The sequence below is a fragment of the Staphylococcus cohnii subsp. cohnii genome (assembly GCF_002902365.1).
Taxonomy (GTDB): Bacteria; Bacillota; Bacilli; order Staphylococcales; family Staphylococcaceae; genus Staphylococcus; species Staphylococcus cohnii.
In genome coordinates this window covers 115,344-173,014 of record NZ_PPQC01000014.1, presented here as the reverse complement: position 1 = coordinate 173,014, position 57,671 = coordinate 115,344, and the positions used below count along the sequence as shown (strand labels likewise).

At 33.7% G+C, this 57,671-nt stretch carries 51 protein-coding genes, 1 tRNA gene, 1 pseudogene and 1 other annotated feature (2 of these 54 cut by a window edge); of the genes and pseudogenes, 36 read left to right on the top strand and 17 right to left on the bottom strand.

What is annotated here, in order from left to right; genetic code table 11:
* The 6 genes from CD032_RS03015 to CD032_RS02990 all read right to left on the bottom strand — a co-directional run.
* On the bottom strand, window positions 1-1,874 hold the 5' portion of the coding sequence (locus CD032_RS03015) for a diflavin oxidoreductase (protein WP_071562338.1). The gene continues 28 nt to the left of window position 1, outside the view; 1,874 of the gene's 1,902 nt are visible here — the first part of the coding sequence; the start codon lies at window positions 1,872-1,874; its stop codon lies off the left edge, out of view.
* Between the two features lie 455 nt (window positions 1,875-2,329).
* A complete protein-coding gene (locus tag CD032_RS03010; protein WP_019469797.1) occupies window positions 2,330-3,070 on the bottom strand; it encodes a cyclase family protein in 741 nt (246 codons plus the stop codon).
* 23 nt (window positions 3,071-3,093) lie between these two features.
* A complete protein-coding gene (gene metE, locus CD032_RS03005; RefSeq protein ID WP_103211160.1) occupies window positions 3,094-5,340 on the bottom strand; it encodes a 5-methyltetrahydropteroyltriglutamate--homocysteine S-methyltransferase in 2,247 nt (748 codons plus the stop codon).
* Window positions 5,334-7,175: a bifunctional homocysteine S-methyltransferase/methylenetetrahydrofolate reductase gene (locus CD032_RS03000; protein WP_019469799.1), complete on the bottom strand. Its 1,842-nt coding sequence runs from the start codon at window positions 7,173-7,175 to the stop codon at window positions 5,334-5,336. Before CD032_RS03000 ends, metE begins: the two co-directional genes overlap by 7 nt.
* A complete protein-coding gene (gene metC, locus CD032_RS02995) occupies window positions 7,129-8,304 on the bottom strand; it encodes a cystathionine beta-lyase MetC (RefSeq protein ID WP_040030374.1) in 1,176 nt (391 codons plus the stop codon). Before metC ends, CD032_RS03000 begins: the two co-directional genes overlap by 47 nt.
* Window positions 8,301-9,404 (bottom strand): PLP-dependent transferase, encoded by a 1,104-nt coding sequence (locus CD032_RS02990; RefSeq protein ID WP_019469801.1) that lies wholly within the window; start codon window positions 9,402-9,404, stop codon window positions 8,301-8,303. Before CD032_RS02990 ends, metC begins: the two co-directional genes overlap by 4 nt.
* A gap of 65 nt (window positions 9,405-9,469) precedes the next feature.
* Window positions 9,470-9,843: a binding site (T-box leader), on the bottom strand.
* A gap of 171 nt (window positions 9,844-10,014) precedes the next feature.
* On the opposite strand from CD032_RS02990, the gene CD032_RS02980 reads away from it, so the two are divergent.
* The 15 genes from CD032_RS02980 (at window position 10,015) to add (ending at window position 25,695) form a co-directional block, all read left to right on the top strand.
* The gene (locus tag CD032_RS02980; protein WP_019469802.1) at window positions 10,015-10,848 is read left to right on the top strand and encodes a ParB/RepB/Spo0J family partition protein; all 834 of its coding nucleotides are present in this window, start codon (window positions 10,015-10,017) and stop codon (window positions 10,846-10,848) included.
* A gap of 350 nt (window positions 10,849-11,198) precedes the next feature.
* Window positions 11,199-12,344 (top strand): globin domain-containing protein, encoded by a 1,146-nt coding sequence (locus tag CD032_RS02975; RefSeq protein WP_019469803.1) that lies wholly within the window; start codon window positions 11,199-11,201, stop codon window positions 12,342-12,344.
* A 307-nt stretch (window positions 12,345-12,651) separates the two neighbouring features.
* Window positions 12,652-12,743 (top strand) — tRNA-OTHER (locus CD032_RS13050).
* 95 nt (window positions 12,744-12,838) lie between these two features.
* Complete coding sequence (locus CD032_RS02970) at window positions 12,839-14,077, top strand: aminoacyltransferase (protein WP_019469804.1); 1,239 nt, start codon at window positions 12,839-12,841, stop codon at window positions 14,075-14,077.
* A 714-nt stretch (window positions 14,078-14,791) separates the two neighbouring features.
* Window positions 14,792-15,526 carry a phosphoadenylyl-sulfate reductase gene (locus CD032_RS02965; protein ID WP_019469805.1) on the top strand — a complete coding sequence of 245 codons (735 nt, stop codon included), beginning with the start codon at window positions 14,792-14,794 and terminating at the stop codon, window positions 15,524-15,526.
* Window positions 15,527-15,708: 182 nt separating this feature from the next.
* Window positions 15,709-17,538 carry an assimilatory sulfite reductase (NADPH) flavoprotein subunit gene (locus tag CD032_RS02960; RefSeq protein ID WP_162496146.1) on the top strand — a complete coding sequence of 610 codons (1,830 nt, stop codon included), beginning with the start codon at window positions 15,709-15,711 and terminating at the stop codon, window positions 17,536-17,538.
* A 16-nt stretch (window positions 17,539-17,554) separates the two neighbouring features.
* The gene (locus CD032_RS02955; RefSeq protein ID WP_019469807.1) at window positions 17,555-19,264 is read left to right on the top strand and encodes an NADPH-dependent assimilatory sulfite reductase hemoprotein subunit; all 1,710 of its coding nucleotides are present in this window, start codon (window positions 17,555-17,557) and stop codon (window positions 19,262-19,264) included.
* A gap of 23 nt (window positions 19,265-19,287) precedes the next feature.
* Window positions 19,288-20,055: a uroporphyrinogen-III C-methyltransferase gene (gene cobA, locus CD032_RS02950; RefSeq protein WP_040030371.1), complete on the top strand. Its 768-nt coding sequence runs from the start codon at window positions 19,288-19,290 to the stop codon at window positions 20,053-20,055.
* 22 nt (window positions 20,056-20,077) lie between these two features.
* Window positions 20,078-20,812 (top strand): sirohydrochlorin chelatase, encoded by a 735-nt coding sequence (locus tag CD032_RS02945; RefSeq protein WP_019469809.1) that lies wholly within the window; start codon window positions 20,078-20,080, stop codon window positions 20,810-20,812.
* Between the two features lie 44 nt (window positions 20,813-20,856).
* Window positions 20,857-21,468, top strand: coding sequence for an NAD(P)-binding protein (locus CD032_RS02940; RefSeq protein WP_019469810.1), 612 nt, complete (start codon window positions 20,857-20,859; stop codon window positions 21,466-21,468).
* A 23-nt stretch (window positions 21,469-21,491) separates the two neighbouring features.
* Window positions 21,492-22,397, top strand: coding sequence for a sulfite exporter TauE/SafE family protein (locus CD032_RS02935; RefSeq protein WP_019469811.1), 906 nt, complete (start codon window positions 21,492-21,494; stop codon window positions 22,395-22,397).
* Between the two features lie 21 nt (window positions 22,398-22,418).
* Window positions 22,419-23,600, top strand: coding sequence for a sulfate adenylyltransferase (gene sat / locus CD032_RS02930; RefSeq protein ID WP_019469812.1), 1,182 nt, complete (start codon window positions 22,419-22,421; stop codon window positions 23,598-23,600).
* Between the two features lie 18 nt (window positions 23,601-23,618).
* Complete coding sequence (gene cysC, locus CD032_RS02925) at window positions 23,619-24,227, top strand: adenylyl-sulfate kinase (protein WP_019469813.1); 609 nt, start codon at window positions 23,619-23,621, stop codon at window positions 24,225-24,227.
* Between the two features lie 32 nt (window positions 24,228-24,259).
* Complete coding sequence (locus tag CD032_RS02920) at window positions 24,260-24,460, top strand: hypothetical protein (protein ID WP_019469814.1); 201 nt, start codon at window positions 24,260-24,262, stop codon at window positions 24,458-24,460.
* Window positions 24,461-24,717: 257 nt separating this feature from the next.
* Window positions 24,718-25,695, top strand: a complete 978-nt coding sequence (gene add, locus CD032_RS02915) for an adenosine deaminase (RefSeq protein WP_019469815.1) — start codon at window positions 24,718-24,720, stop codon at window positions 25,693-25,695.
* A gap of 85 nt (window positions 25,696-25,780) precedes the next feature.
* Here the strand turns inward: add and CD032_RS02910 are convergent, their stop codons facing one another.
* From CD032_RS02910 to solA, 3 genes are all read right to left on the bottom strand, one after another.
* Window positions 25,781-26,641 carry a LysR family transcriptional regulator gene (locus CD032_RS02910; protein ID WP_019469816.1) on the bottom strand — a complete coding sequence of 287 codons (861 nt, stop codon included), beginning with the start codon at window positions 26,639-26,641 and terminating at the stop codon, window positions 25,781-25,783.
* 94 nt (window positions 26,642-26,735) lie between these two features.
* Complete coding sequence (locus CD032_RS02905) at window positions 26,736-27,869, bottom strand: M20 family metallopeptidase (protein WP_040030368.1); 1,134 nt, start codon at window positions 27,867-27,869, stop codon at window positions 26,736-26,738.
* 2 nt (window positions 27,870-27,871) lie between these two features.
* Complete coding sequence (gene solA / locus CD032_RS02900) at window positions 27,872-29,056, bottom strand: N-methyl-L-tryptophan oxidase (protein ID WP_040030367.1); 1,185 nt, start codon at window positions 29,054-29,056, stop codon at window positions 27,872-27,874.
* A gap of 385 nt (window positions 29,057-29,441) precedes the next feature.
* On the opposite strand from solA, the gene CD032_RS02895 reads away from it, so the two are divergent.
* Entirely contained in the window at window positions 29,442-29,573 is a 132-nt protein-coding gene (locus CD032_RS02895) for a beta-class phenol-soluble modulin (protein WP_019469819.1), read from the top strand.
* Between the two features lie 173 nt (window positions 29,574-29,746).
* On the opposite strand, the gene CD032_RS02890 is transcribed toward CD032_RS02895, so the two are convergent.
* Window positions 29,747-30,355: a class I SAM-dependent methyltransferase gene (locus CD032_RS02890; protein ID WP_040030366.1), complete on the bottom strand. Its 609-nt coding sequence runs from the start codon at window positions 30,353-30,355 to the stop codon at window positions 29,747-29,749.
* A 323-nt stretch (window positions 30,356-30,678) separates the two neighbouring features.
* Here CD032_RS02890 and CD032_RS02885 point away from each other — a divergent pair, with 323 nt between their 5' ends.
* From CD032_RS02885 to CD032_RS02865, 5 genes are all read left to right on the top strand, one after another.
* Window positions 30,679-31,866, top strand: coding sequence for an FtsW/RodA/SpoVE family cell cycle protein (locus CD032_RS02885; protein ID WP_103211158.1), 1,188 nt, complete (start codon window positions 30,679-30,681; stop codon window positions 31,864-31,866).
* Window positions 31,863-32,447, top strand: a complete 585-nt coding sequence (locus CD032_RS02880) for a phosphatase PAP2 family protein (protein WP_019469823.1) — start codon at window positions 31,863-31,865, stop codon at window positions 32,445-32,447. The genes CD032_RS02885 and CD032_RS02880 overlap by 4 nt, the downstream gene beginning before the upstream one ends.
* Before the next feature lie 72 nt (window positions 32,448-32,519).
* Window positions 32,520-32,987, top strand: coding sequence for a nucleoside deaminase (locus tag CD032_RS02875; RefSeq protein ID WP_019469824.1), 468 nt, complete (start codon window positions 32,520-32,522; stop codon window positions 32,985-32,987).
* A 207-nt stretch (window positions 32,988-33,194) separates the two neighbouring features.
* Window positions 33,195-33,593 (top strand): hypothetical protein, encoded by a 399-nt coding sequence (locus CD032_RS02870; RefSeq protein ID WP_019469825.1) that lies wholly within the window; start codon window positions 33,195-33,197, stop codon window positions 33,591-33,593.
* Window positions 33,594-33,653: 60 nt separating this feature from the next.
* Window positions 33,654-33,971, top strand: a complete 318-nt coding sequence (locus CD032_RS02865) for a general stress protein (RefSeq protein ID WP_019469826.1) — start codon at window positions 33,654-33,656, stop codon at window positions 33,969-33,971.
* A gap of 573 nt (window positions 33,972-34,544) precedes the next feature.
* On the opposite strand, the gene CD032_RS02860 is transcribed toward CD032_RS02865, so the two are convergent.
* Entirely contained in the window at window positions 34,545-35,948 is a 1,404-nt protein-coding gene (locus CD032_RS02860; RefSeq protein ID WP_071562331.1) for an MDR family MFS transporter, read from the bottom strand.
* A 266-nt stretch (window positions 35,949-36,214) separates the two neighbouring features.
* Complete coding sequence (locus tag CD032_RS02855) at window positions 36,215-37,114, bottom strand: DUF5996 family protein (RefSeq protein ID WP_019469828.1); 900 nt, start codon at window positions 37,112-37,114, stop codon at window positions 36,215-36,217.
* Window positions 37,115-37,391: 277 nt separating this feature from the next.
* On the opposite strand from CD032_RS02855, the gene mbcS reads away from it, so the two are divergent.
* The gene (mbcS, locus tag CD032_RS02850) at window positions 37,392-38,969 is read left to right on the top strand and encodes an acyl-CoA synthetase MbcS (protein ID WP_103211157.1); all 1,578 of its coding nucleotides are present in this window, start codon (window positions 37,392-37,394) and stop codon (window positions 38,967-38,969) included.
* Between the two features lie 141 nt (window positions 38,970-39,110).
* Here mbcS and CD032_RS02845 read toward each other — a convergent pair whose 3' ends face one another.
* The gene (locus CD032_RS02845; protein ID WP_103211156.1) at window positions 39,111-39,722 is read right to left on the bottom strand and encodes a YIP1 family protein; all 612 of its coding nucleotides are present in this window, start codon (window positions 39,720-39,722) and stop codon (window positions 39,111-39,113) included.
* 256 nt (window positions 39,723-39,978) lie between these two features.
* Here CD032_RS02845 and CD032_RS02840 point away from each other — a divergent pair, with 256 nt between their 5' ends.
* The 11 genes from CD032_RS02840 (at window position 39,979) to ychF (ending at window position 52,438) form a co-directional block, all read left to right on the top strand.
* A complete protein-coding gene (locus tag CD032_RS02840; RefSeq protein ID WP_040030362.1) occupies window positions 39,979-41,007 on the top strand; it encodes an efflux RND transporter periplasmic adaptor subunit in 1,029 nt (342 codons plus the stop codon).
* Window positions 41,004-41,684: an ABC transporter ATP-binding protein gene (locus CD032_RS02835; protein ID WP_040030361.1), complete on the top strand. Its 681-nt coding sequence runs from the start codon at window positions 41,004-41,006 to the stop codon at window positions 41,682-41,684. Before CD032_RS02840 ends, CD032_RS02835 begins: the two co-directional genes overlap by 4 nt.
* Entirely contained in the window at window positions 41,681-42,856 is a 1,176-nt protein-coding gene (locus CD032_RS02830) for an ABC transporter permease (RefSeq protein ID WP_103211155.1), read from the top strand. Before CD032_RS02835 ends, CD032_RS02830 begins: the two co-directional genes overlap by 4 nt.
* Window positions 42,857-43,237: 381 nt before the next feature.
* The gene (locus CD032_RS02825) at window positions 43,238-44,083 is read left to right on the top strand and encodes an ABC transporter ATP-binding protein (RefSeq protein ID WP_019469834.1); all 846 of its coding nucleotides are present in this window, start codon (window positions 43,238-43,240) and stop codon (window positions 44,081-44,083) included.
* Window positions 44,080-44,706, top strand: coding sequence for an ABC-2 transporter permease (locus CD032_RS02820; RefSeq protein WP_040030360.1), 627 nt, complete (start codon window positions 44,080-44,082; stop codon window positions 44,704-44,706). The genes CD032_RS02825 and CD032_RS02820 overlap by 4 nt, the downstream gene beginning before the upstream one ends.
* Window positions 44,707-45,122: 416 nt before the next feature.
* A complete protein-coding gene (locus CD032_RS02815) occupies window positions 45,123-46,652 on the top strand; it encodes an NADH dehydrogenase subunit 5 (protein WP_040030359.1) in 1,530 nt (509 codons plus the stop codon).
* Window positions 46,653-49,259: a DUF2309 domain-containing protein gene (locus tag CD032_RS02810; protein WP_019469837.1), complete on the top strand. Its 2,607-nt coding sequence runs from the start codon at window positions 46,653-46,655 to the stop codon at window positions 49,257-49,259. It abuts the gene before it with no gap.
* 181 nt (window positions 49,260-49,440) lie between these two features.
* A complete protein-coding gene (locus tag CD032_RS02805) occupies window positions 49,441-49,809 on the top strand; it encodes a Na-translocating system protein MpsC family protein (RefSeq protein WP_026034821.1) in 369 nt (122 codons plus the stop codon).
* 409 nt (window positions 49,810-50,218) lie between these two features.
* Window positions 50,219-51,103, top strand: a complete 885-nt coding sequence (locus CD032_RS02800; protein ID WP_019469839.1) for a mechanosensitive ion channel family protein — start codon at window positions 50,219-50,221, stop codon at window positions 51,101-51,103.
* Between the two features lie 20 nt (window positions 51,104-51,123).
* Window positions 51,124-51,327, top strand: coding sequence for a DUF951 domain-containing protein (locus CD032_RS02795; protein ID WP_019469840.1), 204 nt, complete (start codon window positions 51,124-51,126; stop codon window positions 51,325-51,327).
* A gap of 13 nt (window positions 51,328-51,340) precedes the next feature.
* Complete coding sequence (gene ychF, locus CD032_RS02790) at window positions 51,341-52,438, top strand: redox-regulated ATPase YchF (protein WP_019469841.1); 1,098 nt, start codon at window positions 51,341-51,343, stop codon at window positions 52,436-52,438.
* Between the two features lie 285 nt (window positions 52,439-52,723).
* Here the strand turns inward: ychF and CD032_RS02785 are convergent, their stop codons facing one another.
* Complete coding sequence (locus tag CD032_RS02785) at window positions 52,724-53,521, bottom strand: GH25 family lysozyme (RefSeq protein WP_019469842.1); 798 nt, start codon at window positions 53,519-53,521, stop codon at window positions 52,724-52,726.
* 389 nt (window positions 53,522-53,910) lie between these two features.
* Here CD032_RS02785 and rpsF point away from each other — a divergent pair, with 389 nt between their 5' ends.
* Genes rpsF through rpsR form a run of 3 tightly spaced genes read left to right on the top strand, consistent with a single transcriptional unit; the run spans window position 53,911 to window position 55,039 of the window.
* Window positions 53,911-54,216, top strand: a complete 306-nt coding sequence (gene rpsF / locus CD032_RS02780) for a 30S ribosomal protein S6 (protein WP_019469843.1) — start codon at window positions 53,911-53,913, stop codon at window positions 54,214-54,216.
* Window positions 54,217-54,234: 18 nt separating this feature from the next.
* Window positions 54,235-54,747, top strand: coding sequence for a single-stranded DNA-binding protein (ssb, locus tag CD032_RS02775; protein ID WP_019469844.1), 513 nt, complete (start codon window positions 54,235-54,237; stop codon window positions 54,745-54,747).
* 49 nt (window positions 54,748-54,796) lie between these two features.
* Window positions 54,797-55,039, top strand: a complete 243-nt coding sequence (gene rpsR / locus CD032_RS02770) for a 30S ribosomal protein S18 (RefSeq protein ID WP_002484306.1) — start codon at window positions 54,797-54,799, stop codon at window positions 55,037-55,039.
* Between the two features lie 232 nt (window positions 55,040-55,271).
* On the opposite strand, the gene CD032_RS02765 is transcribed toward rpsR, so the two are convergent.
* The 3 genes and pseudogenes from CD032_RS02765 to CD032_RS02755 form a co-directional block, all read right to left on the bottom strand.
* Window positions 55,272-56,198, bottom strand: a complete 927-nt coding sequence (locus CD032_RS02765; RefSeq protein WP_019469845.1) for an Abi family protein — start codon at window positions 56,196-56,198, stop codon at window positions 55,272-55,274.
* Window positions 56,199-57,414 (bottom strand): annotated as a pseudogene (locus CD032_RS02760) (tyrosine-type recombinase/integrase).
* 143 nt (window positions 57,415-57,557) lie between these two features.
* Window positions 57,558-57,671, bottom strand: the end of a protein-coding gene (locus CD032_RS02755) for a hypothetical protein (protein ID WP_019469849.1). The gene runs 654 nt beyond the window's last position; the window shows 114 of its 768 coding nt (coding positions 655-768); its start codon lies beyond the right edge, outside the window; the stop codon is at window positions 57,558-57,560.

The following is a 57,671-nucleotide window of genomic DNA, read 5'->3' as shown; positions in this document are numbered from 1 at the left end:
TTTTTAATTAGTTCTGTTAAATAATCTTCTGCTTGTGCCTGATTAAAGTTACCGTGCTGAATGAGTACATTGACAAAGGATTGGTGTACACCTTTTGCCATCTCTTCTTTGTCACCACAAAGATAAATGGTTGCACCGTTTGTTAGCCATTGATAAAAATCTGCCCCATTTTCTTCAATTCGGTGTTGAACATAGATTTTATTTTCTGTATCTCTTGAAAATGCTAAATCTAGTTTGCTCAGCACGCCTTGATCAAGCCATGACTCTAAATCTTTACGATATAGGAAATCTGCATCAACATTTTGATTGCCAAATATGAGCCATTGGTTACCTTTCAGACCTAAATGCTCTCTTTGTTGGAGGTATGCTCTGTAAGGTGCAATGCCAGTACCTGCGCCAATCATAATGACTGGTGTTTGCTCATCATAAGGGAATTTAAAATTTGGATTCTTTTTAAGATAAACAGGTAATTTATCACCTAATTGTGTACGATCTGCAAGTTGTACAGAGCATACGCCATGGCGTTCACGATGATGTGCTTCATATTTAACAACGCGTACAGTGATATGGACGGTATGTGGGTTTACTTGATTGCTACTGGCAATGGAGTATTCTCTAGGTGGCAGTTTTCTTAATAAGTCTTTTAGCATATCAGGTGACAGCGCGACAGGTGTAAAATCTTTAATTAAATCGATGAAATCTCTGCCATAAATATAATCTTGTACCCATTCCTTGTTTTGTACATTTGCATTTAGCATAGGATTTCCAAATAATGTAGCTGCATTATTTAATATAGATGGTGTTAATTTAGCAATTTCAAACTCATTTGTAAGTGCATCCTGTATAGTAGCTCTATTGCCGCTATTGTCTATATCTATTGTTGTTGTGCTATCCCAACCCAATGTATTGATCACTTCTGCTACAAGTTCTGGATTGTTTTTAGGGATAATTACTAAACTGTCTCCAGGTTCATAGGCTTCGCCATATCCCTCTAAAGATAATTCAAGATGTCTGACTTCACGGGTAGCAGTTGGTTCAGTTAACGCACTATTTTTGATGATTTCAGCATAAAATGGATGTGTTTTTGAATAAGCTGCTTGTGGTTCTTCGACAACAACATCTTCATCTTTGGGTTCATTGTTTTGACTACCGGGAGACATTTGAGACAAAAGTTCAAGCATGTCAATAATCCATTGCTCAGATACTTCTTCAAAATCAAAGTCACATTCAACACGATCAGCTAAACGATGACCGCCTAAATCACCTAAGATTTTGTCGAAATCTTTACCTGCTTGGCAGAAATCAGGGTAATCTTGATCACCTAACGCGAGTACTGAGAAGTTTAAATGACTTAAATCTGGTGCCTCATCACTATGCAGGTAGTCATAAAAATCTAACGCATTAATCGGAGGTTCACCTACGCCATGCGTTGATGTAATGATAAACACATGGTTAACTTTCGATAAGTCCTCTTGAGGAAAGTCATCCATTTCCCACGTGTGAACTGTAAAATCATGTTCTTTTAATTTCGTTTCAAATTCATCAGCAATTTCTTCAGCGTTGCCTGTTTCTGTACCAAATAAAATGTTTACTTCTATGGGTTCATCTGTAGATATTGTCGAATGTGTCGTATCTTCTGTTGTTGCTTCAGTAGTAGTTGTGTGAATGGATGATGTTGATTCAGCTGCTGTGTTTGAGTGCTCAGATGGTTCAGGATGATCAGTATATTGTATTGGGTCACCTTCATCTGTAGAAGCATTAAGCAAATAGCCGCTTAACCAAGACTGTTGATTTGATGACAGTGTTGGCATAAGTTGTTGTATAAGTTCCAATTGATTTTCATCAAAAGGGGAATTTGTTCTATTTAATTCCAAAAAGGTCACCTCGTATTGTATTAAAAATTTATAGTAAAGCATGAACAATAACACGCTATTTATATAATAGAATTTAATTGAAGTATAACATTGATTTTATTTTTTTAAATGATAGAGATTATCATCTGTCAAAAATCCAACTTATGACCTATGTATTTATTCCATAAAAGTGGGACGGGATAGAAATCAAATATGGTATTTGATATCAAATTCCCGCCCCCAGTTAAGTTGGTAATATGATTTAATATGTTGGCTTCTATAAACAGCAAATGATAATGATCTGTGTAGTATCATTTTAAATCGTTACGCATCAACATAATCATACTTTAGAATTTATTTATGATTTATAAAAGAGAAATATCAATATAAGAAGTGCTCAATTTCTTATATATTATAATGGCTAGGTTTTATAAGTTTCACATTATAGAGGCGAAATGGACGGTCTCGCATCATGTTTATGGTTTGATAGCAAAGGCACGTACTGGAAAACCAGGTGCTTTGTTTGGTTTTGGACTAATAGCATAAATAATGGCGCCTCGTGTAGGCAGTTGATTCAAATTGGTTAGTAACTCAAGTTGGAAAGTATCTTGACCTAATACGTAACGCTCTCCGACAATATCACCGTTTTTGGCAACATCTACGGAAGCATCTGTATCGAATGTTTCATGGCCGATTGATTTGACTTGTCTATCTTCTAGTAAATATTGTAAGGCATCCAAGCCCCAACCAGGTAAATGTAGTTGTCCTTCTGCATCTTTATTTTCAAAGCGTTCAATATCTGGCCACCGTTTGGACCAATCGCTACGAAAGGCAACAAAAGTGCCTGGTTCGATTGAACCATGTTCAGCTTCCCATTGTTTAATATGCTCACGCGTTAAAATAAAGTCAGCATCAGCTGCTACTTCTTGTGAAAAATCTAAAACAACGAGTGGTAATACGAGTTCTTTTAAATCAATTTCATGAAGATAGCGTGTTTTTTCGACAAAATGTATCGGCGCATCTATGTGTGTCCCATACTGAGTCACAATATTCCAATTTTGGACATAGAAGCCATCGTCAGCAACATTAAATAGTGTAGAGACTTTGGCGCGTTCAAATTCACTAAAACATGGAATGGTTTCATCAAATGTATGGGTTAAATCTACCCATGTTGAAGTTTTTAATTGTTCTAACTGTTCCCATAGTGGATAATTCATTGATATCACCTTCGTCATAATGATTAAACTGTTGCTGGGTTTGTTGATTTACGTAATTTGTCTACTGAATTCACAAGCACAGTCAATGCTTCTCTTACTTCGTCCTCTTTACGTGTTTTCAAACCACAATCTGGATTAACCCAGAATAAAGAACGGTCAATTTCTTGTAAAGCGCGGTTAATCGCTTCAGTGATTTCAGATTCAGTAGGGATACGTGGACTATGGATATCATATACCCCTAATCCGATACCTAAGTCATAAGTAATATCTTCAAAATCTTTAATTAAGTCACCATGGCTACGAGATGTCTCTATTGAAATAACATCTGCATCTAAATCATAGATAGCATGAATGATTTGTCCAAATTGAGAATAGCACATATGTGTATGAATTTGCGTTTCATCGGCAACAGATGATGTAGCTAATTTAAATGAACGGACAGCTTTATTAAGATAATCTTCATGATATTCTGAACGTAATGGCAAACCTTCTCTCAATGCTGGTTCATCAACTTGAATAATTTGGATGCCAGCTTTTTCTAAAGCTAAAACTTCTTCATTAATCGCTAATGCAATTTGGTCCTGTACAGTTTCACGTGGTAAGTCTACACGTTCAAATGACCAATTTAAGATCGTCACAGGTCCTGTAAGCATACCTTTTACTGGTCTATCCGTTAAACTTTGTGCATAAAGTGTCTCTTTGACTGTTAAAGGCTCTGTCCATTTTACATCACCATAAATGATTGGTGGTTTTACCGCACGTGAACCGTATGATTGCACCCATCCATACTTCGTCACTAAGAAGCCTTGTAATTTTTCGCCGAAGAATTCTACCATGTCATTTCGCTCAAATTCACCATGTACTAAGACATCTAAGCCGATATCTTCTTGGATTTTAATCCAGCGCGCAATTTCATTTTTTAAAAATGTTTTATAATCTTCATCTGTAATTCGATTATTTTTCCAATCTGCACGGAATTTTCTTACTTCTTGTGATTGCGGGAATGATCCAATCGTTGTTGTTGGTAAATCAGGTAAGTTAAGACGTGCATCTTGTGCTTTTTTACGTACTTTAAATGGTGACTGACGTGTAGTACGTACACTGTCGAAATCATACTCTAGGTTTTTGAATGATTGATTTTGGAAGCGATCATAACGTGCTTTCAATTCATCAAATTTTTGGCTGTCATCGTCATTAAATAATCGTCTTAAAGCATCTAATTCATCTAATTTTTCAGTGGCAAAACTCAAGCCCTCTGCGATAGATTCATCTAATGTTTCATCGTCTAATGATACTGGCACATGTAATAGAGAAGAAGATGGTTGAATGACAAGGTTATTTGTAGCATTTTGTAATGTGTCGATTAATGATTTTTTAGCTTCAATATCTGCTGCCCACACATTACGACCATCTATAATACCTGCGTAAAGTGATTTGTTTTTGTCTAAGTCTCCATCTTTAATTTGTTTTAAGTTATAGCCATTATCGTGTACAAAATCTAAACCTAATCCTTTTACAGGTAAGCTGTTTAGGAATTTTAAATTTACACGTTCAAAATAAGTTTGAATCACAAGATGATTACTTAAGCCTGCTTCGTCAAAATAGTTATAAGCAGTACGTGTAATATCTTCAAATGATGCACTATCATCTTCCACAAGTACAGGTTCATCGATTTGAATGTATTCCGCGCCTGCATCTACTAAAGACTGTAAAACTTCTTTATATAAAGGCAATAATGTATTTACTTTTTCTTCAAATGATTGTGAACCTCCTTTAGAAAGTTTGACGAATGTTATTGGACCCACAATCACTGGGTGTGCATTCACATTAATAGATTGTGCATATTTGAAACGCTCTAATAATACGTTGTCATTCAATTTTGGCTCTACGTTGTCCCATTCAGGAACAATATAATGATAATTTGTGTTGAACCATTTGATTAATGCACTTGCAACATGTTCCTTGTTACCTCTAGCAATGTCGAATAATAAATCATTGTCTAATGCTCTGCCTTGGAAACGTTCTGGAATAATGTTGAATAATAATGATGTATCAAGTATATGATCATAAAGAGAGAAATCTCCGACAGGGACACTTGTTAAATTATAGTTCTTTTGTAGCAATAAATTCTCTTTATGCAAGTCTGTTAATTGTTGATTTAATGTAGGGGCATCTATTTTATTAGCCCAGTAACTTTCTATTGCTTTTTTCCACTCTCTTTTTCTACCTAATCTTGGGAAACCTAAATTTGATGTTTGAATTGTCATAATATTGCCTCCTGTTTACTTGAAGTAATTGATTGTGAATATGATGCAAGTGCTAAAGTGTAATCTACTTTCTGGAACGGTGTAATTAAATATAAACCGTTAAAATATTTATGAACGGTATCTATAAGTTCTTTAGAAAGTTTAAGGCTTAATGCTTTCGTTTTTTCTTTATCATCTTTAACAGCTTCAAATTGTTCTAAAATGTCTTCGGACAGTTTAATACCAGGCACTTCGTTGTGTAAAAATAGTGCATTATTATAACTAGTGACTGGCATAATGCCAATAAAGAATGGTACGTCCAAATGTTTGGTTGCTTCATATATTTCTTCGATTTTTTCAGTGCTATAAACTGGCTGTGTTATAAAGTAGTGTGTGCCACTTTCTATTTTTTTCTCAGCACGTTTGACTGAACCTTCGAGTTTACGAACATTCGGATCAAAAGCACCTGCGATGTTGAAATTTGTTTTCGTCTTCAGCGCATCACCATCAGTGTTAATACCTTCGTTAAAGCGTAATGCAATTTCTGTTAAACCTTTGGAATTCACATCATAAACATTCGTTGCTCCTGGCAAGTGACCAATTTTTGATGGATCTCCTGTAATGGTTAAAATTTCATTCACATTTAGTAAGGATAACCCTAATAAATGTGATTGCAGTCCAATGAGATTACGGTCGCGGCAAGTAATGTGAACGAGCGGTTCAATATCATATTGTTGTTTGATAATACTCGCTGCTGCAACATTACTGATACGCACAGTAGCTAAGGAGTTATCTGCTAAGGTCACTGCATCAATTTGAGCATCGTCGAGTTTTTTGATATTTCTGAAAAATGTTTCTGTATCTAAGTGCTTTGGCGTGTCTAATTCTACTATAATCGTAGGTCGTGCTTTAACTTTAGTTGTTAAATTTTGTTGCTGTGTATTGACATGCGAAGGACTATTATATTTTTTTATAGGGATTACATTTTTAGTGGATACCGGTTTGAGATTGGCTACTGAGGACTTAATGTATTGAATATGTTCTGGTGTAGTCCCACAACATCCCCCGATAATCCTAACGCCTTCTTGAATCAATTGTTCCGCCACTTTACCAAAGTATTCGGCATTGTCACTATATTTAAATCGACTGTTTTCAATATCTAATAAACTTGCATTGGGATAGCAAGATAGATACGCATTGTCAGGTAATTCAATATGTGAAAAAGATTGCTGCATGTGATGAGGACCATGGTGACAATTGAGTCCAACGATATCAGCACCACTGTCAACAACGCGTTGTAAAGCTGTATTAATTTCCGTACCATCTCTTAAATAATTTGTGTTTAAAGCAGTTAATTGAGCAATGATAGGAATACGATGTTTCCGTTTTGTAGCTTGAATAATATTAGTAAGTTCTTCTAAATCATAATAGGTTTCGAAAAGTAAACCATCGACACCTTCTTCAATCAAAGTATCCACTTGGATTTCTGTATGATATTGAATGGCTTCTAAACCTAAATCTTCCTGTTTCACACCTCTAAATCCACCAACAGTACCTAATATAAATGTTTCATCATTAGCTGCTTTTTTGGCAATTTGTACTGCAGCTTTGTGTATTTCTTTAACTTTGTGTTCTAAACCAAATACCTTTAACTTTTCAAAGTTGGCACCATAAGTATTGGTCTGAATAATATCAGCACCAGATTCAATGTAGGAGCGGTGTATCCGTTCTATTTTGTCAGGATGGGTTAAATTATATGCTTCTGGACAAGTATCTAGACCATCAGAATATAGAATGGTTCCCATTGCACCATCAGCGACTAAAATGTTCTGTTTCAGTTTGTTGATGAGTTGACTCATTGAAAGCCTCCTTCAGTGCGTAGTTTAAATCAGCAATTAATTCGTCAGCATTTTCTAAGCCTACACTTAATCTGAATAATCCAAACGTTATATTGCGTGCTTCACGAACTTTTTTTGGTACAGCAGCATGAGACATAGTAGCAGGGTGAGATAAAATAGTCTCGACACCACCCAAACTTACAGAAACAAGTGGCAGTGTGAGCGCATCTACAAAAGCTTGTGCTTTCGATTCATCTTTAAGTCTTAAACCTAAAACAGCACCCCCATGTTTTGCTTGAGATAAGTGTAACTTGTCATTTCCCGGGTAATAAACTTCTGCAATTTCTTCGCGCTGCGCTAAGAAATCATAAACTTGCTGTGCATTTGCCACAGATTGATTGAAACGTACAGACAATGTTTTTAAGTGTTGTGCTAATGTCCAGCAATCATGTGCAGATAGTGCAGTTCCAGTACCGTTTTGTAATAGATAAAGTGCGTCTGCTACTGCTTTATTGTTTGTGATAGCAGCGCCAGCAATAATATCACTATGGCCGCCCAAGAATTTTGTAGCGCTATGTACGACGATATCTGCACCTAAAGCTAAAGGTGACTGACCAAGTGGCGTCATAAATGTATTATCAACAGCGAGTAATAGTTCGTGTTGCTGTGTGATACGAGAGACGCCTTTAATATCAGTGATTTTAAATAATGGATTAGATGGTGTTTCAATATAAATCAGTTTTGTATTTGATTGAATCGCTTCCTCGATATCTTGTAATCGTGTTGTGTCTACCGTCGTAAATTGAATATTAAAACGTGTTAAGATTTGTTCTGTTAATCTGAAAGTACCACCATAGACATCATCGGGTAGAATGACATGATCACCTGCATTTAATGTAAGTAGTACAGCTGAAATAGCTGCAATACCTGATGCGTAAGCAAATGCGTAATCGCCGCCTTCAAGTGCTGCTAATTTTTCTTCTAACAAAGCACGATTGGGGTTGCCACTTCGCGCATAATCATATTTAGCGTCGCCACCTAAAACTTTTTGATGAAATGTTGAAGAAGCATATAATGGTGGGTTAGCTGAATCGTAATCAACACCTCTTTGTGCGTCAAATATCACTTCTGTTTCTTTTGATAAACTCATATAATCACGCTTTCTTTAGATTTTTCTAATGCTTGTATAATGTCTTGTTCAATATCTTCGTAATCTTCCACACCGATGGATAATCTTAGTAAATGTTCATCAATGCCGCGTTTTTCTTTTTCTTCATCTGGCATATCAACGTGTGTTTGTGTATATGGAAATGTTATAAATGTTTCTGTTCCGCCCAAACTTTCTGCAAAAATACATACTTTTAAGTTTTCTAAAAATTTATCGGCTTTATAATTTTTATTTAAACGTAGACTCATCATTCCTGTTCGACCACAATATAAGACTTGGTCAATGCCTTTTAAGTTGTAACATCGTTTGGCTAATAATTGAGCATTATATTCTGAACGATCCATTCTTAAATGCAATGTCTTTAAACCACGTTGCAGTAAGTAGCTGTCAAAAGGTGATAAAGTTGCACCAATCATGTTATGGAATTCACCTAATTTTTCAGCCAAATTTGCATCTTTAACTGTTACTACACCAGCAAGTACATCATTATGACCACCTATGTATTTTGTAGCAGAATGTAGTACAATATCTGCACCATCTTCAAGTGGTGTTGAGAGATAAGGGGTTAAAAAAGTGTTGTCTATAATCGTTAATAAGTGATGTTTTTTACTTAAAATATAATATGGATCAACATCTACTTCTTGCATTTGTGGGTTTGAAATCGTTTCTATAAATAGTGCTTTAGTATTTTCTGTAATGCTTTCTTTGACTGTTTCATAGTTTAAGAAATCTACATATTTGAAATGTACACCGTATTGTTGCTCATAAAAATCAAATAGTCTAAATGTGCCACCATAAAGGTCGAATGAAACGAGTATTTCATCGCCAGCTTTAAATAAATTACATATTAATTGTATGGCTGCCATGCCACTTGCAGTTGCAAATGAAGCAGTACCACGTTCCAACTTGGCAAATGATTCTTCAAAAGCTGAACGGGTAGGATTTTTAGTTCTTGTATAATCAAAACCAGTTGATGTTCCTAAATGAGGATGCTGATATGCTGTTGATAAATAGATTGGATTTGCAATCGCTCCGGTTGCATCTTGTGTTAGTGCAATTTGTGATAACTCAGTATTTTTCATAATACAGATAACCTCCTTTAAAAAATAAAAAAAGCTTCCGTCCTTTAAACCCGATTCAATCGGATGTAAAGGACGAAAGCTTAGCTCGCGGTACCACCTTTGTTCATTACTTTATCACTAAAGTAACCTTGTCCAGTACGCCAAATTGCATTAATTACTTGTACTGAACTTGCGCTACCGTAATATGTTCAAATAAAAAACTCACTGTCACTGAAAGTGAAATGAGTATTAACGACATATGCAACGCTTGGAATAATCCAGTACGCCATTAAACAAAATGTTAATACTGTATCGCTATAACGGGCGATCCCGTTGACACCTCATATTGGCATCAACACTCAAAGGTCATTTTCAAACTTTCTTTCTGTGTCTTCTTTCAGCAAGTGAAGACTCTCTGTGTCAGCAGTGTAAGTTCTACTTTCCTTATTACTGTGTGTTGCTATTTCGAATTTGTTATCACTTAGATTACACATTAAAATAGCTTTTGTCAACAACTTATCTGAAAATTTTGATTTAACCGATAATTTAAAATAATATTTTTCATTGTTACTGTGATGATATACTATGTCTAACTAAAAAATTATTTTATTTAAAAAAGTAGGTGTAAAAAATGAATGATTCTATAGATGAACGACTCAAAGTAGATCACAATGCACACGTAAAAGAAATTGCAATTAACAGCATTAAACCTAATCCTTATCAACCCAGAAAAACATTTGATCAAGAACGTTTAGAAGATTTAGCTGAGTCGATAAAACTTCATGGTATTTTACAGCCTATCGTGTTACGAAAAACAATATCTGGTTATAACATTGTAGTAGGAGAACGACGTTATCGCGCTTCAAAGCTAGCAGGTTCAACGACTATACCAGCTATTGTTAAAGTGCTATCTGATGAAGACATGATGGAACTCGCTGTGATTGAAAATTTGCAGCGTGAAGATTTAAATGCAATTGAGGAAGCAGAAAGTTATCGTAAGCTAATGGATGATTTAGAGCTGACTCAGCAAGAAGTTGCCCAGCGATTAAGTAAATCTAGGCCTTATATTGCCAACATGTTGCGTTTATTACAATTGCCTAAGGAAATTACTCAAATGGTTAAAGATAATAAATTATCGGGTGCACATGGACGCACGTTATTAGGGATAAAAGATAAACAAAAGATGAAAAGCATAGCTGAGCAAGCCTTCCAGGAGTCTTGGAGTGTACGCACATTAGAACAGTATGTAAATGAAAACAATGAAGATAAACAAAAGAGTACAGATAAACAACAAGCAACTAAAAAACCAAAGTTTATTCAACAGCAAGAGCGACAACTAAAAGAACAATATGGTTCAGCAGTGACGATTTCTAACAAAAATAAAAAAGGTTATATCACTTTTGAATTTAAATCTGAAACTGAGTTCAGAAGGTTGATACACCAATTGAATGAGAAATATAATTAAAATAAAATTTTCATTTGCTAATTAATAAGTGTAAAGCATTTTTAAAACAAATTAATAAGAGTAAATAAAAGAGTTAAAACCACAAGCCAAGCCATTTAACAGCAAGGTGCATGTGGTTTTTAATTTTTGTTAAAATCAATTGTAAAAAATATAGTTTATTTTAAATTATATTAAGAGTAAAAGTTATCGATGTTTTCCTATATGTTATCTTTTGAAAAATTTGTAATCATAAAATAGTTACAAATTAATGAATATTGAATGTGAAAATTATGTGAAATAAAACACATTCTCTTGTAAGTAAACGAATGGCGTACAATAATGGAGGTGAAGGAATAACTAGGAGGGGTTTTATGTTAAATCAAGAAGAGATACAAACTATAAGAGAAACGGTGCCATTATTAAAAGATAAAGGACAGACAATAACATCAACTTTCTATAAAAGATTATTTGAACAACATCCTGAATTGAAAAATATATTTAATCAAACGAACCAAAAAAGAGGATTACAATCTTCTGCATTGGCGATGGCAGTGTTAGCTGCGGCAGAAAATATAGAGGATTTATCACCAATTGTTCCCGCAATTATGCCTGTGGTGTACAAGCATTGTGCTTTACAAGTAAAAGCTGAGCATTATCCAATCGTTGGTGAAAATTTAATTTGGGCAATTCAACAAGTGACTGGTTTAAAAGAAGAAGATCCTATTATCCAAACTTGGATTAAAGCATATGGAGAAATCGCTGATGCATTTATCGGCTTAGAAAAAGAAGTATACAGTAAAATGGCTTGGGATGGTTTTAAACCATTTACCGTAACAAATATCACTGATGAAACTGAAATAATTAAATCATTCACAGTAACTTCAGACGACATTGATTTAAGTCAATTTGTACCTGGACAATATATTACAGTAGACATATCTAGTGAGAAGTTGCCATACAGAGCTAAAAGACATTATTCTATTGTAGATGGTGACAAGGATTTCTTAACATTCGGTGTACGTAGAGACGTTACGGAAGAGCATGAAGGTGAAGTATCTACAGTGTTACACGATGAAGTGAGCGTTGGAGACACGCTATTGCTATCTGCACCAGTAGGTGGATTCGGATTGGCAAACAAAGATAATAAACAATTATTCTTAGGTTCTGGCGTAGGTGTTACACCTCTCGTTTCAATGTATAAAGAAGCGGTTGATGCTGGTTTAACTTCAACATTCCTTCAATCCACATCTGATGCTCAAAATGTAGCATTTGAAGAAAAGTTAGAAGCAATCACAGCACAATCTTCAGTAGCGCAATTTGATAAACATTTCCGTGATCAAGACGGATTTATAGACGCTGAACAATTAAAACAATACCTTGATGGTGAAACAGAAGTTTATGTATGTGGTGGTAATTCATTCTTAAAAGCTATGATTCAAGAATTACAAAAATTAGAAGTACCAATGGAGCATATTCATTTTGAAACATTTATCCCAAGATTGAGTTTTTCAGTGTAATTTAACTTGGTTTACACATTTTATATAGATTCAAAAAATATTATGAAATAGACATAGTATTTTATTTATCTACTGAATCCCAAAAGTTGTATTTTGGTTTAGTATCATATTCCAAAGGCTTGTTTCCTAAAACGTTTAGGAAACAAGCCTTTTAATTTTATAGTTTCTTCATTATCAAAATATGTATATATTTTTGAATAGGTTGTTCCAGTTGAAGAAAATTACCAAAACAACGCTTATATATTTTGAACAACTCTTTTAATTTTTATAAATAAGTAGTACAATATAATAGAAGAATTAAAATTTTGGAGGGATACCCAAGTCTGGCTTAAGGGAAATTAATAGTTAATATTAATTAGAAGCATCTTGCTTGCGTTGGTTCGAATCCTTCTCCCTCCGTTGAAAATTATTTAACCAAGCCTTTCTAGTGCTTGGTTTTTTTATGATATATATTGTTCAATGCATTATAAATTTAAACAGAAAGTAGGTTTACAATGTATTTCACTCACTTAAACATTGATGAATTTGAAAACTTTATTCATAACTATGCGGCGCATTACACACAAAGTGCTAACCATTTTCATTACAGAAACCAACATAAAAATGATGTGCATATTGTAGGTGTTAAAGATAACGAAGATAATGTTATAGCAGCATGCCTTTTAACTGAAGCACGTTCCTTTAAATTTTTTAAATATTTTTATACACATCGTGGCCCTGTTTTAGACTTTTCCGATTATCAGTTAGTAAGATTTTTCTATAAAAATTTAACGAAGTATTTGAAAAAGCATCGTGGATTATATGTTTTAACTGATCCATACATATTAGAAAATATAAGAAATGCTCAAGGCGAAATATTAGAAAGCAATAACAATAAACCACTTATTAAAACTATGGAAGATATCGGTTATAAACATCAAGGTTATATAATAGGGTATTCTCAAATAAGTCAAATTCGTTGGTTATCTGTTCTTGATTTAAAGGATAAAACAGAAGATGACCTACTTAAAGAAATGGATTATCAAACACGCAGAAATATTAAGAAAACATACGAGATGGATGTGCGAGTGCGTACACTGCCTATTGAGGAGACAAATAGATTTTTTAAATTGTTTAAAATGGCTGAAGAAAAACACGGATTTAAGTTTAGAGATCAGCAATATTTTGAAGAAATGCAAAATATTTATCATGATAATAGCATGTTAAAATTAGCATATATCGATTTGTCAGAATTATTAGTAAAGCAAAATAAGCAATTAGAAAAGTTGAATAAGGACTTAGAAAATACGAAAGAAAGCTTAGAAAGCAATCCTAACTCGAAAAAAAGTAAAAATAAGTACGATCAAGTATTACAACAAGTAAAAGCACAACAAAGAAAAGTAACCGAAACAGAAACGTTAATCAAAACGGATGGAACCATATTGGATTTAGCAGCTGCACTTTATATTTACAACAATCATGAAGTTTATTATCTTTCAAGCGGCTCCAACCCTAAATACAATACATATATGGGTGCCTACAGGTTGCAATGGGAAATGATCAAGTTTGCGAAAGCGCACAATATCCATCGTTATAACTTTTATGGCATAACTGGAGATTTCAGTAAAAATGCTGAAGATGCTGGTGTACAAAAATTCAAAGCAGGCTTCAACGCGCATATAGAAGAGTATATTGGAGATTTTATTAAACCAATAAGACCTTTACTTTATAAAATATATGCATTAATAAAATAGGATTGATTTTCTTAACGCTTTCGTTTAATTTACTGAAACGAAGCACAACCATCCATTTTAACATTGCATATTATTATATTTTAATTAACCATTGATTTGATTTTCTAAAAATTGAAATGAGAAAGTCACCTTTTTATAAAAGGTGACTCATACTGTCGACAAAGTCTCTGACTTTGTTGGCAGTTTTTTGTGCACGTTTTCCGTCGGCACTGCCTTAGCCTGTAGTCTTCGGCTAATGCGCTTCCCGCAGGAGTCGGCATAAATCAATGCCAATATAACACTAAAATATTACTAATTCAGAGACTATTTTTCTCAAATCAACGAGGCAAACCCTTCGCAAATTAATGCAAAGGGTTTGTCTACGTTCTGAACCATCTTTTTATAAAAGGTAGCTTTTAAAATACAATCAAAAGTGAAAAATCTAAAAAATTCAGAAAAATGTGAAAGGGTGGTAGAAAAGGCGGGAATTCAATATAACAAGGTTGTTATAAAAAAATTAAAAATTAAAATTAAAAGTGCTTAAAACGCTATAACTATGCACTTTGTATACAAATTTAATAAAAAATATACCTAATTCGTGTGTTCAAATATACACTTGACATAAAAATTTACAATGAGTAAAGTGTAAATCATAATTATTTTCAAATAATTCTAAATTTATAATAAATCTAATTATAATGTATTCATGTACGTTATGAGGGGGCGAATAGATTAATGTTTGAACCAAAAGTCACATATGAACATTTTAACGCAAACGTCTTTGAGTCAATAGATATTGATGATGAAACAAAAGGTGCACGCGAAATCGTCGCATGGGCTTATCAAACCTATGGAGATTCGGTTATTTATGCTTGTAGTTTTGGCGCGGAAGGCATGATTTTAATTGATTTGATATATAGTGTTAAGAAGGATGCACAAATTGTATTTTTAGATACAGACCTTCACTTTCAAGAAACATATGATTTAATTGATCGTGTTCAAAAACGCTACCCAGAACTACATATTAAACTTAAAAAACCGGATTTAACTTTGGAAGAGCAAGCATCACAACATAACCCTGCACTTTGGAAAAACAATCCAAACCAATGTTGTTATATTAGAAAAATCAAACCATTGGAAGATGTCTTGTCTGGTGCTACTGCTTGGATTTCTGGGTTACGTAGAGCGCAATCGCCAAGCCGTCAAAATACACAGTTTATAAATAAAGACGAACGCTTCCAATCAGTTAAAATATGTCCATTGATACATTGGACATGGGATGATGTATGGCAATATATTAAAAAATATAAATTGCATTATAATGAATTACATGATTTTAACTATCCAAGTATAGGATGTATACCGTGTACGACAGCTGTTGAAGGATCAGGAGATTCAAGAGCAGGAAGATGGACCAATTCAAACAAAACAGAATGCGGCCTTCATACCACAGACCATACATCTTTATAAGAATAAATTTTTTTGGCATTAAATCCTAGTATTCCAATCGGATAGATATATCTAAAAGGTGATTAAACAAAATAATCTTAGGTAATGGTAAAAAATTTTTCTAAAAAAGTATGGCGCCAATTATTGAGTAAGTTTAAACAAAATGATTTTTAAATAAAAAATTAAAATGAGGTGAAATGGTTGTGAACTTATCCGTAATAAATAGTCCATTTGATGAAAATCAAGCCACACAACTAAACCAAATTATTCAAAATCTTACGATTGAACAGCAAGTTTGGTTAAGCGGTTATTTAACTGCAAATTTACAAAGTGTTACTACAAAACAAGAAACACCATCGGAAGTAGCTCAGTTTGTATTAAATAAAGAAACCACTTCAAATAGTGAGAGTGAGAGACATATCACTGTATTGTATGGTTCAGAAACTGGTAATGCACAAGGATTGGCTGAAAAGTTAGCGGATCGTCTTGTCGAGCTCAATTTCAATGTGAAATTGAGTGCAATGGGTGATTATAAAACAAAAGATCTAAAAAAAGTAGAAGATTTATTTATTATTTCTTCTACTCATGGTGAAGGAAATCCGCCTGATAATGCCATTAGCTTTCACGAATTTTTACATGGTAGAAAAGCACCTAAGTTGGAAGGTGTACGTTTTTCAGTTTTATCACTCGGGGACGCATCATATGAATTCTTCTGTCAAACAGGTAAAGACTTTGATGCACGTTTAGAAGATTTAGGAGCTTCTCGCTTAGTAGATAGACGAGATTGTGACTTGGATTTTGATGATATGGCTGAATCTTGGATGGATCAAATTATTGAACAGTTAAGCGAAGCTTCATTGAGTGAAGAAAAGGTGACAACAACGAACGCAGTGCAATTGACAAATGAAAAACGATATTCAAAAACACAACCTTATGAAGCTGAAATACTAGAAAATATTAACTTGAATGGTAGAGGCTCTAATAAAGAGGTTAGACATATCGAATTACAATTTGAAGATTATGGTGAAGATTATGAGCCAGGTGATTGTTTGATGGTGATTCCAGAAAATGATGAAAAATTAGTAGAAGTCTTATTGGATAAATTAGATTGGGATGCCCAAACAGAAATACCAATCAACGACAAAGGCGATGTGCTTTCATTAAAGGATGCACTACAACATCATTTTGAAATCACTAAATTAACTAAACCACTACTACAAAAAGCCGCTGAGTTGTTTGGAAATGAAGCGTTGGCAGAAAAGGTCTTAGATCAAGCGTGGGTTAAATCTTATGTTTATGGTCGAGATTTAATTGATTTAATTCAAGACTTTAAACCAGTAAACTTGGCGCCTGAAGTGCTATATCAATTTTTAAGAAAATTACCACCTAGAGAATATTCTATAGCGAGCAGTTATGAAGCAAATCCTGATGAAGTTCATATCACTGTAGGCGCTGTAAGATATCAAGCACACCAACGTGACCGTCAAGGTGTTTGTTCAGTTCAATTAGCTGAACGCATGGAACCTGGCACGTCTATATCTGTATATCTAAAGAAAAACCCGAATTTTAAATTTCCATTTGATGAAGCTACACCCGTAATCATGATTGGTCCTGGAACAGGTGTCGCACCTTTTAGATCTTATTTACAAGCACGTGAAGAGTTAGATCTGTCAGGACAAACATGGTTGTTCTTTGGAGAACAACATTTTACAACAGACTTTTTATATCAAACAGAATGGCAAGATTGGCTTAAAGAAGGTGTGCTGAGTAAGTTGGACTTAGCGTTTTCCAGAGATACAGATGAAAAAGTTTATGTTCAACATAAGATTGTGGAACAAAGTGAAACTTTTTATGAGTGGTTAAAAAACGGTGCATCTTTATATGTATGTGGTGATGAACAAAATATGGCTAAAGATGTACATAAAGCGATACATCAAGTCTTAGTTAAAGAAGGTAATATGTCAGATGAAGAAGCTGAGACTTATTTGACACAAATGAAAAAAGACAAACGATATCAAAGAGACGTTTATTAGAAAAGGAGCTGATCACGTGACAGAGTCAAATTTAAATTTTTCTCAAAAACTTGATGAAATGGAACGTATCAAAGCTGATAGTAACTACCTTCGCGGAACAATTGTCGAGGGGTTAGCAGATAGAATTACAGGTGCCATTTCAGAAGAAGATACTAAATTATTAAAGTTTCATGGGAGTTATATGCAGGATGATAGAGATCTTCGCGATGAACGCCGTAGACAGAAGTTAGAGCCTGCATACAGTTTCATGATAAGAGTGCGTGCTCCGGGCGGTGCTTCGACTCCAGAGCAATGGATTGCGATGGATGATATCGCGAATCAATATGCAAATCAAACGATTAAATTAACGACGAGACAAGCGTTTCAATTCCATGGGATTTTAAAAAGAAATTTAAAACAAACGATGTTTGATATAAACCAATCTTTACTAGACACGCTGGCAGCATGTGGAGATGTTAACCGTAATGTGATGTGTAACCCTAATCCTTATCAATCTGATGTGCATGCAGAAATTAATCAAATTGCAAGTGATATTAGCCGTCATCTTTCACCTAAAACACAGGCTTATCACGAAATTTGGTTAGACGGAGAGAAAGTGTTAGATACGAGTGATCAAGAACCAGAACCAATGTATGGCAAAACTTATTTACCACGTAAATTTAAAATTGGTATTGCAGTCCCGCCTTCTAATGATATCGATGTGTTTTCACAAGATATCGGATTAATTTCAATCATTGAAGACGGTGAATTAGTCGGATTTAATCTCACAGTTGGTGGCGGCATGGGTATGAAACATGGAAATACTGCGACGTACCCACAAGTTGGACGGTTGATTGGCTATTTCCCAAAATCACAAGTCATTGATGTTTGTGAAAAAATACTTACGATTCAGAGAGATTATGGAAATCGTGAAGATAGAATGAATGCACGTTTTAAATATACTGTGGATCGCAAAGGGGTAGCATGGATCACGGATGAACTGAATCGTCGTTTAGGTTGGGAATTAGAGTCCAAACGTGCATTTCACTTTGAAGATAATGGCGATCGATATGGTTGGACTGAAGGCAGTGGTAAGCATCATTTCACTTTATTTATTCAAAATGGACGTGTTAAAGATACGGAAGAATATAAATTGAAAACAGCGTTAAGAGCGATTGCTGAAGTGCATACTGGAGATTTTAGACTTTCACCTAACCAAAATTTAGTAATTGCGAATGTTGAGACCGAGAAAAAACCAGAAATTGAAGCACTCATAAAACAATATGGCTTAACAGATGGTGAACATTATACTGGATTGCGGAAAAATTCCATGGCTTGTGTCGCTTTTCCTACTTGTGGCTTAGCAATGGCAGAATCTGAACGGTATTTACCTTCATTAATTACCAAAATAGAAGCCTTGTTAGATGAAGCGGGCTTAAATGAAGAAGAAATAACTATTAGAATGACGGGCTGCCCTAACGGTTGTGCACGTCCGGCATTAGCTGAAATTGCATTTATTGGTAAAGCACCAGGTAAGTACAATATGTACCTGGGTGGTGGTTTCGCTGGTGATCGTTTAAATAAATTATATAAAGAAAATATTGATGAAGCAGAAATATTAGAAAGTTTGAGACCTATTTTATTGCAATATGCACAAGAAAGAACAGCTGGTGAGCGCTTTGGTAATTTTGTAGTTAGAGCAGGAATTGTGGAAGCAGTCACAGATGGTCAATTATTCCATAGTTAATCAATTAAAAAGGTGGTGTTAGGATGGGAAAAGTTTTTTTAGTAGGTGCAGGACCTGGTGATCCTGATTTAATTACAGTTAAAGGTAAAAAATCGATTGAAACAGCTGACATTATTTTATATGACCGTTTAGTTAACCCTGAGTTATTGGAGTACGCATCTATAACTGCTCAGTTAATATATTGTGGTAAAAATCCTAACCATAAATCTGTTTCGCAATTAGATACCAACCAACTACTCGTTGATTTGGCTCAAGAAGGTCACACGATTACACGTTTGAAAGGTGGAGATCCTTTCGTTTACGGCAGAGGTGGCGAGGAAGCAGAAGTATTAGCAGCCAATAATATTTCATTTGAAATCGTACCAGGTATAACTGCAGGTATTGCAGCACCTGCATACGCAGGTATCCCTGTAACACATCGAGATTACAGCTCTTCTGTTGCATTTGTTACGGGTGTTATTAACAAGGAAATTGACAAGGATGAATATTGGAGACATCTAGCGTTAGGGCCGGAAACGTTATGTATCTATATGGGCGTTAAAAAGCTGCCTGAAATTGTTGAGTTGCTAACTAAAAATGGGCGTAATAAAAATACGCCAGTAGCGCTTGTACATATGGGTACTTCTAAATTACAAAAAACAGTTGTTGGCACATTAGACACCATTGTCCACGGTGCAAAAGATATTGAAAACCCAGCGATGATTATTGTGGGTGAGGTCGTGAAATTGCGTAACCGCATTAGTTGGTTTGAAGAAACATATAAAAATGAATTATTAACACAACTCACATAATAGTGGCTGGAGGGATAATTATATGCAAGGTGTCTTATATGTTAGTCATGGTAGCCGTGTAGCAGAAGCAGTTGAAGAAGCAACGTCATTGATTGAGCGTGTTCAAGCAAAAGTTAATATTCCTTTACAAGAAACATGCTTTTTAGAACTTGCAGACCCAGATATATTTGAAGGATTTAGGAAATTAGTGCATCAAGGTGCAACTGAAATTTCCGTGATTCCTGTATTACTGCTCAGCGCAGGTCATTACTACAAAGATATACCTGTAGAAATTGAACATATTAAAACTCAATTTCCCAACATAAAGATCAATTACGGCAAGCCTTTGGGTGTACAAAAACGATTAACTGAAATTCTCAAACAACGTTTGGAAGAGCGTAAAATCACACCTAATGCTGATGCTAAATTATTAGTTATTGGTAGAGGTAGTTATAATCCACAAACGAAGCAAGATTTTTCGATAATAAAGTCACAATTATCAGAAATGTTTCCCTCTCAAAGCATAGAAGTGTGTTATTTGGCAGCTTGTGAACCGTTATTTGAAGATGCATTGGACCGTTTAGTAAACGCAGGTCATTCGCAAATATTTATTTTACCGTACATCTGGTTTACAGGTATTTTAGACCAACATATCGCTGATGTTGTGCATGCATACCAATTAAAAAGTGACATTATTTTAGCAGCGCATCTAAGCCATCATGAGCAATTGCAAATTGCATTAAAAGAACGCGTTGAAGAGACGTTTGATACAGTTTAGTCATTTTTATCAAAGTTGAAAGTACTTATCTGAGGAGTGACATCATGTCTTACATCCCTTTAGTGGTTGATATTTCACAAAAACAAATCGTTGTTATAGGTGGCGGAAAAATAGCTGAAAGACGTATCAATGTTTTAAAGACATATACAAAACAAATTCAAATTATTAGCCCCACGCTAACAAATAGCTTGGAACATCTCGTTGATAAACAAGTTATTCAATGGCGGAATAAAACATTTGAAAGCAGTGATGTGCAAGATGCGTATCTAATTATTGCTGCGACGAACGATACAGCCGTAAATCAATCTATATTACAAGCCAAGCCAGACAAGGCATTAATTAATATGGCAGGTCAAGCGTTAGCTGGCGATGTATTCATTCCAAGTATATTACGACGTGGAAAGTTAATGATCAGTGTTTCAACTCAAGGTGCCAGTCCTAAACTGACAAGCCAAATTTTAGCTGAGTTACAACAACATTTTAATAGTGCATATGGTGATTATGTTGATTTTCTATATGAATGCAGACAACAAGTTAAACGTAGTTCACTTTCACCAGAGGAAAAAGAACGATTTTTGAAGCAAATCTTAAATGAAAAATATTTAAAAATAAGTAAGCAAAATGAAGTTAGAAAGTGGTTATCAGCGCTGGAATAAATTGAAAGGAAAGGAGACATCATATGTATAAATTATTTGTTTTTGCACTTGCTGGTTTTCTCGCTCAGTTAATTGATGGTTCATTAGGCATGGGGTTTGGCGCATCGTCTTCTTCGATATTATTGACATTTGGTGTGGCGCCAGCAATCGTATCAGCTACAATTCATTTTTCAGAAATTGCTACTACAGCTGCTTCAGGAACGTCGCACTGGAAGTTTGAAAACGTACATAAACCTACGATGATCAAATTAGCGATTCCTGGAGCGATAACAGCATTTATTGGTGCTGCTATATTGAGTCATATACACAGTGATTTTATTAAACCATTTATCGCTATTTTCTTGTTATCAATGGGGCTCTATATTTTATACCAATTTTTATTTACCAAAGAAAAACCATTATCGAAAGCGAATGAAAAAACCTCTCGTCTTGTATTAATACCACAAGGTGCAGTGGCAGGATTTTTAGATTCAATTGGTGGTGGAGGCTGGGGACCAGTCAATACGCCATTAATACTTGCGCAAAAGAAATTAGAACCTAGATATGCGATTGGTACGGTGTCCGCAAGTGAGTTTTTCGTAACGGTGTCAGCGTCTCTAAGCTTTATTATTTTTCTGGGCTGGAGCCAAATTAATTGGTGGCTTGTCGTGTCATTAAGTGTCGGTGGCATGATTGCAGCACCATTTGCAGCATGGTTAGTTAGACTATTACCGATGAATATTTTAGCTGTTTGTGTGAGTGGATTGATTATTTTTACAAATACAAATTCGCTGATTAGTGTTGTTGAAATCAATCATGCTTTATCAATCACAATAAAAATTGCATTGATAGTGATTTGGTTTGGATTAATTCTGTATGCTTTATATCAAAATAATAAATTACCGTTTGCAACTTTTAAAGATGAAACCAATGTAAATAAATTAGATTAATTCATTAAGGAGTGTGACAACATGTCATTAATAAACGAAAAAGCACAATCTACCATCCAACCTCATGGTGGTTCACTTATCAATAGAGAGGTCCACGGTGCAGCGCGAGAACAATTGCTTAAAGAAGCTGAAACACTTGCATCTATCACATTAAATCCTTGGAGTTTATCAGATTTGGAATTGATTGCGATCGGTGGCTTTAGTCCATTGACGGGATTTATGAATGAATCTGATTATTCTAAAGTTGTAGAAGACGTACATTTAGAAAATGGCTTGGTTTGGAGTATCCCAATCACATTACCTGTGACAACAGAACAATCTCAAAATTTGAATGTTGGTTCTCGTGTTGCTTTGTATGGTGAAGATGGTGTTTTATATGGTGTGATTGACTTAGAAGAAAAGTATACGTATGACAAACAAAAAGAAGCGCAACTTGTATACGGAACTACAGATGTTGATCATCCTGGTGTCAAAAAGGTCTATGAAAAAGGAGATGTGTATCTCGCAGGTCCAATTTATTTATTAAATAGACCTAAACACGACGAATTTGTAGATTATCATTTAGACCCTAAAGAAACAAGACAACTCTTTACAGACTTAGGATGGCAAACTGTGGTAGGTTTTCAAACTAGAAATCCAGTGCATCGCGCACATGAATATATTCAAAAGGCAGCCCTAGAAGCAGTGGATGGCTTGTTGTTGAATCCTTTAGTAGGTGAAACAAAAGCTGACGACATTCCCGCATCAGTGCGTATGGACAGTTACAAAGTTATATTAGAAAATTATTACCCGGAAAATAGAACGCGTTTGGTTATTTATCCTGCTGCAATGAGATATGCAGGACCTAGAGAAGCAATATTACATGCTACAGTACGTAAAAACTATGGATGTACACATTTTATTGTTGGACGTGATCATGCAGGCGTAGGCGATTATTACGGCACCTATGAAGCGCAAGAACTGATTTCTAAATACGAAGCAGAATTGGGCATACAAATATTAAAATTCGAACACGCCTTTTATTGTAAAACGTGTGAAAATATGGCTACAGCAAAAACGTGCCCACATGATGCTTCAGAACATTTACATTTAAGTGGTACAAAAGTTCGTGAAAAATTGAAAAATGGAGAATCGCTACCGAAAGAATTTTCGAGACCAGAAGTAGCTCAAGTCCTTATAAATGGATTGAAAGAACAGAAATAAAGGAGTGTAGATGTAGTAATGGGAGAATCTAAAAATATAACATGGCATGCTTCAGAGGTTACTAAGGATGAAAGATTACAGCGTAATCAACATAAGAGTGCAGTTATTTGGTTTACAGGACTTTCTGGCTCAGGAAAATCAACGATATCTGTAGAACTTGAAAAAGCATTGTTTAATCACCAAATCCATACATATCGTTTAGATGGAGATAATGTCAGACATGGATTGAATCGAAATCTAGGATTTTCACCTGAAGATCGTAAAGAAAATATAAGACGTATAGGTGAAGTTAGTAAATTGATGGTAGATGCAGGTTTGATAACAGTCACGGCTTTCATCTCTCCTTATAAATCAGATAGAGAAGCAGTACGCCATTTATTAGAGACAGATGATTTTATAGAAGTTTATACGCAATGTAGTCTATCAGAATGTGAAAATAGAGACCCGAAAGGTTTATATAAAAAAGTAAGAAGTGGTGAAATCGCAGAATTTACTGGCGTAAATGCGCCATATGAAGCTCCTACACAACCAGAGATTACATTAGATACAGAAACACTTTCTGTGGAAGCATCAGTATCCAAAATTATGGATTATTTACAAAAACATCAGTATATCGAGGACATTTAACTTTAATAATAAAAAATTGAAGGGGCAATCGAATGGAGATATTAAATATCATTGCCATAATATTATTTATTATATTTATTTTAGTAGTATCGTGCGGATTGTTGCTTGTGCGTTTAGGTCAAAATAGAAAACATTTTTTTGTAGAATTGAAAGTGATGGTCACAATTATGGTAATATGTTTTATTGGTATAGGTGTATCACTCATAATACTAGGCCATTATCATCAATTATAAATTATATATGCATCGATAAACAGGGCTACGAAATCAAATGACACGTTTGATTTCACCCTGTTTTTATATTTAATAAGCGTATTTCTATTTAAAAATCGTTATTATATAGTGTTTTGTAGATAAGCAAACAGTATCAATGATACTTACATATTTTATAGTAAAGTGAAAATTAAAGTGTTATATTAAGTAAATCAAATTTATCTTATTGGCGTTTTAAACGTAGTGAATACAATAAAAAGGTAGGGGCATTTACCAAAATGGATCAAAGTATAAAGGATATTCCTAAAATAGAATTACATTGTCATTTAGATGGTTCAGTCAGCAAACATTTAATTCGACAACTGGCACAAGAACAACGCATACATTTAAACGAGGATTGTCTTACGGTACAAGAAGATTGTGAAAGTTTAGAAGCGTATTTGAAGTGTTTTGATGAAGTATTAAAAGTATTACAAACGGCAGATAGTCTAAAGCGTGCAGTTATAGACGTTGCGCAACAAGCTTATGAGGATAATGTTAAATATATGGAGATTCGCTTTGCACCGTTGCTACATATGGAACAAGGTATGACGCTTTTAGATGTATTAAAAGCGGTAGAAGCAGGGGTTAATATCATACAAGACACATTGCATATGAAAGTGAATATACTCATTTGCGCAATGAGGCAGCATGCATCGTCTGTGAATAAACAATTATTTGATGATGTGTCTATATATAATAGCGACAAAGTATGTGGGATAGATTTTGCGGGGCCTGAAGTAGGATTTCCGCCATATGAAATTCAAGATACGATTCAATACGGATTAGAAAAAGGTATGAATTTAACACTCCATGCAGGTGAGTGTGGTTGTATACATAACGTTTTAGAAACGATAAAAATAGGGGCTAAGCGTATTGGTCATGGTGTTGCTGCCAACTTAGATGAAACTGTATTAAAGGAAGTTAAAGCGAAAGATGTATTGTTAGAAATATGTCCTAAAAGTAATTTGCAAACCAAAGCTATAGAGACATTGTCACAAATAAACATCCCCTACTTATTAAAAAACGATATACCCTTTATCATCAATACAGATAATCGTATGGTGACACAGACTTCATTAAATGAAGAATATACATTGTTATTAAAACATCAGTTAATAAATGTAAAACAGATTCAATACATTAATAAGCGTGCAGTTCAATATGCTTTTTTAACCGAAGAAGAAAAAAGTCAAGTGCTTCAATCAATGTCATAACGCGTATACACTTTATACAATATGAAGCGTTTATCATTAACATTGGCATATTATAATACAAAAAAATATACACTATTGTTTGGTTTTAGTATTCAAGTGCGGCAGATTTGATAGTTTGAATAAAATGAGTCATAGCAGGGCTTAAATGATAATTTTTATTCCAAATAAAATCTGTTGAGATATTACTATAGTTATCAGGCAATTGATAACTATATAATGACCCGTTTTCTAAATCATTTTGTACGGATGATTTTGGAACTAAGCTGATACCGATACCAGATTTAACACTACCAATAATTGTTTCCATCGTACCAAATTCTACAAGTAACGGCTTTTTAATATTTTCGGATTTTAACCAGGCTTCAAGATTTCTTCTATAATTACATCCATTTTTAAACATCAAAAATACAGCGGATGTGATATCTTCTAATTGCGTCATCTCTGTACTGGATATTAACACAAGTTTTTCTTTAAATAATTCCACTTTATTTATATTATGATGATGTTTGAAGCCTGTGACAAATCCACAATCCAAGTTTTGATTGACTATTTTTTTAGAAATATTAGCAGTAACATCTGTATGTAATGATAGAGAAATGTGTGGCGATTTTTTCCGAAACATTGATAATAGCATAGGTAATTTAGTAATTGTTTCGACAATCCCGATATCAATTTTCCCGTTAGATGATGCTTGTTTGTCAAAATCACGTTCTATTTCATTTAATGTAGCTAAAATTTTTTCAACATACGTTTGGAATTTTTCACCATCTGTCGTCAAGGTTGTACCTTTATTATGACGTAAAAACAGTTGTGTGTTGAGTTCTTGTTCTAACTGTTTTATGCGGAATGTAACATGAGATTGGACATAATTAAGTGACTTAGCAGCCTTACTGATGCTTTGATGTTGACTAACACTTTGAAAAATTTTAAAATCTTTGATTTCCATAATATCACCCGATTTTTCGTTTGAGGCTATTATACATGAAACCATTTCTTTTATGTTGAAAAAAAGCACTGCCGTCGCTATGACGGCAGTCTTATCATGTCGCATATTTTTTGATCAAAGTTTTGAAAAAGTCTATAGATCGTTCAAATGCTTCTATTTCTACATATTCGTTGGGTTGATGTGCTAATGTTTCTATTCCAGGTCCATAAATTAATGTAGGAATGCTCCCATGAGGGTTTAGCACAGAGCCATCGGTGTAATAAGCCATTCCAGTAAATTCACTTTCTTTAGAAGTATCTAAGGCTTTTTGAATAATTTCAGTATTCTCATCAGTTAGAATCGTAGCGCGATCAAGCAATATTTTGGTGCTTACTTTTGGAGCGTTCCTATCAGAAAATAGCTGGTTTAAACGTTGATTAAATTGCTTATACAGCTTGTCATGAATATTGGGTGTCACTGTTCGTATATCAACATTTAATACACATTTATCAGGTATCACGTTCGTTTGAATGCCACCATTGACCATATTTGCAGAGATACTACTTTTGCCTAATGCTGCAGTTTCTTCTGACCATTCTTCTTTTAAATCATTTATCAATTGAATGACTTTGTTTATTCCTTCAACTGCATTAATGCCTTGTTCTGGCATCGCGCCGTGTGCAGTTTTTCCAGTTAAAGTAACTTCTATCCATAATGCGCCTTTATGCCCAATAGCAACTTTCTCAGTCGTGGGTTCAGCTATGATGATAGCAGCGACATTATCCATATTTGTGTTTTTGACATAATGTTCCGCACCTATTGAATCTACTTCCTCTCCTGCGGTTGCTAAAAATTCGATATCTTTTTTTAATTCACATTTTTCCTCAATTAAAGATTCCAATGCAAGATATAAAGCGGCTAAACCACTTTTCATATCTGTTGTTCCTCTTCCATATAATTTTCCATGATCAATATCACCTTTAAAAGGGTCATAATCCCATTTTTGTGCACCTATTTTTACAGTGTCGGTATGACCAGATAATATGAGTTTGCTAGCGTTTGGCTGGTTGGATTTTAAAGTTACTGAAAAATTGCTTCTATTATCACTTAAATTTGTAATGTTACAAGGAATACTTCGAGATGCACACCGCTGTTTAAAAAGTTGTACAACGTTATTTTCGTTAGCGGGGGGGTTGGTGCTATCGACATTGATGAGAGATTGTAAGAATTCTAAATTTGATTGTGTCATGTTCAGCCCCCCCTAGCTTTATTGAAAACTTTTTCTTTATTTTCAGGTTGTAAACTTGGACGTGTTATTTTAAACAGTGATATATCCTGTTTGGATTTACCTTTAGTGGTTAATTCATATAATATTTCTCCGACTGCACTTGAAAATTTATAGCCATGTCCTGAAAAACCAGCAGCAATGACAATATGTTCATGTTCGGGATGTTTGTCTATCACAAAATGCTCGTCTAATGTATTTGTAAACATACACGTTTTACCAACATTGACATTGCCGTTCGCTTGTTGCATGTATCGGTTTAAAAAACCACTAATATCGCTTTCGTCTTTGTCATAAGATCCAAATGATTTATTGTAATAAGCTGGATCGATAGGGTCGCCATTATCGTAACGTCCAATTTTCAAACCAGTTCCGTCAATAGAAGGGAAGCCATAATAAACACCACTTGGGACGTCAGCAAAAAAGCCCGGGAACCCATCTGACTTATATAAAATATCATTGGAATCAAACCACGCAATCGTTTGTCTAGAAGGTTGGAGTTGAAGTTTTAAATCTAAATTGTCTAAAATTTTTTTATTCCAAGCACCACCAGTGATAATTAATTTATTTGCTGTGAATGTTTCAGAATTGGTTTGAACTTCAACTGAGTCATTAAAAATATCAATATTCATGACTGGGGCATTGATTTTTAATTCAGCACCCTGATTTAAAGCAAGTCGTTTAAATGCGCGAATACAGTTTTGAGAAAATAGCACTCCTGCGTCAGGTTCATAACAACCAATTTGGCCATCAGGTATTGTAATACCTGGCCAAGTGTCATTAATTTGTTTAGCTGATAATGTTTCAGTATTTAGATTATATTGCTGAGCACCATTGATTGCAGTTTGTACAAACAATGAATCACTTGGACCAAAAGTAATGACACCAGTATTTAAAAATATACGTTCATTTGTTTGTTTTTGAAGTTCATTCCAAAGTTCTTGTGCTCTCAAAGCAATCGGTACATACGCTAAACCTTCTCCACAAGCATGTCTTATTAATCTTGTGTCACCACTATGACTACCATTTTCATGTGGTGGGTCAAAAGCATCTATCATTAAAGTTTTCCACCCACTTTTTGCTAAATAGTATCCAGCTGACATACCCATAGAACCGGCTCCGACAACGATGACATCGTAATGTTTTCCCATTTCCATCTCTCCTTAGTTGAAACAAATTTAATAACTTGCCAAGTATTTCTTTCAAGTTTAATAGCAACTAGCTTAAGTGTAAAATTACAAAATGAGATGGTTGATATCTCTAAAAGTGATATCGATATACATATATATTTTGCCTAACTGTACTTTTTTTATTAATTTAAGACAGTTAAGAACTTAACTATACGAATTGAGAAAAATTTAACATTTTAATTATTAATTAGCATACAATGTAATTACACAAACAAGTAAAGGGGTGTATTGACATGATGATTGCAGATATTATCGGTGGTATTATTAAATTAATCAAAACTTTAGTTGACACTTTCGCGTAATTTTTAAATAACTAATTAAATCAATTTAAAGGAGTGCTTACATTATGTCAGGTATCGTAGAAGCAATTTCAAATGCAGTAAAATCAGGTTTAGATCACGACTGGGTAAATATGGGAACTAGCATTGCAGATGTAGTAGCTAAAGGTGCAGACTTCATCGCTGGATTCTTTAGTTAATAAACATATTTTTTAATAAAATATACTTAATCAAAAACTACTGTTTCACACGTAAAGTGTTAGAAAACAGTAGTTTTTTTGTTGTTTAGTTAATTAAAAGAGCAAGTCGTATTTTTGAATAACTATGCAAAAGTTATTCATTTTGTTTTGAATAATTATACATTTCGGAGAATTTATGTGAATTGCCCAGATGCTAAAAATAGACTCGCATCTTTGTTCATAAATATATTTTTACCTTGATAAAAAGTGTGGCTATTTATATTTGAAAGTCCTATTTTACGTAATGCTTTGTGGATATCCTTCTGTTCGAATCCATTATATATATTCGGATGATTAACATTCTCATTTTTGTCGAAGTCTACTATGATCAGTATGCTATTACGCTTTAATTGAGTAGCTAATTGTTGTAGTAACGCCATATAGTTTCCACTATGAAGTAATACAAGTGAAAGTAATATCACATCATATGATTGGTGCAGTCCTGTTTTGTTTGGAGCTAGTAAATCGCCTTCAATGGCTTGAATGTTTGTTTTATTTAATGATTTAATTTTTGCATTGCATATCTCAATCATTTTAGGTGATGCATCTAAAATAGTGATGTGATTGAAATGATGTGCGATATCGAATGCGACAAGTCCAGTGCCGCCACCGTAATCTAATAACGAATCATATGTACCTTTTTTGAGCAGTGAATTTAATTCGGAAGAGATTGTTTTAGCTAAATTAATTCTTTCTTTATTATCATAATTTTGTGCTATTTGATTAAACTGAGATTGATTCAAGCTCATCATCCTTTTAGAATAGATTTTCGTTTTGTATTTTTAAAGTTATTACAGACTTATAAAATCTGTAATTGAGTTTAGCATAATAGACAAATTCCTTTCAATTAAATGGCATTAAGTTATTTTGTCATATTTAAAATTACAGATAATTAATAGTTACTTTTTAAGCATAATATTTGTTCGATTTATGCATGAATAAAATATTTAAACATAATTACATAATATATTAATTACATATTAAATTAGGTAAGCCTAAAGTCTGATTGAGGATGCTTGCTATATTTGGTTTACTAGGTGGTGGACGTTTATAATGAGGTGCAGAGATGAAGAAAAATATGAAAGTAATTCAGAGACGGTTAAAAGGTCTAGATTACGGGATGCTATTTAGTTTTATTATATTAGGTGTTTTAGGTATCATCATGATATATAGTGCGAGTATGGTATCAGCATCTAAAGGTGCCTTAACTGGTGGCGTTCCAATTGAAAGTAATTATTTTATGAAAAGGCAGTTCCTCTTTTTAATTGCGGGTGTTTTAGCAGTGATATTTATTGCATTATGCATAAATATAAACTTCTTTAAAAACACGCATGTACAAAAATTGATGGTTTTCGGCACCTTATGCTTATTATTAATTACGATTTTAATAGGTAAAGAAATTAATGGTTCGAGAAACTGGATTAATTTAGGAATATTTAGTTTACAATCCTCGGAATTTCTGAAGTTAACTTCGATTTTTTATCTTTCTTATATTATTAATCAGTGTGTGAGTTGCTATAAAGATTACCAATTAAAACATATGCTAGCACCATTAGCCATATTAGGTATTGGTTTGCTGCTTGTGTTGATGCAAGGTGATTTGGGCGGAACATTACTGACAGTAGCCATAATTGGCTGTATATTAATATATTCCGATATAAAAAATAAAATCAAATTTCAAATTATGGGAATTACGCTTGTGCCATTAGTTATTTATGGTACTTATACATTGATTTTTGATTCTAAAAATTTATATAGGCTAAAAAGGATAAAAGTGATGCTAGATCCATTTAAATATGAAGATAATGATGGTTATCAGTTAACGAGCGCGTTAACCTCGATTGGTAATGGCGGCCTGACTGGTAAAGGTTTAGGAAATGGTTTAGCCAAGTTAGGTTATTTACCAGAACCGCACACTGATTTTATATTTACCGTTATTTCAGAAGAATTAGGGCTACTAGGTGTGCTATTTACGCTCGCAATTTATGGTTATATCTTAATAAAAGGACTCATTTATGCGAATAAAACGGACAATCAATTTTATAAATTGATTTGTGTTGGTGTAGTCAGTTACATATTTATGCAAGTTTTCATTAATTTAGCAGGTGTATCTAGTATTATTCCATTAACTGGTGTGACTCTGCCCTTATTGAGTTATGGTGGTTCTTCTATGTTGAGTATCAGTATAGCTTTTGGCGCACTTTTAGCAGTGGCTAGAAGAATTAACAACGACAGAAAGGAAACTTTAAAATGACTCGTATTTTAAAAATTACACTGCCAGTTATTTTACTTATTGCTATTTTGATTAGTATTGCAATAGGTATAGCAAAACCTATAGACCAAGCTATCTATAACATGTTACATATATATTTAAATATAGATGTTATAAAACAATATCTATATTTCATTTCAACTATTTTTGATCCTAAAATTTGTTTGATTTTAACATTATGTGTTTTAACTGGTTTGTTTTTCTATCATAAATTTAAGTTTTTGTGGTATGGCTTTTGGTGTTTTTCAGTATTTTTAATAGGTACATTTATGAAATATGTCATTCAACGGGCGAGGCCATCCACACATTTTGACGGATATAGTTTTCCTAGCATGCATGTTTTAAGTGTATGCATATTAGTAAGTCTAATTTTATTAATAAAAAGGAATAAAACATTATATTGTATAGCAATTATTTTAGTAGCTTCAATTATAGTATCCCGTATTTATGTGGGCGCACATTATTTTACTGATACTATGGGAAGTTTATTAGTAATTTCAGTTATGATTCAATCGCTCAATTACAATAATTATGCAAGCGAAAAACTAGATAAAATCGAATAATTTGTTAAGCTAAATGCTAATCTATAAATCATTTATTGATTCATACATGTGATGATGAAGGGAGTTATTTGATTGAATTATGAACAATATTTAAACAGAGCAGTCGAACTTGCTGAGAAAGCACTAAACAATGGTAATGAACCTTTTGGCTCACTTTTAGTGGATATTGAGGGTAATATTTTATTTGAAGATTATAATAGAATCAGCAGTGGTGATGCGACTGCACACCCTGAAATTGCTATTGCAAAATGGGCAGCAACTCATCTTACTCCTGACGAAAGAAAACATACTATTGTTTTCACATCAGGCGAACATTGTCCAATGTGCGCGACGGCACATGCACTCGTTGGGCTAGATAAAATTGTATATGCGAGTTCCTCGAAACAATTGAGTCAATGGTTGGAAGCTATGAATGTTGCGCCCGCACCTTTTAAAAATTTACCTATTGAAAGTGTAATTAGAGATGCTCATGTTGAAGGACCCTTTGAAGCAGTGTCATCTAAAATTAAAAAATTGCAAATTCGTTATCATCAACAATAAGTGGAAATATGAACCCCCTCCGGTAGTCAAATTACTGAGGGGTTTCATATTTTTTAACACGCTTTCGTCTTTAAATGTTTATATAGTGAAAAGCTTTGGTGGTTGTGATAAAAGCATTTGTCATGTTTAAGAATATACAGAATGGGAAAATTATGCATAATATCGTAATAACACAACTAAGGTGTTTGTGATAAGGGGGACATTCAGATGAGTACGTTAATTTTTCTGTTAATTCTAGCTATAGTCATTATTATTTATTTACTAGTGAAGCAAAATTTTGCTAAAGATTTTAAAGCTCAAAAGCATAAGCGTTATAGAGAGAAGCGAGTGATAGATTTTATTCAGAGCGCATATAAAATTGACAACATTGAAGCAATTCACCGCAAAAATAATCATTTAGAGCTCATTTATAATCGTAAGACGTTAGATGTAAAAAGTGAACAAGTTATTTTTGTCGATGAAGCAGATCAAGAAGATGTTGAGACTAACTTTAGCTTAACAGAAGACGATGAAAGAGAAGACTTATTTGATAAAATTTTAGAACATACGTATTTTTATATGACAAAGGAACGTTTCGATCATTTAATGATTCAGTCTAAAGCGTAATGATTGATGCGTATTCGTGAATAACGATGACGGATATTTTAAGAGGAGGGGGACTTTCTTATGAAACCAGTAGTTAAAGCTTATAAGAATGATGGTGAGTTAGAAGTAGATGTTACTGCATTACAAGACAAAGGTATAGGTAATCAGGACATTTATGTATTATCCTTAGATAAATCTCGAACAGAAAAAATTGTAGAAGATACAAATATTTTAGGTATAGATATTAAAAAAGAAAATGATTCTGAAAGAGAAGCTTTGAAAAGAAAGTTGATTGATTTAGGTGTAGATGAAAGTGAAATCGCAACATTTAAAAGTGATATGGATGACGGCAAAGTTTATTTGATCGTCACTGATGTAAGAGTTAAAGGGCTATTGTAAGATTTTTTAGATGGTCGACATCGCTTCAAGATTTTAAGTGAACAAAATGCCTATGTAGTTCATGATTTGAATGAAGATTAAGTTAATGGATTAATCGTCTTAAAGTAGGTATAAATGCTTAGAACAATGATGCACTTAAGCGTAAACAAAGAACCTTTGAGACATAATCCCAGAAAAAGGCCACTCAGATGATTTAATTCAATTCATCTGAGTGTCTCTTTTTTATGCAATATTTCATATTATTGGCTCGCTTTCTTAGGGGACAGCTTCAACTTATCCTTTTTCCTCAAGCGTCTCGCTGAAATACGTAATATTATTGAACACGAAAAATGTAGTATAGGTTAGGAAAACAAACAAGACAAATGCGAACCTGGTTTTGTATTAGTAGCACTTAATATAAGGAAGTAGTAGTTCAACAAACTAACTATAATCAAAACAATAATGAAAAAGGCAATTTCTATATTATTTCAATAGAAATTGCCTTTTTTTCGCTTGTCTAAGAACTTTATGTCCCAGAGCCTTTTTTAATCAATAATATTGATGTTCTAAACATTAATTGTTATTTATGTGTGTTTATAAGGTGCGACGTTTTGGTTTACTATCGTCCGAAAGTTTAAATGATAATAGTAACCCAATTGCTGATATAACTGTAGCAATGATAAACGTTACGTTAACACCATGAATAATACCAGTAATACCATCTTGAGGTATTGCTGAAACTGACATTATAGTAATAAAGACTGCAGTACCAATAGCGCCTGCCATTTGTCTGAATGTATTGTTCATAGCAGTACCATGTGCAATTAAATCATTTGGCAGTTGGTTAATTGCTAATGTTGTCATAGGCATCATAACCATGGCGATCGAAACCATTCTCAATGCATTAGAAGTAGCGAGATACGTAAATGTTGTATGCTCCGTTAACATTGTAAATGGTAACGTTGAAACGACTAGGACGAATAAGCCAATTCGAGCGAGCCATTTACCACCGAATTTATCGAATAAATAACCAGTTATTGGGTTCATCATACCCATAATAATTGCACCTGGTAATAATACTAACCCAGATTTTAAGGCTGAATATTGTAGCATGTTTTGCATATAAAGTGGCAAGATAATATTTGTTGCAATAAGTACACCAAATACAAACATACTTAGTATCGTACCTAACGTATAAATACTGTAATTAAATACTCTGAACTCAAGCATAGGTTCTTTTAAGTTTAATTGACGACGGATAAATATAACGAGTGAAACGATACCAACAACAAGCGGTGCAATAAATTGTACGCTAGTCCAACCTGCTTCACCAACAGAACTGAAACTATATAGCAAGCCACCAAATCCTAATGTAGATAAGATAACTGAAGCAATATCTAATTTTGGATGTGTTGTTTCTGTAACGTTCTTCAATAGGAATATAGAAGCAATGATGATAATAATCGCGATAGGGAATACAACATAGAAGACACTTCTCCATGATAGGTGTTCGACTAATATACCTGATAAAGTAGGTCCGATAGCTGGAGCAAATGCGATAACAAGTCCAAATAGACCCATTGCAGTACCGCGTTTTTCTTTAGGGAAAGTTAAAAATAGTATTGTTTGCATTAGCGGCATCATTATACCTGCGCCTGCTGCTTGTAAGACACGTCCGATTAATAGCATTGAAAAATCAATACCGACGGCACAAAGTAGCGTACCTGCTGCAAAAATACTCATTGCAGTTAAGAATAACTGCCTCGACGTAAAGCGTTCAATTAAAAATGCAGTTACAGGAATCATAATCCCGTTTACTAACATAAATATAGATTGTAACCATTGTACTGTACTTTCTGACACTTGGAGATCTTTCATTATTGGAGGTAAAGCTGTTCCAAGTAAAGTTTGGTTTAAAATAGTTATAAAAGCCCCTGATAATAGAACGATAAACAGAGGTATTCTTTTTTCACCATGGAAATTTCCAGTTTCTGTCAATGTACTCACTTCTTTCTTAACAAATTACACATCTAAATATTATATCACTCTAAACGTTGTAAATCTAAAAGTTGAACTTATTTTTTAAAATTTATCTGTGAGAAGTTTGAAATATTGTCATGAAAGGAGTTTCTTAGGTTGAGTATATAGCAATTTAGTTCTGTTATGCGTCTAAAGGTTGTATGAAAATATAAATGAGGGTGAGACATGATAGGTGTCTCATACCCTCGATATAATTAAAATGACTGCAGTCATAGATTTATAAATTAAAGTGTACTATTTAAATGGTTTGGTCTCATTTTTAGAGGAGAAAAAGCATAATCGACGTTATCCCAATTTAGAAAATCCGCGAATTTTAAATAAGACGCTTTGAAAAATTGAGTTATTGTATCGATATCATGATGTTGTTGATATTCGATTAGGTATTCCATTAATTGTTGATCAAAATAACAATCTTTAGGAAATCGATGGTCAGTATCAAAAGGTTGATCTGCAAAAGGATACGGTAAGACAAAGAATGTTGGTCCTTCAAATTGGTCATCACCAAACCAAAAGCCAAATTCAATCATTTCTTCATCAAAAGCTGCACGTTCAATAACCATGCTATCATTTTCAAATGGTGCTGGTTTATCTTTGACGATAATACAAGAAATATCAAATGTTCCCCAAAATAGGCCAGGTTTAGATTTTCTCACTCTCAAGCCATTAATAAACTTTGCTTCAGCATGGTAAGCAAATTTCATCAATGCTAATGCCTCTTTTGCAATTTCATCATCGTAATGATGATGTTCTACGTCATTTTCAAACGGTATCGGATTTGGTACTTCTTGTGGCAAAGTGTTAACTTTTAAATGAATATCTGATTGATTTAACAGTTTTTCAATTTCATTATAATAATATTGTATAGTTCTTCCATTTTTCAAGGTAATATCATGTATATGTTGGTCAATGACGATTTCAATATGGTGTTGTATCAGGTTAACACTTAACGCAAATGTATGTGTTCCATAGCTTAACATACCAGTTGAAAAGCCCTGCACATCTATATTTAGCGTCACGTGTGACCATTGAGGTTCTTGATAACTTGCTTCTAATTTATATTTACCTAGAATCTGTGACAATAAATGTAGCGTATTTTTTTCATTTTCCCAATCCTTGAAATTCATATTATGAATACCACCTCATATATTATTTACTATAAATTTTATACCACAGATACTAAAGCTAAAACACAATATAAAAATGCTTGTACCAAGTATATTAAAGTATCATTTGTTATAATGATAAAATGATATAAATATATGAACTAATCAAGTATGTGTTAAGATGTAGTTCATAACAAAAACGAATGTGAATGCAATGCTATTTTCTGAATAATCAAAATACAACTTGATATTGTTCTGTATATTGTAAAATTAATCACCGAAATAAGGAGAGTAACCAATGAATAAAGCAGATTTAATTGCTCCAGAAACATATAACATCGTGAGCGAAATTGAAAAATATGCAAATAATCCGTCAAAAAAGGCGATTATTTTTAATGATCAAACTGGTAAAGAACGGGATATAACGTATAACCAACTAATAAAAAATGCAAACAAAGTTGGCCATATGTTTTTAAAATATGGTTTGAAAAAAGGTGATAAGTTATTAATCATGATGCCACGTGCGATTGAGACATATGAAATATATTTAGCCGCATGGAAATTAGGTATGATTATTGTGCCTAGTTCTGAAATGTTGCGTACTAAAGACTTACAATATCGTATAACACATGGTGAAATTAAGGCAGTTGTAGCCACAGGTGATAGCATCGAAGAGTTCAAAGGTGTTAAAGAATATGACTCATTACTTAAATTTTTAATTGGCAGCAAAGAAGATAAGTGGATTAACGTTGAAGACGCGCAAACTGATGCCTCAGATACGCTGGATACAGAAGCAACTTCAAGAGAAGATATTGCTTTATTATCGTATACTTCAGGAACAACAGGTAATCCAAAAGCAGTTGTCCACTCTCATGGTTGGGGATATGCGCATTTACAGATGGCTCCCAAACATTGGCTAAGTATAAATGAAGATGACATCGTATGGGCAACAGCAGCACCAGGTTGGCAAAAATGGGTATGGAGTCCATTTTTATCAATTATGAGTTCAGGCGCAACAGCATTTGTTTATAACGGTAAATTTAATGCTGAGAAGTACCTTGAATTATTAGAAACGTATCAAATCAATGTGCTTTGCTGTACGCCAACAGAATATCGTTTAATGGCAAAATCTCCTGATTTAACAAAATATAATTTGTCACATTTACATAGTGCTGTATCTGCTGGAGAACCATTAAATAAAGAAGTTGTTAATAAATTTCAACAAAACTTTGACTTAACGGTTAGAGATGGCTATGGTCAGACAGAAAGTACGTTGTTAATCGGTTTCTTAAAGGATACAAAAGGACGTCCTGGATCAATGGGTAAAGCTATTCCAGGTAGTTATGTAACAGTAATCGATGAAGATGGTAATCCTGCACAACCCAATGAAGTAGGAAATATTGCAGTGCCGTTAGACTTACCTGCATTATTTAAAGGCTATTATAAAGATGAAGCACGTACTGCAGATCCACAAGTTGGTGACTACTTTATTACTGGAGATTTAGCAAAAATGGATGAAGATGGTTACTTTTGGTTTGAAGGTAGAAGAGATGATATCATCATAAGTTCTGGCTATACCATAGGACCATTTGAAGTAGAAGATTCACTGACGAAACACCCATATGTAAAAGAATGTGCAGTCGTAGCGAGTCCACATGAAATTAGAGGGAATATCGTCAAAGCGTTTGTCATCTTGCAAGATGATGTTTCAGGTGATGAAACTATTGTTAAAGAATTACAAAATTTTGTTAAACAAGATGTAGCACCTTATAAATATCCAAGAGCGATTGAATTTGTAGAAGATTTACCTAAAACAAATTCAGGTAAGATTAGACGCATTGAATTGAGAGAAGCGGAAAAAGAAAAATATTTATAAATCAATGTTGATTCATTTGAAAACAAGCGCCCATCATCATTATTGTCCGTATGATGGGCGCTTGTTTTGTGTGTGAGTAATTTTATATCAAAATAAAAACATGGAACGGCAGTGTTCCATGTTTTTTAGTAAATATATGTATTATTGGAAACTTGCTCCGATTAGGGCAAATCCAACTGATACAACGATGTATGCAATTGCCCAAATAATTGAAGCTTTTTTAGACAAACGATTCGTTGCAAAGAGCATAATGCCAAATACATATGCGCTGATTAGTGTTTGTAAGTTAAATGCGCCTAACACTTGGTTGCCTTTATCAAAGACATTTAAGTTTGCAATATTATAATCTGTAGGCGATAAACCAGCAATCCATTGGATTAATATAATAATTAAACCAACGATGCCAGTAATGATAGTAAAACTTAATGTTGCAGAAAAGATAGGTTTTGCAGTTGCATCAGATTTCATAATTTTAGAAATAACTAAAAAGATTAAAAATGTAATACCAATACCAATAATGCTACCAATTGTACCACCAACGATGCCAGTAATTAAGCCAATTTTTTGCATATTACCCATATCTTGAGCGCTTGTACCTGCATCTTGATAAATTTCATTGTAATCAATTGACATAGCACCTACAGCAGTTGAGAGTGCAATAACGACTATTGCAATGATTAGTTTGAGTCCCCATTTAGGTTGTTCACGTAATTTTGAAAAATGTTGAGCGAATGGTAAGTTAGAATTTTCCATGAATCCCTTGCTCCCTATATATATTATTTTCCAAAGCATAACATTACCTACAATATTTTAAAACACTTTTAAGAAAAACTTTAAATAAAATTTAAAAAATAAAATCTTTTTGATTACTATTGTTAATATTACAATATTGTTAGGTATATATTTACCGAAAAATATTGTATATAAAATAATGTTATGCATTATATTTTTTGTTGTGTGATTATAATAGTATCTAAAATGAATAATAATTTAAAGGAGTGTTTTAATATTGAAGAAAAAGTGGATGTGGATTATCGGTGTTATTGTCGTTATCGTATTAATTGCAATTGCATTAATTTTAAAGCAAGCGAATAGTAGCTCAGACAAGAAAGATGGTTATGATACATATAAAGTGGAGAAAGAAAGTCCACTCAATTTAGAAGGTAAAGCTTCACCTAAATCAGTTAAAACATATAATAACAACAGTCAATTGGGAACGTATGTAAGTACACAAGTTGATGATGGTCAATCAGTTAAACAAGGTGACCCACTCATCAATTATGAAATTAATAATAATAAACGCCAACAATTAGTTGATAAAGTGGACAATGCAAAAGATGAAAATGAGAGAGCGGAAGCACAACAACAGCTTAACCAATATGATCGTCAAGTGAACGACAGTATTTATGCTGCTTTTGACGGTAAAATTGATATTAAAAATAGAGAGAACGTTTCTGATGGAGAGCCTGTTCTACAACTTGTTGCAGATGAACCACAAATTAAAGCAACTGTGACTGAATTTGATCTGGGAAAGATTAAGGAAGGCGACAAAGTAGATGTTAAAGTAACAAGTACTGGTAAAAAAGGTAAAGGCGAAATCAAGAAAATCTCAGAGTTGCCAAAAAGTTACGAAGAAAGTTTAAGTAAATCTGGAGGCGGAGCAGCAGCTGGCTCAGGTAGTGAGGAAGACGGCGGTGCTCAAGCTTCTAATCCAGTTTCTGATCCTAGCAGCGAGAGTGATTCAGATTCATCGAAATATACAATTGTAATTAGTGATATTGATATTCCTGTACGTGCAGGCTATTCCATGGAAGTTGAAGTGCCATTAGATGCCATTAAGTTACCAAAATCAGTATTAACTAAAGACAATAATGTTTTTGTATTAGGTAAAGACAATAAAGTTGAAAAACGTGATATTAAAATTGATAAAGTAAACGGTGAAATTTTTGTAAAAGAGGGTCTGAAAAAAGGTGACAAATTAATTAAAAACCCTAAAAAATCTATGAATGATGGAGACAAAGTTGAGGTGTCATCATGATAGAACTTGTAGATATCAATAGACATTTCAAAAACGGCGATGAAGAAAATCACATTTTGAAAGATATCAATATCAACATTAAAGAAGGAGAATTCATAGCGATCATGGGGCCTTCGGGTTCTGGTAAAAGTACACTCATTAACATATTAGGGTTTATTGACCGAGGCTATGAAGGCGATTATTTGTTTAATAATGAGAATTATAAAAAAAGTTCGGATAATGAATTGGCAGAAATTAGAAATAAAACAGTAGGCTTCGTTTTCCAGAACTTTAAATTAATTCAAAACAATACGATATTGGAAAATGTGAGTATTCCGTTAGTTTATGCAGGATTAGGGTCGCAAGCACGTAAAGAAAAAGTAATCAATACATTACACGATGTGGGACTATATGATAAAGAAAATTTAGTACCTAACAAATTATCAGGTGGGCAACAACAGCGTGTAGCCATAGCACGTGCGATCATCAATAACCCGAAATTTATCATTGCTGACGAACCTACAGGGGCACTTGATTCTAAGACGTCTGAAGATATTATCAATTTATTTATGAAATTAAATAAAGAGCATCGCACAACGATGATTCTCGTAACACATGATCGCAAAGTAGCAGATAAGGCAGATCGTATTATTCATATACTAGATGGTCGTGTCCAAAGAGAAGAGGTGGTTGAATGAAGAATTTATCGAATATCATCGCCATTTCATTCAAATCCATTTTAAAGAATAAGCGTCGTAATATTTTCACTATGATTGGTATCATCATTGGTATAGCTGCGGTCATTACGATTATGTCTCTAGGTAATGGGTTTAAACAAACGGCATCAGAACAATTTGAAGATACAGGTGCAGGCAAAGATTCTGCTACGGTTAACTATATGACGAGTAGTGGTGAAGGTGCGAAAGATAATCCTTTTAGCCAGCAAGATTTAGATATTGCTAAACAAGTAAATGGTGTTACAGATGCCAAAATCAAAGAAAGTGACGATCAGGGTTATTCTGCAAAAATGACGAATGCCCAGAAAAAAGGCGACGTCAGTATTTTAAAGAAAAAAGAAATGACTAGCCCAGAAAAAGGTAAAGGCTTTAATGAAGACGATAATGAACTGAACAAAAAAGTCGTTACAGTCGATGACAAAATTGCCAAAGATGTATTCAATAACGATGCGATAGGTAAAACATTATATATTGATGATCAAGGGTTCGAAGTTGTAGGCATTGTAAACGATCCTATGAATACATCAGCTGTTAATATGCCTGCAAATACATTTGATAGATATATGGGACAATTAACGCAAGATTTTCCGTCACTCCAATTATCATTAGCAGATGGTGCTGACAAGAAAGAAGTCGCAGACAAAGTCGCTAAAGAATTAAATAAAAAAGGTTCAGGCGCAGGTGATGGTAACTATAGTTACACAGATATGGAAGAATTCATGAAAAATATTAATAAAGTATTTGATGGTATTACTTACTTTGTGGCTGCTGTTGCAGGTATTTCATTATTTATCGCTGGTATCGGTGTTATGAACGTGATGTATATTTCAGTGACAGAGCGTACAGAGGAAATTGCCATTCGTCGTGCATTTGGTGCAAAAGCGCGAAATATTGAAATCCAGTTTTTAGTAGAAAGTGTTGTACTATGTGTGATTGGCGGTATCATTGGTCTAATCATAGGTATACTTGTCGCAAGCCTGGTAGATGCAGTAACACCAGATTATATCAAGAGTGCGGTTAGTCTAAGCTCAGTACTCATTGCTGTAGGTGTTTCTACATTAATTGGTATCGTATTTGGTTGGATTCCGGCACGTTCAGCAGCTAAGAAAGAACTTATTGATATTATTAAGTAATATTTTAAAAAGATGTAAAAAGAGACATTGTCTTTTATTAAAAAGTTTCGTCAGTTCATGCTATTCAAGTTGGCTAGAAAAGCGTAAACATTATAGTTCATGTATAAATATGACATGTAATAGGCTGGGGCAAAAGAATTGTCTCAGCCTTTTATCCCATTCAACCTCAATTATCTTTGTTGGATGGAACGATGTGGCCATTTTAAATACAATTAACGGTGAATGGCTTTAGTTATTGTTTTTTAGATATATATTTAATTAATAATAAATATTTTTTAAAAATGTATTGTGTATTATAGCGAGGTGTATTATGTTAATTTAGAAAGTGATTTAATGTGAAAGTTTGAGATTTTATCAAAAAATGAAATACGGGGGGTTATCATGGAATATTTGCTCAATGTACAAAATTTAAATAAAACTTACGTTGATTCAGATTTTAATTTAAATCAAATTAATCTAACCATCGAACCCAATACAGTGGTAGGACTTATTGGGAAAAACGGTTCTGGTAAATCTACGTTGATTAATACATTAGTGGGAAATCGCTTTGCAGATGCTGGGGATATTCAATTTTTTGATACACAGATTTCTCGCGATGACTATGCTTATAAAGAACATCTAGGTGTTGTATTTGATGATCTTCGATTGCCTAATAAACTTAACGCAAAACAAATTAGTAAAGTGTTTTCTAATATTTATCGCACATGGGATGAACAACATTTTTTTGAAATGTTGGAGAATTTTGAATTACCAAAAGAACGTCAAATTAAGACTTTCTCTCGTGGTATGAGTATGAAAATTTCAATATCCATTGCACTGTCTCACGATAGTAAACTTTTAATCCTTGACGAAGCCACAGCAGGAATGGATGTTTCAGGCCGTGAAGAAGTGCTGGAAATATTAGAAGATTTTGTTGATGAAGGTAATGGTATTTTAATTTCATCACATATTTCGGAAGATATAGAAACCCTTGCAGATAAGCTAATATTTATGAAAAATGGGCGTATTTTATTACAAGAGCACAAAGATACATTATTAAATGATTATGGCATTGTTTCGTTTGAAGAAGGGGAATTTGATGTTAATCACAGTAATGTTGTTGCTTATCGCCTACATAAAGGAACAGGAAAAGCACTTGTAAATCAAAATAAAGATGTAGAGCTAGCGCAGCCATTAAAAAATATTGATGATGCCACAAAAATATTAATGAGAGGAGAATTAGCATGAAGGGTTACTTACTGAGTTATTATTTTACAAACCAAAAATCAATATATACATATTTATTGTTAAGTATTCCAATTTGTTTATTTTTCTCTTTTACAAATCCATTAATGGCTAGTTTCATGCCTATGATATTTTTAGTTTCACCTGCTACAGATAATTTAAAAAATGAAAAAGACTCAAAGTGGATGTATTTTGTTTCTACATTACCCTATAGCAGAAACACTTACGTGAGTAGTCATTTTGCATTTTATAGCTTATTAGCATTAACAGGTATGGTGGTGTCACTTGTGATTAATGCAATTGTTGCGAGTAGTATTGTAAGTGGAGTGAATTCAGCGTTACTTGGTACAGGATTTATCGCGTTGTATTCACTTATTTTTCCGTTTACTTTTAAAATGGGTGCAGAAAAATCAAATGTCATATTTATGATTGTATCCATTATCGTAGTTATTTTATTCTTTGTTTATTATTTTGTAGGTATGGCCATATTATCAAATACAGATAATTTTATGGGAGAAATGACTAAAAACCTATGGTATGGTGGCATTTTTGCTATAATTGGCTTAATCGTTATGGCGCTTTCATTTATTGCTTCTAAGCAAGCATTTAAATATAAAGAGCTATAATGAACAAAGCTTAACATACTGTCTATCTTGACAAACACGAATAATCGTTATATCTTGATAATATTAAAAGTTAAAAATTTAGGCATACTTTTCTATGTTTTCTATGTAATTAAAGCTTTAGCAAGTTGTTAATCAGTGTGTATTGGCAAATTGAAAAAGTGAATAAATAGTAGTAGAAATAAGAGATTGTACGTCTTAACGTATAAAATGTAAAATCAACATATTTGAAAATAAATGAATATATAATAGGTAGCAAAGCAAAACACTCACCATATGTGCGTTGTAATGAAGCCGACAATGATAATAAGTCAGTATCGATTTATTATTAATTGTCGGCTTTTTTCGTGGGAAATATAATTTTAAATTAAGTGTTTTGTTACTATTATAAATTTAAATGTCGTAGTACAGAAGGTAAGGTGATAATCGTGATTGACGCGCATATTTTTATAACATTATTATTTTTAACGCTAATTATTTCAATTTTAAGTAGTCTCTTTTTCTTAATAAAAAAAATATCGCCTAAATATGCACGAATACATATTTATATCGTAGCATTACCGGCAATTGTGGCTAGCTTAGGTCTTATATTGTCACAGAAAAATATAGAGATAGGTATATGGCGGTCTGACGTATTATCTTGGCTCATGGTTGGTTTTGTCCTCATCATTGGTGTGATCATCCAACGCTATTGTATTCGTTATTTAGCTGGTGATAAAAGCTATAAAAAATATTTCACTTTATTTACTTTTACGACTACCTTCGCATCATTTGCTTGGTTAACTGCGGATATGAGAATTATGGTAATCAGTTGGGGATGTACATTATTAGGACTTACGATTTTGATCAGTTTAACAAGTGCCTGGAAAGTTACACGTGAAGCAGCGAAGGTAACAGGTAGATTATTCTTGTTGAGTTGGGTTGCGTTAGTAAGTGCTGTTTTGTGGATTGGATTATCTACCGGTGAATGGCACTATTCTGTAGCTTTAAATGAAGCACATCTATCCATGATTAATGGTTTGGCACAATTTGGTATTAATTTACTCATTGTACTAGCTGTTATGATTCCAGCGGCACAATGGCCCTTTCAACGTTGGTTAATCGAATCTGTAGCAGCACCTACACCAGTTTCTGCGATTATGCATGCTGGTATCGTTAATGCAGGTGGTATTATGTTAACCAGATTTTCAGGCATTTTTAGTGGCGACATTGCATCTGTAATTTTATTAATTTTTGCTAGTGTCTCCGTATTACTTGGTGCAGGCATTAGTTTAGTGCATGTGGATTATAAAAGATTATTGGTGGGTTCTACGATAGGCCAAATGGGCTTTATGTTAATTCAATGTGCATTAGGTGCTTATATTCCTGCAATCATTCACTTGGTTTTACATGGGTTATTCAAAGCGACTTTATTCTTACGCTCTGGATCGGCAGTGCGTCATTTTAGTGTACCGAGTCGTGCAAATGAAAGAATGTCATATGTATGGATAATCAGTGGTCGTATTTTAGCGTTCTTGATTGGGTTCGGTTTTTGGTTGAGTGCGCCAGAAGAAAGTTATCGTCTAGTGAGCGGTCTTATTTTAGCATGGTCTTTATCTGTCTCATGGACACAGTTAGTAGCTTTTGGTGAAGGCAACTTTGGCCGTGTTGTAGGTATGACGATACTCATTGTTGTAGGTGCAGTTTATTTTGTGGTGCATCATTATTTTTCAGGGGCATTACATACTCTGACAATTCACAGCGTACAACCACCTACTTTTATCGTTATTACCGTAGCAGTCATTTTATTGTTGGGGAGTTTAATTAGTACCTGGGTAGCACGTCACCGGTCTTCTGTCGTATTTTCAATTCTGTATATGTGGATTGTTCGTTTAGGAGATGCAAAGGTTGAAACAGTTGAACGTCATCCTAATTATTTAAAATCTTATTTGTCAAAAGGAGGGCACTAAATGGGAAAGCATAAAGAAATGACAAACCAAAATCAGCGCAACGACGATATCGATCAAATAATTTCTAAAGCAAGTAGAGTTATCGTTCCTTTATCGCCTATTTCTGTGTTTGCTGCAAGAAACCCTTGGTCAAATTTAGAGGAATATGAATTTAAAAATGTGGCACAATGGTTAAAAAATGTCCGTGACGTAGATATCTATCCTACAATGTATATGTTTGAACAGGCATATCAGCGTGACGAAATTGATAAAGATATGATTGAAGTTAACTTACAAGAATGGTTAAATCAATCGGTAGTCTCGATAGATAGACAATTTGCTGAAAGTTATGCTAGAGCGATGCTAGATTTGTCTAATATTGTAGATGTAACGTGTCATTCTGAAAATAAAAGACAAGTCAATCAACATAATGAAAAAATAAGTTTAGACGATGAAACTAATAGTGTGCCATTAGTAAGTACATATATTACGGATAAAGATGATAGACGATTAATAGATATTGTAGATTATCACGTTATTAAATGGTGCAAATTATATTTAGATGATGCGCAATCAGGATGGACGATGCCTAATAGAGAAAAGGGTTTATTCTTTGCATGGCAACGTTTAGTACAACATGATCCAGCATTGAGCAAACAACAACGTTCACGCTTGAAAACATTGCCAAATCAAGCTGAAACGCTTATTCATATGGTTTTACAAAAGCTGGGTCTTGCTGAGGCACAGTATCAAACATATTTGGAAAATCATTTACTATCATTACCTGGATGGGCTGGTATGATGCTATGGCAAGATGAACAAGCGTCTAATACTGATCAAATATTATTGTCTTATTTAGCCATTCGTCTTGGTATAGAATGGGCTATTGTTGAACCTTATTTACCTGTGAATTCAGCAGAGAATCCAACAGCATATGAACGCGATGAATTTGCAGAACATTGGATTACTATTGGTATGTTTACGACAGAACAATGGCAACAACTATCTAAATCTAAAAAAAACGCTTATATAGATTTTGCATTACAATTTGAAAAACAAGCGCGTAGACAAATTTTATTAACGGCTTGGGAAGCAACATATGAGCATCAATTGGAAGATGCCGTGACCGCACATAAAAATAATGAGCAAGAAACGCAAAAGCCACAAGTACAAATGGCATTTTGTATAGATGTACGCTCGGAACCTTTTCGACGTCAAATAGAAGCGGCTGGTGCATTTGAAACAATCGGTATTGCGGGATTTTTTGGTTTGCCAATTGTCAAAGAAGAGTTGGGTCAATCACATAGTCACCCGTCTTTACCTGTGATGAACCCGCCACAACATAAAATTAAAGAATACACAAATGAGCAAGAACCTACAACCTTTCGTCAGCATCAACATATACTAAAATCGATTACGTATACATTTAAAAAAATGAAGCAAAATGCTTTGCCGAGTCTACTATTACCAGAATTAAGTGGCCCTTGGTTATCGCTTCAAATGTTTTCACGAAGTTTCGCGCCGAGACCAATAGGTCAATTGATACGAAAGTTTTATGATAGTTGGTTACAAAAACCACATGACACAGCGTTATCTTTAGAGCATCGTAATATTAATGAAGAGGGGATACCAATCGGTTTTACAAATGAAGAAAAAGTAGATTATGCGCAACAAGCATTGCGCTTAATGGGATTGACTTTAGATTTTGCGCCGTTAATCGTACTGTGTGGGCATGGCAGTCAAAGTGCGAACAATCCATATGCTTCTTCACTGGACTGTGGTGCGTGTGGTGGTGCAGCGAGCGGGTTTAACGCGAAGGTATTAGCTCAGCTTTGTAACTTAGCTGAAGTTAGAACAGCGTTAAATGAGAGAGGTATTGTCATTCCAGAAGACACTGTCTTTGCGGCAGCAGAACACCAAACATCAACGGATGAATTAAATTGGATATACTTACCAACAATGTCAAAATCTGCGCAAAATGCTTTGAATCAAATTCAAACTGCAGTGTCTGGCATTACTTATCGAGCAAATGCACAACGATTGAAAGCATTACCAGATAATCATATCTCAAGACAAGATCCAATCAAAGAAGCACATCGTTTATCAAACGATTGGAGTGAGATTAGACCGGAATGGGGCTTAGCGAAAAACGCTTCATTTATTATAGGTCCACGTGATTTAACAAAAAACAGTGACTTAAAAGGACGAGCATTTTTACACAATTATGATTGGCAACAAGACAATGATGGTAGTCTTTTAGCAAATATCATCAGCGGCCCAGCTACTGTGGCACAATGGATTAATTTACAGTATTACGCCTCAACTGTCGCACCCCATTATTATGGTAGCGGTAGTAAAACAACACAGACAATTACGGCAGGTATAGGTGTTATGCAAGGTAATGCGAGTGATTTGTTGACGGGTCTACCTTGGCAATCTGTAATGTCGTCAGACAATAAAATGTATCATTCTCCCATTAGGCTACTCATTGTCGTGCACGCGCCCAATGATTATATTAAACAGCTATTAAATGAACATCAGGATTTTTATCAAAAGGTACACAATGGCTGGGTTAAATTGGCAAGTATTGATGAATTTGGTGGTTGGCAACATTGGTCAGTTGATTAACTTAAACAGCATTGTTTAGATTTGTTCATGGAAACAATAAGTATATGACTTTTATATGATTTATCCAATTATTTTCTAGGTAATTGCGCATAACTATGGAGAAAAATTTATAAAAATGATAATGTTAGCATTATTAAATAATACAACAATTAATTTTGATTCTATGGGAGATGCATTCGACATGAAAACAACAAAAGGTACCTATGAGTCTGAAATCAGTAAAGCAATTACACAATGGGAAAAAGACTTTCTTGGTCGTGGCTCACTGTCTGTGAAAACTGATATTTTGCGTGATATGATTATTGTTACTTTACAGGGTGTGTTGACACAAGCTGAATATAAAGTTTGTGAGACACATGAAGGATTATTAACAATTAAACGTACGAGATCTAAACTCGTAGAATCTGGTATAGAGGCACTTGACGATATTGTTTTTTCAGTTACTGGTGAAGCAGTCAAAGGATTTCACACAGATTTAAGTTCTAAAACAGGTGAACGTGTCATGATATTTAAACTTTATAATAATCTTGAGAAAAAAATAGTAGAATAAAGAAAATTATTGATGAAAGTGATATCTAAAAACTGAGGAAGTGCTTTATTTCAAGAGACGTTTGTAGTAATATTACTTACTGAGTGTGAAGGAATCATAATTTTAAATTATGGTTCTTTTTCTTTTGTCTTTTTTAAATTACATAATTTAAATTTAATTAAACGTAAAAATTATATAAACTATATTTAAAAATTGATAGTATAAAGTGAGTAATGATAATATGGGAGCTTCTGGTTATAATCATACAAGCTGTAGCATGCTTTCTATGTAAATAAAAGTAGATAAATACCCCAAATGATACGTTTATTCGTCAGATAAATTTAAAATTTAGTCGGAAGTTGGATGTGTTTAACAGTTTAAATAATTATAATAGAATAAGAAGAGTCTTTGACTAAGGGAGGAAATATTATTGGATCAAATCAAAAGTATCATGTATTCCTTAATAGAACCTTTAACTAAACCCGAAACATATCAAACGCTAATTTCCAATTTAATTATGATTGTAATTTATATCATAGTAGCGTGGATAGTATTGCGTTTTATTAATAAAGGAATAGAACAATTTTTCAAAATACAAAATAAAGGTAAAAAGGCGAATAAAAAACGTTCAGCAACATTAATATCATTAGTTCAAAATATCGTATCGTATGTGGTATGGTTTATAGTGTTAACAACCATTTTAAGCAAGTTTGGTATTAGTGTTGAAGGTATTATTGCAAGTGCTGGGGTTGTTGGTTTAGCTGTTGGTTTTGGTGCACAAACAGTTGTTAAAGATATTATCACTGGTTTCTTCATTATATTTGAAAATCAATTTGATGTAGGAGATTATGTTAAAATAAATAATGGTGGTACAACTGTTGCAGAAGGTACAGTTAAAGTCATCGGTTTAAGATCAACAAAAATAAATACCATTACAGGTGAATTAACGACATTACCAAATGGTAGCATGGGTGAGATTACAAATTATTCAGTGACTAATGGTGAAGCAATTGTCGAAATCCCAGTTTCAGTAGAGGAAGATATTGATCAAGTAGAAAATGTCTTAACAGACCATTTTCAATCGATACAAACAAATTATTATTTGTTTATCTCTACACCGCAAGTTGTTGGTATCAATTCAATCAGTCGAGATGAAATTGTATTGAGTGTATCTGCTGATACAATTCCGGGCGAAGGTGCTTCCGGAGCGCGTATATTAAGAAAAGAAATATTGAAATTGTTTAAGCAAAAAGAAATTAAAACACCTAAGCCGATGATGTTACAATATGATCCTAATCAACAAAATAATGCTTAAATATTCGGAGGAGTGACAGAATGACATCAAATTACGGTTTAAATGACATTGTAGAGATGAAAAAGCAACACGCCTGTGGTACGAATCGTTTTAAAATCATTCGTGTAGGGGCAGATATCCGAATAAAATGTGAAAATTGTCAAAGAAGCATTATGATTCCGCGACAAACATTTAATAAAAAACTGAAAAAAATACTAGTATCTCATCAAGATACTGAAAAATAAGGAGAATGAATAAATGGCTCTAACAGCAGGTATCGTTGGGCTTCCAAACGTAGGGAAGTCAACACTTTTCAATGCAATTACTAAAGCGGGTGCGCTCGCAGCGAATTACCCATTCGCAACGATTGATCCTAACGTGGGGATTGTCGAAGTTCCAGATAGTAGATTAGATGTATTGACAGATATGGTACAACCAAAGAAAACAATCCCAACAACTTTTGAATTCACTGATATTGCAGGGATTGTTAAAGGAGCTTCAAAAGGTGAAGGGTTAGGAAATAAATTCCTATCTCACATTCGTGAAGTTGATGCAATTTGCCAAGTTGTACGTGCATTCGATGATGATAATGTGACACATGTTTCTGGTCGTGTTAATCCTATTGATGATATAGAAGTTATCAATATGGAACTTGTATTGGCGGATTTAGAATCAGTTGAAAAACGTCTACCAAAATTAGAAAAAATGGCAAGACAAAAAGATAAAGATGCGGTTAATGAAGTTCGCATTTTATCAAGAATTAAAGAAGCTTTAGAAGAAGGTAATCCAGTAAGAAGTTTAGAATTTACGGAAGAAGATCAAAAATTTGTAAATCAAGCACAATTGTTAACATCTAAAGAAATGTTATATATTGCTAATGTCGGAGAAGACGAAATTGGCGATGAAGATAATGAAAAAGTTCAAGCTATTCGTGAATATGCTGATAAAGAAAGTTCAGAAGTCATTGTCATCAGTGCTAAGATTGAAGAAGAAATTGCTACATTGGATGATGATGATAGAGCAATGTTCTTAGAAGATTTAGGTATTGAAGAACCTGGTTTAGATCGTTTAATTCGCACAACTTATGACTTGTTAGGTTTGGCAACATACTTTACAGCGGGTGTACAAGAAGTACGTGCTTGGACATTCATTAAAGGCATGACAGCTCCGCAATGTGCAGGTATTATCCATACAGACTTTGAACGCGGCTTCATTCGTGCAGAAGTAACGAGCTATGATGACTATGTAGAATTTAATGGTGAAAATGGTGCTAAAGAAGCTGGAAAACAAAGATTAGAAGGTAAAGAATATATCATGAAAGATGGAGACATCGTTCACTTTAGATTTAATGTATAAAATAAAAGCTTACGTGTTACTTAAATTGTAACGCGTAAGCTTTTTTCAGAAATTTGGAAAGTAAGCATGCCGGGAGTCTAGAATATTCATTTGATTCATAGATACGCTTGTCATAAATTTAACTAGCATTAGGTTAAAATTTGAAATATATATACTTCTTAATCCTTGATGTATGAATAAATACATACGGTTATGCGAATATCGGTTAGAGGTGAAAATGACATGACTTTAGTTGTGCTAAGTTTTACATATCAAAATAGCATTGTGAATGCTGAGATGAAAAACTTAAGATGTAAACCATGATGTGTCTACACCAGGTCCCGTATAATTGGCATCGACATTTTGGTTTAATTCGGGTGAAGCATAGCTATCTGTATATTGCCATAACACATGTTCTTGTGTTGGTTGTTCTTGGTTATAGTTAGCGAGCCAATAACCATCATATTGTCCCACTGATTCTGAAGCATGTTCTTTCATAAAGTTCTCATATGAATAAAATAAGATTTTTTTATTTCCAGCAAGGCTGCGCATTTTGTCATACCAGGCAGTTGTACTTTCATCAGCGGTACCCGATGTCACAGTATTTTCTTCAAAATCATTAATATAAAAACTAGCTTTAGGCGCACGATTGTACAAGGTTTGTGCTTCATATCTAGCATCATCAGGATTTTCATACATACTATAAGAGTAAACGCCAAAATCCAAGTTATATTTATCTAATAGATTTGAGTTATGCTCTAATGCCGCATCGACTTTTTCAGAACCATATTGTGCACGAATAATAATGAAATCATAATTTGCTTTTAAATCTTTGACTTGTTGCGCTGAAAGTTTACCTTGCCATTCAGAAATGTCTAAGACACGTTCACCAGAAGCTGTTGTACTGGCATTAGAACGAAAGGCACTTTCTTGAGTTTCATTATTTTTTTCTTCTGGATGCTTTTCAATATATTTTTGATAACCATATCCCATTGTGCCTTTTTGATTTGCTGTATTTTCAGCTGCGTGTACAGTATTAAATGTTATTGTAGTTGCAAACAGGACACTCATGGACAGCAATCCTTTTTTAATAACTGAAGTCATATAAATCTCCTTTGATTAATTTTGAATTATGTAAACATGTCCTTTGATTTTAATGATACAAATCAAGAACGTACATGATATGCTATTAGAATTAAAATGGTTTATCAAGTTTATCTGGAATAACTTTTAAATTGATTTATAATTATTTAAAAATAAATATAATATCTAATTTTTTATATACGCTTTATATGAATTTATGAGCTGTAGATGCCGAGTTGATAAAATGTTTCATATGAAACATGATGCAAAAATGTCATTTTGAACGTCTGATAATCATTGTAAAATGTAAAGCGTTGTGCTATAATTCTTGATTGTGAGTAATGAAAATTATTCCTTGCTTACCACAATGATGGTGAGCCGCATAGACCACAAGGAGGTGCAATTATAAAATGAGAACATATGAAGTTATGTACATCGTTCGTCCGAACATTGAAGAAGATGCTAAAAAAGCTGTCGTTGAACGTTTCAACGGTATCTTAGCTTCTCACGGATCAGAGGTTTTAGAAACTAAAGATTGGGGCAAACGTCGTTTAGCTTATGAAATTAATGATTTCAGTGAAGGTTACTACAACATCGTACGTATCCAAACTGAAGACAATGAAGCGACTGACGAATTCCAACGTTTAGCTAAAATCACAGACGATATCATCCGTTATATCGTAATTCGTGAAGACGAAGATAAGACAAGAAAATAATAAATGGGGGTCGTTTAAATGATAAATAGAGTTGTTTTAGTCGGTCGTTTAACTAAAGATCCAGAATATAGAACAACACCCTCAGGCGTGAGTGTTGCGACTTTTACTCTAGCAGTAAATCGTACGTTTACAAATGCGCAAGGGGAACGCGAAGCTGATTTCATTAACTGCGTTGTTTTTAGAAAACAAGCAGAAAATGTAAATAACTACTTATTCAAAGGTAGTCTAGCTGGCGTTGACGGTCGCATTCAATCACGTAGCTACGAAAACCAAGAAGGTCGTCGTATATTTGTAACTGAAGTTGTCTGTGATAGTGTTCAATTCCTTGAACCTAAAAACCAAAATCAGCGTCATGCTCAAGAAGAAAATAATAATTTCCAGAATTTTGGTGGACAACAATCCGGACAAAATACGTCTTCTTATCAAAATAATAACAATAATAATAATTCATCAAACAATAATCAATCAGATAACCCATTTGCAAATGCAAACGGCCCTATTGATATTAGTGATGATGATTTACCATTCTAATTATAATGAACGTATAAAATTAAAAAACTATTAAAAGGAGGCAGTTACCATGGCAGGTGGACCAAGAAGAGGCGGACGTCGTCGTAAAAAAGTTTGTTATTTCACAGCAAACGGAATTACACACATCGACTATAAAGATACAGAATTATTAAAACGTTTTATCTCAGAACGTGGTAAAATTTTACCACGTCGTGTAACAGGTACTTCAGCTAAATATCAACGTATGTTGACATTAGCTATTAAACGTTCTCGTCATATGGCTTTATTACCATATGTTAAAGAAGAACAATAATAGATATTGTATCTGAAAACCCCGTAGGCATATACCTACGGGGTTATTTTTGTGTTTTTATTTGTAAAAAGTTCGCAAAAAATTCGCAGAGTGTGGGGATTTATGAAATTTTGGCATAAAAAAAGGGCTATTCACTAAATTGTGAATAGCGCTTTTTTATGATTCTGGAACAAAGCGTATGCTTTGCGGAACATAATAATGAGTTCCTTTGTTAAATACAATGATAGCACCATTACAAATACGAGTCAATTATTTTATTGATAGCCGAAATAGTCATATTTAAATATTTTTCTGTTGTAAAATAGTTTCTGTGAGCATTTAACTGTGATTTAAAAGATATCAGCTCGTCTTTTAAGTTAGTAATAGTGTTGTTGTGACAATATTTTTTATGTAGTAAAAATACAGCGCTAATGTTTCTTACAGGCAATAACTTCATTTGTGAATAACTTAAATTGAAATGCTTTATTGACTCTTCAATCAATAGTTTATTAGTACTATCTAATTTCGGATCATTTAAATGAACTAATAATGGTTGATTATGAGCACTTACATTTCTAACTTTTCTCACATTACCTATGCATCTAACAGCAAGGAAATACTTAGCATCGTTAATACGAGAATGATAAAATTGTAGAAATTCATTAAATTGATTATAACTAATTAGTTCCAAGCATACCCATATTGGAGGGTTATCATAATATTTTTTGAATTCAGGTTTAGGGACTTTTGTCTTTGTAGTTTTACCATTAGATTCAATACTTACTTTTTCCATAACATTTCTAAATGTGCGCTTTTTTTGCTCTTCGCTTTTATAAAAATCGCTCATTATTGTATAGCCATCTTCGTTAGGATTTAATGAAACATCATTTAAAATTTCTGTTTTGACAATGTGTTCGATATCTAAACACATTGTAATTAAAAGGTACCTTAATCGCATATCTATAGAAGCTAATTCAGATAGGTATGCAAATTCTATATTGTATTTACCATCTTTTTTGGGGAAATTAGTTCTAAAGTATCCTAATTTAAAATAGTACGTTTTCTCACTTAAAATATGTTTAGCATCTTCGTGATCTTGTATATTAAAACGGATTCCTAAAGAAGTAAGCTTTTTTATTAGACTGTCCGTATTTAACATTGGTTTCAAAAAACTTTCCATTTAACTTTGTATCCCCTCTAGTTTATTCATCATATCTTTAGCCATCTGATCTGTAACATGGGTGTATATCTCTAATGTGGTTTTGTAGTCACTGTGGCCAACTCTATCTTGTATTGCTTTTAGGTTTATTCCTAATTGCGCAAGTGTTGATATGTGTGTATGACGTAATGTGTGCGTTGTTACACGTTTGTTAATCGAACTTATATCGGTTGCTTCTTTAATTATATTGTTCACCTTATTTAAGTCAATAGGGCTACCAGCAGTATTAGTAAATATATAACCTCTATCAATAAATTTATCACTCCACTGATTCTCTTTTTTATTTTCTAGCATGAGTGTTTGAAGTAAATTGATACTTTGAGTTGTAAGTCCGATTGTTCTGTAACTCTTACTTGTTTTAGTGGTTTATTTAACGCCAAATGCTCCAGTTTCTACATCAGTAACCCAGTTAATTGTGCCATCAATTTCTAATGTTTTATTCTCAACGTTTACATTGTCTGTCTTGATTGCAAGTAACTCACCAATTCGCATACCATTGTTAATTTGAAACTCTACTAATGCTTTAACCATTTCATAGTTACGTTTACGTGTATCATGGCTTTTATTCTCAATTAGGTAGTCGAAGCTTTCAAGCAACTCTTTTACTTCACTATTTTCTAAATAGTTATTACATTTAGCTTGTAGTTCAATTCTTGTCTTAGCTTTCTTAGGTATATCTATTTTATCTAAAATCCTAATATCATGAAGATCGTAGTATTTAAACGCATATTTGAAAACGGAACGAATAACAATAACAAGAGATTGAACATGGCCAATACTATGTGATTTAGCCCATTCATTTATGATGTCTTGTAAGTAGGTGTGCGTAATCTTGCTGATAAGTACTTTACTATCAATAGCATTTTTGACTGTATTAACATTACTTGTCTTCTCTTTGATAGTCGTTGGTTTTGAGCCTGAATGTGTCTTGTAATGCTCTAACCATTCATCGCATGCATCATGGAATGTTAAGTTCTCAAGCTGCTTTGTACTGTTATGCTTCAATCGTTGCTCAATTATTTTATTTAATTCTAATTGAGCGTCTTATTGACTGCGTACATTGTTCTTGTTACGTGTAACTGATAACTGTTTTATACTTACCAGTTAAAGGGTCTGTATAGCGCTCTATATAGCGGTAGGCGGTACAGTTATTTTTAGTGATTTCACGCACCCACATTTGTCATCCCTCCTTAAAGATAATTAGGGTAGGCGTACTACCTTAAAAATAGTTAGTTATCATTTAGATTGATCATTGTTGTTGGTGCCTTGTTGGGCGTCACCTTCAGTTTCAGTGTTTTCTTGAGTGTCCTCTTCTGCTGTTTATTGTTCGTTTTCGTGACTATTTTGTTGGTTATTACTTTCTGTAGTTTGTTGATTGTTATTAGAATTCTGTTGATTACTATCTTCTTCAGTTTGTTGTTCATTTTCTTTAGT

Bases quoted from the DNA above. Each gene is read 5' to 3' on its own strand.
- CD032_RS03010 (WP_019469797.1), bottom strand. From the start codon at position 3,070: ATGAATTATCCACTATGGGAACAGTTAGAACAATTAAAAACTTCAACA.
- CD032_RS03000 (WP_019469799.1), bottom strand. From the start codon at position 7,175: ATGAGTCAACTCATCAACAAACTGAAACAGAACATTTTAGTCGCTGAT.
- metC (WP_040030374.1), bottom strand. From the start codon at position 8,304: ATGAGTTTATCAAAAGAAACAGAAGTGATATTTGACGCACAAAGAGGT.
- CD032_RS02990 (WP_019469801.1), bottom strand. From the start codon at position 9,404: ATGAAAAATACTGAGTTATCACAAATTGCACTAACACAAGATGCAACC.
- CD032_RS02980 (WP_019469802.1), top strand. From the start codon at position 10,015: ATGAATGATTCTATAGATGAACGACTCAAAGTAGATCACAATGCACAC.
- CD032_RS02975 (WP_019469803.1), top strand. From the start codon at position 11,199: ATGTTAAATCAAGAAGAGATACAAACTATAAGAGAAACGGTGCCATTA.
- CD032_RS02970 (WP_019469804.1), top strand. From the start codon at position 12,839: ATGTATTTCACTCACTTAAACATTGATGAATTTGAAAACTTTATTCAT.
- CD032_RS02965 (WP_019469805.1), top strand. From the start codon at position 14,792: ATGTTTGAACCAAAAGTCACATATGAACATTTTAACGCAAACGTCTTT.
- cobA (WP_040030371.1), top strand. From the start codon at position 19,288: ATGGGAAAAGTTTTTTTAGTAGGTGCAGGACCTGGTGATCCTGATTTA.
- CD032_RS02945 (WP_019469809.1), top strand. From the start codon at position 20,078: ATGCAAGGTGTCTTATATGTTAGTCATGGTAGCCGTGTAGCAGAAGCA.
- CD032_RS02940 (WP_019469810.1), top strand. From the start codon at position 20,857: ATGTCTTACATCCCTTTAGTGGTTGATATTTCACAAAAACAAATCGTT.
- CD032_RS02935 (WP_019469811.1), top strand. From the start codon at position 21,492: ATGTATAAATTATTTGTTTTTGCACTTGCTGGTTTTCTCGCTCAGTTA.
- sat (WP_019469812.1), top strand. From the start codon at position 22,419: ATGTCATTAATAAACGAAAAAGCACAATCTACCATCCAACCTCATGGT.
- cysC (WP_019469813.1), top strand. From the start codon at position 23,619: ATGGGAGAATCTAAAAATATAACATGGCATGCTTCAGAGGTTACTAAG.
- CD032_RS02920 (WP_019469814.1), top strand. From the start codon at position 24,260: ATGGAGATATTAAATATCATTGCCATAATATTATTTATTATATTTATT.
- add (WP_019469815.1), top strand. From the start codon at position 24,718: ATGGATCAAAGTATAAAGGATATTCCTAAAATAGAATTACATTGTCAT.
- CD032_RS02910 (WP_019469816.1), bottom strand. From the start codon at position 26,641: ATGGAAATCAAAGATTTTAAAATTTTTCAAAGTGTTAGTCAACATCAA.
- CD032_RS02905 (WP_040030368.1), bottom strand. From the start codon at position 27,869: ATGACACAATCAAATTTAGAATTCTTACAATCTCTCATCAATGTCGAT.
- solA (WP_040030367.1), bottom strand. From the start codon at position 29,056: ATGGGAAAACATTACGATGTCATCGTTGTCGGAGCCGGTTCTATGGGT.
- CD032_RS02895 (WP_019469819.1), top strand. From the start codon at position 29,442: ATGTCAGGTATCGTAGAAGCAATTTCAAATGCAGTAAAATCAGGTTTA.
- CD032_RS02885 (WP_103211158.1), top strand. From the start codon at position 30,679: ATGAAGAAAAATATGAAAGTAATTCAGAGACGGTTAAAAGGTCTAGAT.
- CD032_RS02880 (WP_019469823.1), top strand. From the start codon at position 31,863: ATGACTCGTATTTTAAAAATTACACTGCCAGTTATTTTACTTATTGCT.
- CD032_RS02870 (WP_019469825.1), top strand. From the start codon at position 33,195: ATGAGTACGTTAATTTTTCTGTTAATTCTAGCTATAGTCATTATTATT.
- CD032_RS02865 (WP_019469826.1), top strand. From the start codon at position 33,654: ATGAAACCAGTAGTTAAAGCTTATAAGAATGATGGTGAGTTAGAAGTA.
- CD032_RS02855 (WP_019469828.1), bottom strand. From the start codon at position 37,114: ATGAATTTCAAGGATTGGGAAAATGAAAAAAATACGCTACATTTATTG.
- mbcS (WP_103211157.1), top strand. From the start codon at position 37,392: ATGAATAAAGCAGATTTAATTGCTCCAGAAACATATAACATCGTGAGC.
- CD032_RS02845 (WP_103211156.1), bottom strand. From the start codon at position 39,722: ATGGAAAATTCTAACTTACCATTCGCTCAACATTTTTCAAAATTACGT.
- CD032_RS02835 (WP_040030361.1), top strand. From the start codon at position 41,004: ATGATAGAACTTGTAGATATCAATAGACATTTCAAAAACGGCGATGAA.
- CD032_RS02830 (WP_103211155.1), top strand. From the start codon at position 41,681: ATGAAGAATTTATCGAATATCATCGCCATTTCATTCAAATCCATTTTA.
- CD032_RS02825 (WP_019469834.1), top strand. From the start codon at position 43,238: ATGGAATATTTGCTCAATGTACAAAATTTAAATAAAACTTACGTTGAT.
- CD032_RS02820 (WP_040030360.1), top strand. From the start codon at position 44,080: ATGAAGGGTTACTTACTGAGTTATTATTTTACAAACCAAAAATCAATA.
- CD032_RS02810 (WP_019469837.1), top strand. From the start codon at position 46,653: ATGGGAAAGCATAAAGAAATGACAAACCAAAATCAGCGCAACGACGAT.
- CD032_RS02805 (WP_026034821.1), top strand. From the start codon at position 49,441: ATGAAAACAACAAAAGGTACCTATGAGTCTGAAATCAGTAAAGCAATT.
- CD032_RS02795 (WP_019469840.1), top strand. From the start codon at position 51,124: ATGACATCAAATTACGGTTTAAATGACATTGTAGAGATGAAAAAGCAA.
- ychF (WP_019469841.1), top strand. From the start codon at position 51,341: ATGGCTCTAACAGCAGGTATCGTTGGGCTTCCAAACGTAGGGAAGTCA.
- CD032_RS02785 (WP_019469842.1), bottom strand. From the start codon at position 53,521: ATGACTTCAGTTATTAAAAAAGGATTGCTGTCCATGAGTGTCCTGTTT.
- rpsF (WP_019469843.1), top strand. From the start codon at position 53,911: ATGAGAACATATGAAGTTATGTACATCGTTCGTCCGAACATTGAAGAA.
- ssb (WP_019469844.1), top strand. From the start codon at position 54,235: ATGATAAATAGAGTTGTTTTAGTCGGTCGTTTAACTAAAGATCCAGAA.
- rpsR (WP_002484306.1), top strand. From the start codon at position 54,797: ATGGCAGGTGGACCAAGAAGAGGCGGACGTCGTCGTAAAAAAGTTTGT.
- CD032_RS02765 (WP_019469845.1), bottom strand. From the start codon at position 56,198: ATGGAAAGTTTTTTGAAACCAATGTTAAATACGGACAGTCTAATAAAA.